This window comes from Puerhibacterium sp. TATVAM-FAB25 (assembly GCF_046535855.1).
Taxonomy (GTDB): domain Bacteria; phylum Actinomycetota; class Actinomycetes; order Actinomycetales; family Cellulomonadaceae; genus Puerhibacterium; species Puerhibacterium variabilis_A.
Genome location: NZ_JAXUAK010000011.1, coordinates 55,928 through 111,658, shown reverse-complemented (window position 1 = coordinate 111,658; position 55,731 = coordinate 55,928). Strand labels below are relative to the sequence as shown.

Here is a 55,731-nt window from a genome sequence, read left to right as displayed (position 1 = left end):
CCACGAAGTCGCCGAACGTGTGCGGCTTGGCGGCCATCTTGCCGTCGTCGTACCAGCGCCGGCCCAGCTCGCCGCCGCCGCGCACGTGCGCGACGGCGAACACCACGCCGCGGTCGAGCAGCGACAGCCGCGGCACCGAGAACCACGGGTCCATCGAGATCTCGTACGAGCCGTACCCGTAGAGCAGCAGCGGCGCCGGCTCGGCGCGCGTGCCGGCGCCGTCGAGCGTCACGGCGTCGCGCCGCCACACCAGGGAGACGGGCACCCGCGTGCCGTCCTCGGCGGTGGCCCACTCGCGCAGCTGCACGTAGCGCTCGGGGTCGTAGCCGCCGAGCACCGGCTGCCGCTTGAGCAGCGTCATCTCCCCGGTGGCCAGGTCGAGGTCGTGCACGCCGGGCGGCGTCACGAACGACTCGGTGACCACGCGGACGGACGGCTGGTCCCACTCCGGGCTGGCGCCGAGGCCCACGGTGAACAGCGGCTCGTCGAGCTCCAGCTCGCGCACGGGCAGCCGGCCCGCGGCGCCGGCGGCCGCGCGGCCGAGCGCCGCGACGTCGACCACGCCGACGCGGGTCAGCGCCTCGCGCCGGTAGCCGAGCACGACGTGCGTGGCGAACGCCTCGACCGCGTCCAGGCGCACGGCCGGGTCGTGCGGCAGCACGACGACGGCCGCGGCCGGGTCGAGCGGCGCGCCCGCGCCGTCCCGGCCCGGCACCGGCGTCACGACCAGCTCGAAGTTCACGGCGCCGTCGTTGTGCAGGACGAGCAGCACGTCGCGCGGCACGCCGCCGCCGTCGGCATCACCGGACACGCCGCCGGGCAGCACCGCGTGCTCCACGGTGTACTCCACGCCCTCGCGGCGGGCCCACACCACGCGCGGCTCGGCCTCGGGGGCGGCGACGTCGACCAGCCGCGCCTCGCTGGTGAGCTTCGCGGCGGCCTCGATCACCACGAACCGCTCCGAGCGCGTGACGCCCACGCCGACCCAGAACCGCTCGTCGGGCTCGTGGAACACCACCACGTCGTCGCCCACCGGCGTGCCGACCTTGTGGCGCCAGACCTTGTCCGGCCGCCACGCCTCGTCCACGGTGAGGTAGAAGACGTACGCGCCGTCCGGGGTGAACGCGGCGCCGGGCGCGGTGTCCTCGACGACGTCGGGCAGCTCCTGCCCGGTGGTCAGGTCGCGCAGGCGCAGCGTGTACCGCTCGTCGCCCTGGGTGTCGACCTGGTACAGCAGCCGGGAGCCGTCCGCGGAGACGTCCGAGCCGCCGAGGGCGAAGAAGTCGTGCCCGCGGGCCTCGGCGTTCTCGTCCAGGAGCACCTGCTCGCCGGCCGGGACCTCGCCCGGCTCGACGCGCGGCGGCGTCCGGTCGCCGGCCTGCGCGGGCACCCGGGCGTGGATCGCGTACTGCTCGCCCTCGACGGTGCGCGAGTAGTACCAGTACCCGCCCTGGCGCACCGGCACCGACAGGTCCGTCTCGAGCGTGCGCTCCTTGGTCTCGGCGAAGAGCCGCTCGCGCAGCGGCGCCAGGTGGGCCGTGCGGGCCTCGGCCCAGGCGGTCTCCGCCTCGAGGTGCGCGACGACGGCGGGGTCCTCGCCGTCGCGCAGCCACTCGTAGTCGTCGGTGAAGGTGTCGCCGTGGTGGGTGCGCGCGGTGGGGCGGCGCTCCGCCACGGGAGCGACGGGCTCGGGCTGCAGGGCGGTGTCGGCGTCGGGCACCCGGCCAGGCTACGCGGGAGGGCCGTCGCGCCCCGTCCGTGACCTCCGCGACTCGCGCGCGTGACATCCCCGTGTCATGCCGGTCACACAGCATTCCTACACTCGCGCCACGCTCGCTGCGGTACATGACCCATTCAGGCTCGCTGAACGGGCTGCCGCGGGCGCGGCTTCGGGCGACCCCCGAGGCGGAGGACGACTCGACGACGGAGGACCCCGCCGATGACAGCGGACCGACCGACCCGCCACCCACGGGCAGGCACCGGGGGGCGACGCCTCCTGGTCTTCCTCGCGGCCCTGGCCGTGCCCGCCCTGCTCGCCCTCGCGCCGGCCCAGGCGGCCCAGCCGGGCCAGCCGGCGCGGGCGGTCGCGGCCGCGGCCGCCGCGTGCGAGCCCGACGACGCGACGGCGTGCGTCGCCGTCCTGGTGCTCGGGGCCGAGAACGCCCGCGTGCCCGGCGCGGAGGCCACGGTCAGCGGCCCGGAGGGGTTCACCGCCGACGTCACGACGACCGCCGACGCGGTCTCCGTCACCGTGCCGCAGCCCGGCGCGTACACGGTGGAGCTCGACCCGGCCACGCTGCCGGCCGACGCCCCGCTGCCGCAGGGCGCCGCGACGACGATCGAGGTGACCGCGCAGACCGGCTCGACGGCGCGCGCCGCGTTCCGCGTCGGCGAAGGGGCCGCGGCCCCCTCCGCGCCGGCGTCGGGCGCCGCGTCGTCGCCGGCGACGCCGGCGGGCGGGGCGGACGCCGGGAGCACCACGACCACGCCGGAGGGCGACGCCTCGACCGGGTCCATCACCCCGGCGCAGGTGTGGCAGCAGCTCGGCTCGGGCCTGCGGTTCGGCCTGCTGCTGGCCCTGGCCTCGGTGGGGCTGAGCCTCATCTACGGCACCACGGGCCTGTCGAGCTTCTCGCACGGCGAGCAGGTGACGCTCGGGGCGCTGATGGCCTTCCTGACCATCAACTCCTGGGGCCTGCACCCCGTGCTCGGCGGCGTGGTCACCGTGGCCGTGTGCGCCGCGACGGGATGGCTGCAGGACGCCGGGATCTGGCGGCCGCTGCGCCGGCGCGGCACCCCGCTGACCCAGCTGATGATCGTGACCATCGGCCTGTCCATCACGCTGCAGTTCCTCATCCAGCTCGTCGTCGGCGGCGGGTCGCAGCGGATCCTCACGTCCAACCCGCGCCCGGTGACCGTCGGGCCGTTCACGCTCACCGAGGCGTCCTGGTGGTCCATGGGCATCGCGCTGGCGGTCATCGTCGCCATCGCCGCGTTCCTCACCCGCACCCGCGTCGGGCGAGCCACGCGCGCCGTCTCCGACAACCCGGCGCTCGCGTCGGCCACCGGCATCGACCCCCACAGGATCGTGCGGATCGTCTGGGTGATGTCGGCGGGCCTGGCGGGCCTGGCGGGCATGCTGCTCGGCGTCGTCTTCGGCTCGTTCAACTGGATGATGGGCATGCAGATGCTGCTGCTCATGTTCGCAGCGACGACGCTCGGCGGGCTGGGCACCGCGTACGGCGCGCTCGTCGGGTCGATCGTCATCGGGCTCGTGGTCGAGCTGTCCAACCTCGTGCTGCCGAGCGACCTGCGCTACGCCTCGGCCCTCGTGATCCTCATCCTCGTGCTCCTCGTGCGACCCCAGGGCATCCTCGGGCGCCGCGAGCGGATCGGCTGAAAGGGGCCTCGCCATGGAGTGGAGCCGCATCCTCACCCAGGTGCTCGGCGAGCTGGTCGCCCCGACCACCGCCGCCTACGCGCTGGCCGCCATCGGCCTCAACCTGCACTTCGGCTACACGGGCCTGCTCAACATGGGCCAGGCCGGGTTCATGCTGCTCGGCGCCTACGGGTTCGCGATCGCCTCGATGCACGGCGCGAGCGTCGTCGTCGCGCTGCTGGTCGCGATCGCCTGCGGCGCCGTGTTCGCCGCGATCCTGGGCATCCCCACGCTGAAGCTGCGCGGCGACTACCTCGCCATCGTGACCATCTCGGCCGCGGAGATCATCCGCATGGTCGGCCGGTCCACCATGTTCGACGACTGGACCGGCGGCTCCTCGGGCCTGCGCGGCGACCAGTTCACCGCGGGCTTCCAGGCGCTGTCGCCGCTGCCGGACGGCCGCACCACCGTCGGCCCGCTGACCTACCTCAACAACGGGTTCGACTCCTGGTGGCTGCGGCTGGTCGCCTGGGGCGTGGTGGCCCTGGCCGTCGTGTTCGTCCTGCTCGTGACCCGCAGCCCGTGGGGCCGCGTGCTCAAGGGCATCCGCGAGGACGAGGACGCCGTGCGAGCGCTCGGCAAGAACGTGTTCGCGTACAAGATGCAGGCGCTGATGCTGGGCGGCGTCATGGGCGCCGTGGCCGGCGTGCTGTACACGCTGCCGCGGTCCGTGCAGCCGGACGGCATGGGCCGGTCGATGACGTTCTTCGTCTGGACCGTGCTGCTGCTCGGCGGCGCCGCGACCCTGTTCGGGCCGGTGCTCGGCTCGATGCTGTTCTTCGCCCTGTACATGCTGCTGCGCGCCGGCATGCGCGTCGCGCTGCCGGACGGGTTCATCTCCGCCACCCAGATCGAGCAGGTCGGCGGGATGCTGGTCGGCGTCACGCTGATGGCGCTGGTGATCTTCCGACCACAAGGGATCCTCGGGAACCGGAAGGAGCTGGCGTTCGATGTCCGCTGAGATGTCCGCAGACGAGACGCTGACCGAGCCCGCCTCCGCGGAGGCCGTGCAGGTCGCCCGCGACCTGACGCACGTCGAGCCGCGCGTGGGCGTGGCCAAGCCCGACGCCGTCCTCGTCGTCGACGGCGTGCAGCGCCGGTTCGGCGGCATGACCGCCGTCGACGTCGACCACCTGGAGATCCAGCGCGGTGCGATCACCGCGCTGATCGGCCCCAACGGCGCCGGCAAGACCACCCTGTTCAACCTGCTCACCGGCTTCGACACCCCGAACCAGGGCAGCTGGTCGTTCGAGGGGCGGTCGCTGGCCGGGAGGTCCGGTGCCGCGGTGGCCCGGGCCGGCATGGTGCGCACGTTCCAGCTCACCAAGGCGCTGTCGCGCCTGACGGTGCTGCAGAACATGCTGCTGGCCACGCCGCGGCACCCCGGCGAGCGGCTGGGGCTGTCCTGGCTGCCGTTCGTCTGGCGCGCCCGCGAGCGGGAGGCCACCGCGAAGGCGCTGGAGATCCTGGCGCGGTTCCGGCTCGACGCCAAGAAGGACGACTTCGCCGGCTCGCTGTCCGGCGGCCAGCGCAAGCTGCTCGAGATGGCGCGCGCGCTGATGACCGACCCGACCGTGATCATGCTCGACGAGCCGATGGCCGGCGTGAACCCGGCGCTGGTGCAGTCGCTGCTCGGGCACGTCCAGGCGCTGCGCGACGAGGGCATGACCGTGGTGTTCGTCGAGCACGACATGCACGCCGTGCGGCACATCTCCGACTGGGTGGTGGTCATGGCCGAGGGCCGGATCGTCGCCGAGGGGCCGCCCGGCACCGTCATGCAGGACCAGGCCGTGGTCGACGCCTACCTGGGCGCCCACCACGACACCGACCTCGGGGACGACGCGCTGCTCGACCCCGCCGTGCTGGCCCGGCTCGAGGCCGAGGAGACCGGCCGCAACCAGGAGGAGCGATGACCGAGACCGCCACCGCCACCGCGCCGTCGTCGGACGCCGCGCGCCCCGCGGGCGAGCCGCTGCTGCGGGCCGACCACCTGGTGGCCGGCTACGTGCCCGGCGTCAACATCCTCGACGGCTGCTCGATCGAGGTGGCCAAGGGCGAGCTGGTGGGCATCATCGGGCCCAACGGCGCCGGCAAGTCCACGCTGCTCAAGGCCCTGTTCGGGCTGGTGAGGATCCACTCCGGGTCGGTCACCCTGGGCGGCGAGGAGATCACCGGGATGCGGGCCGACCAGCTCGTGGCCCGCGGCGTCGGCTTCGTGCCCCAGACCAACAACGTGTTCCCCTCGCTCACCGTCGAGGAGAACATGCGCATGGGCGTCTACCTGCGGCCCCGGGCGTTCCAGGAGCGCTGGGGCTTCATCACCGACCTGTTCCCCACCCTCGGCGAGCGCCGCGCCCAGCGGGCCGGCGCCATGTCCGGCGGCGAGCGGCAGATGGTCGCCATGGCCCGCGCGCTGATGATGAACCCGTCGGTGCTGCTGCTCGACGAGCCGTCGGCGGGCCTGTCGCCGGTGCGCCAGGACGAGACGTTCCTGCGCACCCGGATGATCAACAAGGCCGGCGTCTCGGTGGTCATGGTGGAGCAGAACGCCCGCCGCTGCCTGCAGATCTGTGACCGCGGCTACGTGCTCGACCAGGGCCGCGACGCCTACACCGGCACCGGCCGCGAGCTGCAGTCCGACCCCAAGGTCATCTCGCTGTACCTCGGCACGCTGGCCGAGGACGTCGACAAGGCCTCCGGCCCGGCCGCCTGAGCCTGCTCCGACGCTGGACGACGACGGCGCCGCACCTCTCGGGAGGTGCGGCGCCGTCGTCGTGCCCGGGGCCGGCAGGCCGGGGACGGCGGACGGCCCGGCCACCCCTGCCGGGGCGACCGGGCCGTCGTCGTGAGCGGGCCGTCAGCGGGTCAGCCGACCGTGCCCTCGATCGCGCGGGTCCACGAGTTCGTGTTGTCCGCGGCGTAGGAGTACACGCCGATGAACGCCGACGACGGGTCGTTGTCCGCGTTGAGCGGGCCGATGCCGGACTTGCCGGTGTACTGGATCTCGTCGCCCGACTCGAGCGCCTCGACGCAGTCGGCGTACGTGGTGCACTCGGTGCCGCCCTCGGAGCCGGAGACGGCCTGGATGTTGTCGGAGATCGTCTGGCCGTCGGTGGCGCCGCCGCGCACCGCGGCGAGCGCGGCGAGCATCACGGCGTCGTACGACTCGGCCGCGTAGGAGAAGTCGCTGAGCGGCTCGCCCTCGTTCTCCTCCCACCAGCCGGAGACGGCCTCGCGGAACTCGCCCTCGGCCTGCGCGCCCGGGATGGTGCCGACCACGCCCTCGAGCGTGCCGGCGTCGAACTGGTCGGCGTACGAGGCGGTGTTGCCGTCGCAGAAGTACGTGGTGCCGTCGAAGTCCCAGCCCTGCGCCACGAGCTCGTTGACGATCGCGACGGTCTCCTCGAACGCGACCACCACGATCGCGTCGGGCTTCTGGGCCAGCGCGGAGGTGACGATGGCGGAGAAGTTCGACTCGCCCGGCTGGAACTCCTCGCCCGCGCCCGTGGCGCCGTAGACGACGGACCCGCCGCCGGCCTCGATCGCCTTCTGGACGTTGTCGCGCAGGCCGGTGCCGTACGACTCGTTCTGGGCCAGGATCGCCACGTTGGTGTGGCCGTCGTCGAGCACGAGCGACCCGAGCGCCGAGCCCTGCACCGTGTCCGGCGGGGCGGTGCGGCTGAACAGCGGGTTCACGCCCGACAGGTCGGTGGCCGTGTTGGCCGGGGAGATCTGCATGACGCCGGCCTCGTTGAGCGTCGGCTGCACGTTCTGCGACACCGACGACGACGCGGCGCCGATCACGACGGAGACGTCCTGGCTGATGAGGTCGGTGGCGGACTGCGAGGACACCGTCATGTCGGTGCTGTCGCCGGAGTCGGCCTGGGCGAGCTCGACGTCGCTGCCGAGCACGCCGCCCGCCTCGTTGATCTCGTCGACCGCGAGGCCGACGCCGGCGATCTCCGGCGGGCCGAGGAAGGCGAGCGTGCCGGTGACGGGCAGCAGGGTGCCCACCTTGAGCGGGTCGGCGGCGGCGCTGGAGCTCGCGCCGCCGGTCCCCTCCTCGGTGGTGCTGGAGCAGGCCGCGAGGCCCAGGCTGAGGATCGCGGCGAGCGCGAGACCCCTGGCGGCCGTGGTGCGTCGGATCATGCTGGTTCCCTTCGGCGGGGTGCCATGTCCAAGCGGCGAATGCCGCATGTAGTGGCGCTGAAGGTAGCCAGGACGTGTGTCGGCCGTGTGACGTCCACGTCACGCCGCACGGTCGTGACAAGACCGTGACCTGGACCGTCGTGGTGCCCCGGGCACCCGAGGTACCCGGGCACGCCGCGGCCCGACGGCGGTGCACCGCGCGGGTGCGCCGCCGTCGGGCCGTGGGTGTCGTGGGCTCAGCGAGGGCCCGGGGAAACGGCTCAGCGGAACTGCGTGAACTCCGCCGTGCGGGGGTCGGCGCCGATGCGGCCCGCCTCGCCCTGCTCGAGCCCGTCGATGCGGTCCATCTGCTCGTCGCTGAGCTCGAACGAGAACAGGTCGATGTTGGTGGCCTGGCGCTCCGGCGACTTCGACTTGGGGATGACCACCCGGCCCTGCTGCACGTGCCAGCGCAGCACCACCTGGGCCGGCGTCACGCCCAGCTGCTCGGCGATCTCCACGATCGCCGGGTCCTCGAGGTCGCCGCCCTGGCCCAGCGGGGAGTAGGCCTCGACGACGATGCCGAGCTCGCGGCAGCGCTCCTGCACCTCGCGCTGCTGGAAGGTCGGGTGCACCTCGATCTGGTTCACGACGGGCACGACGTCGGTCTCCTCGACGAGCCGGTCGAGGTGCTCGACCAGGAAGTTCGAGACGCCGATGGAGCGGACCCGACCGTCGCCGAGCAGCTTCTCGAAGGCCTTCCAGGTCTCCACGTACTTGTCCTGGGCCGGCGACGGCCAGTGGATGAGGTAGAGGTCGACGACGTCCAGGCCGAGCGCGCGGCGCGAGTCCTCGAACGCCGCCAGCGCCGAGTCGTGGCCCTGGTCGCCGTTGCGGAGCTTGGTCGTCACGAAGTAGTCGCCGCGGTCCAGCGCGCTCTCGGCCAGCGCCGCGCCGACGCCCGCCTCGTTGTAGTACGCGGCCGCGGTGTCGACGTGGCGGTAGCCCAGCTCGAGGGCGGAGCGGACGTTGTCCTGGGTCTCGACGTCGGGCACCTGGAAGACGCCGAGGCCGACCTGCGGGATCTGGACACCGTTGTTCAGGGTGAGGGAAGGAACGCTCATGCGTCCCAGGGTGGCGTCGGACCGCCGAATCCGCCACCAGGGGAATTTGGCCCTCAGGGCTGGCGGGCGCCCGGTGCGGTCGCGTAGCGTTACCGCCGTTGCAGTGTCTTGCTTGTCCCGGACCCTCACCGGTCCTGCGTCGGAGGCCGCGCCGTAGGAGCGCGCGGCGGACGGCGAACCTTGTTTCACCAAGAGTTGACGACGAACACCGTGATGGAGCGGCCCCGGAAGTCGGGGTCGTCACCTCTTGAAGGAGAACAGGTCCATGGCTTTCGGGACTGTGAAGTGGTTCAACGCTGAGAAGGGCTACGGCTTCATCGCCCCCGAGGACGGCTCGGCTGACGTCTTCGCCCACTACTCGGCCATCCAGTCGAGCGGCTACCGCTCGCTCGAGGAGGGTCAGCGCGTGGAGTTCGACACCACGCAGGGCCCCAAGGGCCCGCAGGCGGAGAACGTCCGCCCGCTCTGATCCCCCCGCTCCGGGCTCGCCCGGACGACGGATCCTGACGACGGCCGGTCGCCCAGCAGGGCGGCCGGCCGTCGGCGTCCCCGGGGCCGAGGACCCTGCCCGACCTCCGCCACGCACAGGGCACGGGCGCGGCGACGGGAACCCCGAGCCGGTCCGTGGCGTTGGACGGGTATGGGATTCCTCGACCGACTTCTCGGTCGCGAGCCTCGCGACCAGCGCTACGGCTCCGCCACCGCACCCGCGGGCGGCGGCTACCCGGACCGGGGCTACGCCCCGGGCAAGCCCGGGTACGGCACCTCCTACGGCCAGGAGCCGGCGGGCGCCCCGGCCGCCCCGGCGTCGGCCGGCACCGCGTCCGGCCGCAGCGCCGACGACGTCGCGGTCGAGCGCTACCGGTACCTGCTGCGCACCGCCCCGCCGGACGCCGTCGAGCAGGCGCACGCCGAGGCGTTCACCCAGCTCACGCCCGAGCAGCGGCGCCGCGTGCTCACCGAGCTCGGCTCGACGCTGCCGGCGGCCGAGCGCGCCACCGCCGACGACCCGCAGTCCCTGGCCCGCATGGCCACGCGGGCCGAGATGCGCAACCCCGGCACGCTCGAGCAGACGTTCCGCGGCCGCCCCGGCGCGGGCGCGACGGGCGGCCCGAGCTTCGGCTCGATGGTCGGCTCCAGCCTGCTCGGCACCGTGGCCGGCGTCGTGATCGGCTCGGCGGTGGCCAACATGCTCTTCGGCCCCGCGTTCGGCGACCCGTCGCAGGACTTCGCGGGCGGGGAGGACACCGCCGGCGACACGGGCGAGGGCGGCGACGCCGGCGGTGAGGGCGGAGGCGAGGGCGGCGACGCCGGTGCCGACGCCGGCACGTCCGAGGCGTCCGACGCCGGGGCCGACGCCGGCGGCGCGGACGCCGGAGGCGGCTTCTTCGGCGGCGACTTCTTCGGCGGCGGGGGCGACTTCGGCGGAGACTTCGGGGGCGGCGAGTTCTGAGGCATCGCCGCCCTCGAGACGGGTCAGGCCCGGGCGCGCCCCGCGCGCCCGGGCCTGACCCTTGTCCCGAGAGAGAGCCCCGTGCCGAGATAGAGAGCCCCCGTGCCGAGATAGAGAGCCCCCGTGCCGAGATAGAGACCTCTCTATCTCGGCGCCGCGGCTCTCTATCTCGGCACCGTCCGGCGGCGTCAGAGGACGTGCGCGAGGAAGTCCTTCGTCCGCTGCTCGCGCGGGGCGTCGAGGACCTGCTCCGGGCCGCCCTCCTCGACGATCACGCCCTCGTCCATGAACACGACGTGGTCGGCGACCTCGCGGGCGAAGCCGATCTCGTGCGTCACCACGATCATCGTCATGCCGTCGCGGGCGAGGTCGCGCATGACTGCCAGCACCTCGCCGACCAGCTCCGGGTCGAGGGCCGACGTCGGCTCGTCGAACAGCATGAGCTCGGGGTCCATGGCCAGGGCGCGGGCGATCGCCACGCGCTGCTGCTGGCCGCCGGAGAGCTGCGCCGGGTAGTGGTCGACACGGTCGGAGAGCCCCACCCGCTCGAGCAGCTCGAGCGCCCGGGTGCGGGCCGCCGCCTTGGACAGCCCGCGCACCTGCACGGGCGCCTCCATGACGTTCTCCAGCGCCGTCATGTGCGGGAACAGGTGGAAGCGCTGGAACACCATGCCGATGCGCTCGCGCTGCCGCGCCACGACGCGGGGGTGGAGGCGGTGCAGCGTGCCGCCCGCGTCGCGGCGGAAGCCCATGAGCTCGCCGTCGACGACGACCGAGCCGCCGGTGATCTCCTCGAGCTCGTTGACGCAGCGCAGCAGCGTCGACTTGCCCGACCCGGACGGACCGAGGATCACCGTCACCGACCCGCGCGCGACGGTGAGGTCGACGCCCTTGAGCACGTGCACGGAGCCGAACTCCTTGTGCAGCTCGCGGATCTCGACCATGGGGCGCCCGGCCGCCGTGGTCGCGCGGTCCGGGGCCGGGGAGCCGGCGGGCGTGGTGCCGGCGGGCACGTTGGGCGTGGTCACGGGGTCACCTCCGAGAAGGGGTCGGTCGTGGTCCCCGACGCCTTGATCAGGTCCTGCTTGTTCGGGCGCCGCCGCTTGCGGCCCAGCCGCCCGCCGCCGGGCGTGGTGCTGAACCCGCGGCCGTAGTACTGCTCGATGTAGTGCTGGCCGACCATGAGGACCGACGTGATGACCAGGTACCAGATCGCGGCGATGACCAGGAACGGCACCGGCAGGAACAGGCGGTTCCCCATCGCGTTCGTCGTGTAGTACAGGTCCATCGTGAACGGCACGGCGACCACCAGCGAGGTCGTCTTGAGCATGGAGATCGTCTCGTTGCCGGTGGGCGGCACGATGACGCGCATCGCCTGCGGCAGCACGATGCGGCGCAGGATCTTCGAGTCCTTCATGCCGAGCGCCTTGGCCGCCTCGGTCTGCCCGGTGTCCACGGAGCCCAGGCCGGCGCGCACGATCTCGGCCAGGTAGGCGGCCTCGTTGAGCGACAGGCCGATGAGGGCCAGCCAGAAGGCGCTGATGACGTCCTTGGTGGAGAACGCGAAGAACTCGGGGCCGAACGGGACGCCCAGGCTCAGGCGCGGGTACAGCACCGCCAGCAGGCCCCAGAAGACCAGCTGGGTGTAGATCGGGGTGCCCCGGAAGAACCAGATGTACGCCCAGCTCACCCAGCGCATCACCGGGTTGTCGCTGCGCCGCATCACGGCGAGCGTCACGGCGAGCACGATGGCCACGATCATCGAGCCGGCCGTCAGCAGCAGGGTCCAGCCGATGCCGCGGAACACGAGCACGTCGCGCCAGTACGTCCAGACGACGTCCCAGCGGAAGTTGGGGTTGGTGATCAGGCCGTTGAGCGCCATCGCGGCGAGCACGAGCACGACGATCGCCGAGACGATCCGGCCCGGGCGCGGCACCGGACGCGCGTGGATGCGGTTGGGGACCGGGTCCCGGTGGCTCTGCGGGTCGCTCATGGCGGCCCTCCTTCTGGGTGCTCGTCACGCCCGGCGCCGCGGGCGCCGGATCTGCTCATGGTCTGCCGACGGCGCGGTCCTCGCGCGGTCGGGCCGGTGCCCGTCCGCGCGGGGACCGCGGAGCGTCAGCCGACGTTCGGGTTGACCTCGGCCGTGTCGAGGCCGCCCTCGCCCTGGCCCCAGGCGTCGAGGATCTCGGCGAACGTGCCGTCGTCCATGAGCTTCTGCAGCGCCGCCTGGACGGCCTCGGCGAGCTCGGTGTCGGCCTTGGCGACGACGACGCCGTACGGGGCGGCGTCGTCGATGCCGCCGAGCTGCTCGACCTGGCCGTTCGTCTGCTCGACGGCGTAGGCCACGATCGGCGAGTCGGCGTACATGGCCTGCAGCTTGCCGCCGGCGAGGTTGGTGGTGACGTCGGCCTGCGAGTCGTACGGCAGCAGGTCGATCGCCTCGTTGCCCGCGGCCTCGCACTCCTGCGAGACCGTCTCGAGCTGCTCCTGCTGGATGGTGCCGGTCTGGACGCCGACGGTCACGCCGCACAGGGCCTCGCCCGCCACGTCGTCGGCCGGGATGCCGTCCGGGTTGCCCTGCTGCACGGCCAGCGCGGAGCCGGCCGTGAAGTAGCTGACCATGTTGACCTGCTCGAGGCGCTCGGGGTTGATCGTGAAGGACGAGATGCCCACCTCGTACTTCGAGCCGATGGCCGGGATGATCGAGTCGAAGCCGGCGTTCTCGATCTGCGGCTCCAGGCCCATCGTGCGCGCGACGGCGTTGATGATGTCGATGTCGAACCCGACCGGGGTGCGGCCGTCGGCGGCGACGAACTCGTTCGGCGCGTACTCGAGGTTCGAGCCGATCGTCAGCGCGCCGTCGGTCGCGACGGCCTCGGGGACCATCGCGGCGATGTCGGCGTCCTCGGCGATGCTCGACGTGTCGAAGCCCTGGGCCGAGGGGCTGGCGCTGCCGCCGGCGGTGTCGCCCGACCCGGCGTCCTGGGACGCCGAGGTGCACGCACCGAGGGCGAGGGTGATCGCCGCGAGCGCGGCGGCGGGAAGGGCGAGCTTGCGCATGTCAGTGCTCCGAGTCGGTCGAAGGTGATGACGCGACCGCTCGCCCGGCGCCGTCCCCCGCGCCCGCGCGCGGACGTCAGGACGGCACCGGCACCCGCCAAATCTCTGTCGTCAGGGGAGCAGAGGACCCGACGGCGCGACAGCGCCATGCATGAGTATGCATCCGCCTTTGAAGTTTCTCAAGCTCCGGCCGGACGAGCGGTCCGTCAGGTGTCGCGGATCCCCGGCGCGTCGTCCTCGCGGTGGTCGTCCACCCCGCCGGGCGGGTAGTCCGCCCGCTCCGGCCGTCGGGCGATCGCCACGATGCTGAGGGCGAGCCCGCCCCAGACCACGACCATCGCGAGCACCAGCAGCACCGTCGCCGCGCCGCTCATCGCCGCTCCTCCTTCCCGGCGTCCGCCGCGTCGCCCACGGCGGTCCGCCTCCCGTCGGTCACGCCGCCGGTGCCGTCGAGCACCGGCCACGGCTCGAAGACGTCAGGGTCGACGCGCCAGCGGATGCCCGCGAACACGAACGCGCCCACGACCAGCAGTCCGATCATGCCCCAGCCGAACACGGCGAGGTACCAGGTGGCGTAGCCCTCGTAGCCCTCGGCGGCGAGCGAGACGATGCGCGAGACCAGCATGAAGCCGAGCACCAGCGGCACCACGACGCCGACGCACACGTACCACCACGAGCCCACCTGCGTCGTCGACACCTCGTTGAGGTGCCGGCGCAGCAGCGGGGCACGGCGCAGCACCCACACCAGGAGGATGCAGGTCACCACGGCCGACGCGACGATGCCGATGTTGTTCGCCCAGTTGTCGATCGTGTCGAGGGCGATCAGGCCGGTCGTGGTGCCCATGCCGACGATCGACAGCACGGCGGCGACGGCGCCGACCAGCACCGGCGCCTGACGCCGGCTGAGGCCGAACTTCTCCTGCAGCGCCGCCGAGACCACCTGCAGGATCGAGATGAACGACGTGAAGCCGGCGATGGCGAGCGACCCGAAGAACAGGCAGCCGAACAGCGGGCCGGCGGGCATCTGGGACACGATCGTCGGGAACGTGACGAAGGACAGGATCGGGCCCGTGAGGCCCTCGAGCTCGCCGACGGCGACGCTCTGCTGGTGCGCGAGGAAGCCGAGCGCGGAGAACACGCCGATGCCGGCGAGGATCTCGAAGCTGGAGTTGCCGAAGGCCACCACCAGACCGGGCGAGGTGAGGTTCGCCCGCCGCCGGCGGTAGGACGAGTACGTGATCATGATGCCGAACGCGACGGACAGCGAGAAGAAGATCTGCGCGTAGGCGGCGATCCACACGTTCGCGTCGCCGAGGGCGGCCCAGTTCGGCGTGAACAGCGCGTCCAGCCCGTCCGTGGCGCCCGGCAGGGTGAGCGAGCGGACCACGAGGATGCCGAACCCGACCACGAGCAGCGGGATGAAGATGACGTTGGCCCGCTCCAGGCCCTTGGCCACCCCGGCGGCCAGCACGCCGATGGCGGCCAGCCACACCAGCACGAGCGGCACGAGCACCCCGGGCACGAAGTCGAGCGTGACCCACGGGTCGGCGCCGCCGACGTCGGCGAGCTGCAGGTAGCTGCCGGTGAAGAAGCCCGCCGGGTCGTCGCCCCAGCGCAGGTCGAAGGAGAAGACGAAGAAGCTCAGCGCCCACGCGACGACCGCGGCGTAGTAGACCGCGATGACGAAGGAGATGAGCACCTGGAACCAGCCGAGCGGCTCGAGCCAGCGCTTGACCCGCCGGAACGCCGTGGGCGCGGAGCCCCGGTAGCGGTGCCCGACCGCGTAGTCGAGCAGCAGGATCGGGATGCCGGCGGTCAGCAGCGCCACGAGGTACGGCACCAGGAACGCGCCGCCGCCGTTCTCGTACGCGACGCCGGGGAAGCGCCAGATGTTCCCCAGCCCGACGGCGGACCCGATGGCGGACAGGATGAACCCCGTCTGCCCGGTCCACTGCTCGCGTGGCTTGCTCTCGATCGTCGTGCTGCTCACGGGGCGAACCCTTTCGTGCCGGTCGCGCGGTGCTCAACGGGTGTCCACATGTCGAGCATGCCTGCCACCGGGCCGACCTGCGCGGCGGCCGCCCGATCACTCCACCCGGAGCTCGAGCCCCCACCACGCGGCCGCCTCCGCCGCGCGCGCCGCCAGGGCCGCCTCCTCGGCCGGCGACGCCGGGCGCGCCCACGCCGTCGCGACGTCGAGCCGCCGCGGGCCGGCGGTCCACCGCCAGCGCCCGGCGACCAGCCCGTCGACGGCGAGCACGTGCAGCAGCGCGGGGCGCGGGGCGAGCGGCTCCTCGCCCGCCACGGGGTCGCGCACCACGAGCCGGGACGGGCCGTAGCCGACGAACAGCTCGTCGTAGCCCTGCAGGAGGTCGACGCCGGGCCCGCCGTCGTCGGGCGCCGCACCGGGCACCCCGTCCGGTCCCGCGCCGACCACCTCGGCCAGGCCGTGCAGCGTGAGCCCCTCGAGCGCCCCGGTGCCCGGCGCGTCGACGACGGCGCCCGGCGCGGCCTCGCGCAGCAGGCCCAGGCCGCGGCGCAGCTCGGTCAGGGTGAGCCCGGACCACTGGGCGGCGTCCCTGACCGTCGCCCACGCGCGCCCGCGCAGGTAGCCGCGCCACAGCTCCACCAGCGCGGCGTCGCGGTCGAACCGCTCGCCGAGCGGCCCGTACCCCGGCGGCACGCGGTCGTCGAACGCGGCGTAGGTGTGCTGGCGGCCGCGCAGCGGCCCGCTGATCACGGCCCGGTGCAGCTCGGCGGTCATGAGCACCTGGCCGACCTCGAACCCGGTGGCGTCCGGCGCCAGCAGCCCGCGGGCCACGAGCCCGTCCTTCACCTCGGCCCGGGTCAGCGGGCCGGCGGCGACGAGGTCTGTGACGGCGTCGAGGCAGCGCGCCGGGTCGGCGATGCCGTGGCCGCGCTCCGTGGACGCGGTGGTGCGCAGCACGCGCGCGGCGGTGAGCTCCAGCAGCCAGCGGGCGTCGTCGGGCCGCACCAGGTGCCAGGTGGGCCGCAGCACGTGCGTGCGCAGCACCGCGCCGGCGTCGAACGCGGCCACCGACGCGGCGGCGTCGGGCCGCGCGCCCGGCGCGACCCGCCGGACCGCGCCCCACAGCGCGGGGAAGAACTCCTGGCCCTGCACGGCGAGCAGGTGCCCCACGACAGCCGGCAGCCCGGGCAGGTCGGGGCGGAGCAGCCGGTGGGCCCGCAGGCGGGCGCGGCGGACGGCGTCGGCGTCGAGCGGCGTGCTCGTGGCACCGGGGGACGCCGCTGCGCCGGCCACGTCAGCCCTCCGCCGCCAGCGACTCGAGGTCGACGTCCTGCGCGGCGAGCCCGACCCGCAGGCCGTCCGGCTCGACCGCCACCGACCGCAGCGCGACGCCCTCGGGCAGGTCCAGCGGCACGTCCACCTGCCGCAGCCGGTCGCCGAGACCACCCGGCAGGTCGTCGAGACTCAGCCGCGCCCCGGCCACCACGACGGACTCGACCTCGAGCGACACCGTGGTGCCGTCGGCGACGCCGGGCACCACCGTCGCGCCGACGTCGACCGTCGCGCCCAGCACGGTGGCGGGGAACGCGACGGCCAGCACGCCGGCGTCGCCGTCGGCGGCGGAGACGTCGACGTCCGCGCCGACCTGGTCGGCCACGGCCCGGCGGACCGACTCGTACGCGAGCACGCCGTCGGCCTGCGCCGTGGCGGCGTGGAACGGGGGGCGCGGCTCGAGGCCGGACGCCGCGAAGCGCACGTCGCTCAGCTCGTACCCGCCGAAGGTGCCGGCCGCCATCGTGCCGGTGACGTCGTCGAGGCTGCCCGCCGCGAGCTGGGTGAGGAACGGGAACCCGTGGACGTCGACGTCCGCGCCGGAGACCCCCTCGCCGCCCGTCTCGAGCGCCTCGGCCGCGGCGTCCCCCGCGAACCACGCGGCCACCCGGTCGGCGCCGACCAGCAGGACCGCGAGCACGAGCAGCGCGACGAGCGCGCGCACCATCCCCCGACGGGGACGCGTCACGAGGCGCTCTCGGCGGTGCGGGTCACCGGGATGCGCCCGCCGATCCCCACCATGTCGAGCACCTCGACGACCGCCTCGGAGGGGTCGCGCAGGCTGACGGGCGTGCCCGTCTCCTGGCCCAGGACGTAGACCTGCAGGATGAACGCGACGCCCGAGGAGTCGATGAACGTGACGTCGCGGGCGTCGACGACGACGGGACGGCCCGAGCCGTGCGCGGCCAGGGTGGCCATCGCCTCGCTCGCCGACTCGCGGAGCGAGGCGTCGACCTCGCCCCACAGCGTCACGAGGGTGCCGCCGGGCGTGGACGTGCACGTGATCCCGGAGCCCGTCTCGGTGCGCTGGTCGTTCTCGTCCAGGTCCATGTGGTCAGTCCTGCTCCATGTCGGTGGCCCGCCCGGTGCCGGAGCCCCGGGTCGGTCCGAAGTCTTGTCGTTGACGGTTCCCACGTCCAGGCCCCGGCAGGCCCGCGTGGTCGGCGAGCGCCTCGTCAGGAGGTGCTCGCCTCGTCGGTGACGTCGGCCACCTGCGCGTCCAGGACGCGCACGAGCTCGTCACCGTCGACGGTGGCCGCGACGCCGTGGCCGCCCGCCCCGATCGACACCCTCCCGGCGCCGGCCACGCGCGCGTCGGCGACCACGGGCCAGGCCCGCAGCGACCCGAACGGCGTGATCGTGCCCCGCTCGTAGCCGGTGACCTCCCGCGCCACCTCCTTGTTCGGCAGCGACAGCCGGGACACGCCCAGCAGCGCCCGCAGCCGGGGCCAGGAGATCTGCCGGTCGCCCGGCACGAGCACGAAGAGGAAGTCGTCGTCGCCGCGGCGCACCACGATCGTCTTGAGCACCCGGGCCGGGTCGACGCCGCGCGCGGCAGCGGCCTCCGCCAGGGAGCGGACCGGGCCGTGGCGGGTCACCTCGAAGGCGATGCCCGACGCCTGGAGGCCGGCGAGCGCACGCTGCTCGGTGCGGCTCACCTCGGTCGGGCTGGTCATGGGAGCGACCGTACCGCGCACGCCGTCACCCTTCAGTGTGAGAGGCCCTGCGGGCGGTGTGCTGCTCGTCTCGGGGCTCACGGGCGCGCAGGTGACCCCCCGAGAGGTGGCCCACGTCACTCCGGGCGACGTCGCCCCGGCCCACGTCGCGCGGGTCGTCCGGCGCGTCGTCGTGCTCGGTGCGCTCGCCGCGCCAGTAGACGGACCCGTCGCGCGCCCGCTGCACCAGCCCGAGGTCCACGAGCGCCCGCCGCATCGCCACCGGGTCGTCGACGACGGCGGCGAGCCGCCCCGTCAGCTCGCGCTCGCCGATCGGCTCCAGCAGCTCGGGCAGCACGCTGCTGGCCACGTAGCGGGCCACCGCGACCCGGTCCCGCCAGCGCCGCGGGACGGCCGTGAGCCGCCCGTCGCGGAAGAACCGGCCGACGTCGGCCACCGTCACGACCGGGCCGGCCTCGACCCGGCCGACCCCCGGTGCGGCCGGCGGCCCGACGGCGACGGCGCGGAGCCGGCGGCCGGGGTCGACGCCGGGGCGGACGGGTCGCCGACCGGCGCGTCGGACGGCGCGTCGGACGGCTGGTCCGCCTGTCCCTCGTCCCCCTCGACGCCGGTGGACACGACCACCCGGGTCTCCGTCCCCGCCTCGACCGTCGTGCCGGCCTCCGGGATCGTGCTGACCACCTCCCCGTCCGGGACGTCGCCGCTCGGCTCCTTTGCGGGCCGCACCTCCAGGCCCGCGTCCTCCAGCGTGGCGGCCGCCTCGTCGCCCGGTTCGCCGACGACGTCGGGCACCTCGACCGTCTCCGGCTCCTCGACCGTCTCCGGCTCCTCGGACGGCTCGGCGGACGGCTCGGCGGACGACTCGGCGGACGACTCGGCGGACGACTCCTGGGACGGCTCCTGGGACGGTTCCGCTGACGGCATCACGGACTGGGCCGCCGCGGACGGTGCCCCGCTCGGCTCGTCGTCGGCGGCCCCCGCCTCTTCGGCGGGGGGCGTCTGCGACGACGCCGGCGCCGGGTCCTCCTCCGGGGTCGGTTCCGTCACCGGCGCCGGCCCTCCGCTCGGGGGCTCGTCCGGGCCCGGTCGCTGGCTCGGCGTCTCGTCGGGCGACTCGACGGGCCCTTGGCCCGGCGTCTCGCCCGGGGTCGGTTCCGGGCTGGGCGACGGCGACGGCTTCGGCGTGGGCTCCGGCGTCGGGCTGGGCGTGGGCTCCGGCGTCGGGCTGGGCGTGGGCTCGGTCGTCGGGCTGGGCGACGGCCTGGGCTTGGGGCTGGGCGACGGCCTGGGCGTGGGCTTCGCGGACGGTGACGGCTTCGGCGTGGGCTTCGTCGACGGCGTCGGCTCGGCCGTCGACCCGGGCCTGGCGCCCCCGGCCGGGGACGCCGTCGTGCCGGGCGCGGGCGACGCCGTCGGGCCCTGCCCCCACGTGCCGCCGGCCGGCGCCCCGGCGGACGGTCCGGTCGCGATGTCCTGCTCCGACGCGGCGCGGTGGGGCACGGGGCCGGCCGCGAAGAACTCGAAGTGCCACGGCTCGGGCTTGCTGCCGTCGAGCCGCGCCCACGACGGGTTGTCCCAGCCGTAGTCGGGGCCGTGCAGGCGCAGCCAGCGGTACTCCTCGGACAGGCCGGTGCTGATCGGGTACCCGAGGTCGACGGCGATCCCCCAGCCGTGGTTCGAGTACCCGGGCGTCGCCGCGAGGAAGCCCTTGGTGGCCTTGAGCCGCACCTGCGAGTCGAAGGTGCGGTAGGAGTCCGTCATCGGGAGCGAGCGGCCGAACCGCTCCTCGAACGCCGCGTCGAGCGCCGCGAGCTGGGCCGCGGCGTCGCAGCGCAGGCGGTGGCCCGGCGCGAACGGCAGCGGGCACAGCACGTCGAGGGGGATGCGCCCGTTGAGGTAGCCGGCCGTGGACGACCCGTAGCGGCCGACGACGGCGCGCAGGCTGTCGGTGAGCGGCGAGGTGCCCGTCCGCAGCCCGGCCGCCGCGGGCCACGGCGCGAGCCGGAGGGAGACCTCGTAGGCCTGCGCCGGGTCGAGCAGGTCGGCCAGGCGTGTGGCCGCGAGGACGAGGTCGTCGAAGGTGACGGGCCGCGCCGAGTCGCCGTGCCCGGCGTCGCCGAACGACGCGGGGGCGACGGCGAGCGGCGCGGGGCCGGGCTCCGGCGCCGTGAGCTCAGGTGCTGAGGCCTCCGCGTCGGGTCCGGCCGCGTCGGGTCCGGCCGCGTCAGGTCCGGCCGCGTCGGCGTCGATCTCGCCCACCGCGGCCTCGCCCTCCCCGGCCTGCTGCGCCGCAGCGGCGGCGGCCTGCGCGGCGGGGAGGACCCACGGGTTCTGCGCCGAGTAGGTGCTGAGCAGCATCCCGAGCTCGGCGGCCGCCTGCTGCACCTCGGCGCTCGCGGCCCGTCCGGACTCCTGCGCGCCGCGCTCGGCCCGCTCCAGCAGCGCGAAGATCTGGTCGAGCGACTCCAGGCCGACACCGGTGCCGACCCGCCCCACCGAGACCGCGTGCCCGAGCGCGCCCGGCGCGACGTCCTCCGCGGGACCGGCCTGCGGGGCGGCGGGCGGCGGTGCCGTCGCGGGCACGCTCGCGGACGCCGTCGCCAGCAGTCCGGTCACGAGCGCGCCGGCGAGCACGCTCGCCCCCGCGCGGCGGAGCACACGACGCCGCCGGTCGCGCACCGCGGCCGGCGGCAGGTGGTCGGGCGGCAAGGACTCCACCATGAACGGACCTTCCGGACGCACGAGACGACCGCACCCTCGCGGCCCGGAGGTCGACAGCGCCCCCCGTGCCCAGGGTCCGGGAGAACCAGGCGGCTCCCCCACGGTCCCACTGTCGGCCTCGCCCCCGCGCCCCGCCACCCTTTCCGACGAAGTTCACCGGCAGAATCACCCGCGTTCACCCTCGCGCCCGTCCCGGCGACCGGATCGGCGCCGTCCCGGCGCCCTCGTGGGCTCCCTCGCGGGACCCCTCGTGGGACCCGTCGTGGCCACCGGCCGGGCCCCGTGCGGTGACGGCTCCCGGACGCGTCCCCGACCAGGGCGCACACTGGCCGTATGACCGCCGTCGACCTCAACAGCGACCTCGGCGAGGGGTTCGGCCGCTGGACCCTCGGCGACGACGCGGCGATGCTCGTCGTCGTGTCGTCGGCCAACGTGGCGTGCGGCTTCCACGCCGGCGACCCGGCCTCGATCCGCCGGACCGTGCGCCTCGCGGCCGCCCGCGGCGTCGCCGTCGGGGCGCACGTCGGCTACCGCGACCTGGCGGGCTTCGGCCGGAGGCGCATAGAGGTGCCGAGCGACGAGCTGCAGGCCGACGTCGCCTACCAGGTCGGGGCGCTCCAGGCGCTGGCCGCGGCGGAGGGCACGCGCGTCACCTACGTGAAGCCGCACGGCGCGCTCTACAACACCGCGGCCGTGGACGAGCGGGTCGCCGCCGACGTCGCCGCGGCCGTCGCCGATGTCGACCCCTCGCTCGCGCTGCTGGGCCTGCCCGGGTCGCGGTCGCTGGCCGCCGCCGAGGCGGCCGGGCTGCGGACCGTCGCGGAGGCGTTCGCCGACCGGGCCTACACCCCGGCCGGGACGCTCGTCCCGCGGCGGGAGCCGGGCGCCGTGCTCGACGACCCGGACGAGGTCGCGCGGCGCGTGCTGCGGCTGGTCACCGAGGGGGTCGTCGAGGCGGCCGACGGGTCGCTCGTGGCCGTGCCCGCCGACTCGGTGTGCGTGCACGGGGACACGCCCGGCGCCGTCGTGATGGCGCGGCGGGTGCGCGAGGTGCTCGACGCCGCCGGCGTGGCGGTGCGGCCCTTCGCCGCGGCGGCCGGGGCGGCGGGCGGCGCGGCGGCCCCCGCGGGGTCCGGGTCCGGGGCCGGGGCCGGGGCCTGAGCGTGCGGATCCTGCCCGCCCGCGACGACGCCGTGCTCGTCGAGGTGGACGACCTCGACCAGGCCGTCGCGCTGGTCGAGTCGCTGGCCGACGACCCGGTGCGCGGCGTCGGCGAGCCCGTGGCGGGGGCGCGGACGGTGCTCGTGCCGTTCCGGCCGTCCGCGGTGACGGCCGCGGCGCTCGCGGCGGAGCTGCGCGGCCGGCCGCTCGTGCGGCGGCCGGCGGCGCGGAGCCGGCACGTCGAGATCCCCACGGCGTACGACGGCGAGGACCTCGACGAGGCGGCGGCGCTGCTCGGGTGGTCGGCGCAGGAGCTGGTGCGCCGCCACACGGAGCGGACCTGGGTGGTCGGTCACATGGGCTTCGCGCCCGGGTTCGCCTACCTCACGGCCGCCCGCGACGAGCGCGCGGCGGCGTGGCCGGACGTGCCGCGCCGACGCAGCCCGCGCACCGCCGTGCCCGCCGGCTCGGTGGCGCTGGCGGGCCCCTATGCCGGCGTCTACCCGCGGGAGAGCCCGGGCGGGTGGCAGCTCGTCGGGCGCACGGACGTGCGGGTCTGGGACGCCGACCGGGAGCCGCCGTCGCTCTGGCAGCCCGGCGACCTCGTGCGGTTCGTCGCGGTGCGGGCGCGGGCGCGGGGCGGGGCCGGTCGCGGGACGCCGGGGCCGGGGCCGGGGTCGCGGCCAGGGTCCGAGCCGGACAGGGCTGCGGGGACGGCCACGGGTGCGGGGCCGGCCACGAATGCGGTCGCCGCCTCCGCGGAACCGACCGGGGCACCCGCCGCGAGCGCCGGGGCGCTCGTCGTCGTCGCCCCCGGCGTCCAGACCCTCGTGCAGGACCTCGGGCGGCCCGGCCTCGCCCGCCTCGGCGTCACGGCGTCGGGCGCCCTGGACCCGGAGAGCCTGCGCGCGGCGAACCGCGCCGTCGGCAACGCACCCGGGGCCGCGACGCTCGAGGTGGTCGGGCCCGCGCGCCTGCGCGCCCGGGGCCCGCAGGTCGTGGCGGTGGCGGGCGCGCCGGCGCCGGTCACGGTCGTCCCGGGCGCTTCTTCGGACGGCACGGCGGGCGTCGCGCCGGGCGGCACGCCCGGCGGCACCTCGGACGGCACCCCGGACGGCCGGGCCCGCACGCCGCGGACGGCGTCGGCGGCCGGGCCGGCCGCGTTCGCGCTCGACGACGGCGACGAGATGCGCCTGGGCGTCCCGGCGCGCGGCGCCCGCACCTACGTGGCGGTGCGCGGCGGCGTCGCCGTCGCGCCGGTGCTGGGCTCGCGGTCCACCGACGTCCTGGCCGGCCTGGGCCCCGCGCCCGCGGCGGCCGGGGACGTGCTGCCCGTGGGCGCCGGCAGCCCCGGGCTGCCGGCGGCCGACCCGGGGCTGCCGGGCCCCACCGTGCGCCCGGGCGCCCCGGAGCCGTGGTCCGCGGATCACCCGCCCGGGGATCGCCTGCCCGCGCCCGGCGACGTCGTCGTGCTGCACGTGGTGCTCGGCCCGCGCGCCGACTGGTTCGGCGACGCCGGCGTCGCCGCGCTGACCGGCCAGGAGTGGGAGGTCACGCCGCGCAGCAACCGCGTGGGACTGCGGCTGGCGGGCACCCCGGTCCCGCGGTCGCGCGGCGGAGAGCTGCCGAGCGAGGGCTGCGTGACGGGCGCCCTGCAGGTGCCGCCCGACGGTCAGCCGGTGCTGTTCCTCGCCGACCACCCCCTGACCGGCGGCTACCCCGTGGCCGCCGCCGTCGTGGGCGCGCAGGTGCCGCTGCTCGGCCAGCTGCCCGCCGGCGCGCGGGTGCGGTTCGTCCCCGTCCCCGGCCCTGTCGCGGGCCCTGTCGCAGGCCCTGACTCCGTCCCCGCCGAGAGCGAGACCCCCGCATGACCCTGACCCGGCTGACCAAGGTGCTCGTGGCCAACCGTGGCGAGATCGCCGTGCGTGTCGCCCGCGCGTGCCGCGACCTGGGCGTCGCCTCCGTGGCCGTCTACGCCGACCCCGACCGCGACGCGCTGCACGTGCGCGTCGCCGACGAGGCGTGGGCGCTGCCCGGCCGCACCGCCGCCGAGACCTACCTGGACGCCGGCGCGCTGCTCGACGTCGCGCGGCGCTCCGGCGCGGACGCCGTGCACCCGGGCTACGGGTTCCTGTCGGAGGACGCGGCCTTCGCCCGGGCCGTGCTCGACGCCGGCCTGGCGTGGGTGGGTCCCCCGCCGGAGACGATCGAGCTGCTCGGCGACAAGGTGGCCGCCCGCGCGCTGGCGCGGTCGGTGGGCGCCCCGCTCGTGCCGGGCACCGACGGTCCGGTGGCGTCGGCGGCCGAGGCCGTGGCGTTCGCCGAGGCGCACGGCCTGCCCGTGGCGATCAAGGCCGCGCACGGCGGCGGGGGGCGCGGCCTGCGCGTCGCCCACGTGCTCGACGAGGTGGCCGAGCTGTTCGAGGCCGCCCGGCGCGAGGCCACCGCGGCGTTCGGGCGCGGCGAGTGCTACGTCGAGCGGTTCCTCGAGCGCCCCCGCCACCTCGAGGCGCAGGTGCTCGCCGACGCCCACGGGAACGTCGTCGTCGTCGGCACGCGGGACTGCTCGCTGCAGCGCCGCCACCAGAAGCTCGTCGAGGAGGCGCCCGCGCCGTTCCTGCCCGACGGCGTGGGCGAGCGCGTCGCCGCGGCGGCCCGGGCGGTCTGCGCGGCGGCCGGCTACCGCGGCGCCGGGACCGTGGAGTTCCTCCTCGGGGTCGACGGCACGCTGTCGTTCCTCGAGGTCAACACCCGGCTGCAGGTGGAGCACCCGGTCACCGAGGAGACCACCGGCCTCGACCTCGTCGTCGAGCAGCTGCGGATCGCCGACGGGCGACCCCTCTCCGTGACCGCGCCGCCGCCGGTGCGCGGGCACGCGGTCGAGCTGCGCATCAACGCCGAGGACCCGGCGCGGGGGTTCTTGCCGTCGCCGGGCCGGGTCGAGCGGTTCGACGCGCCGGCCGGCCCGGGGGTGCGGGTCGACGCCGGCGTGACGGCCGGCTCGACGGTGCCGGGCGAGTTCGACTCCCTGATCGCCAAGGTCGTGGTGTGGGGGCCGACGCGCGACGCCGCCCTGGCGCGGGCCCGGCGCGCGGCGGCGGAGCTGCGCGTCGACGGCGTGCCCACCGTGCTGCCGTTCCACCGCGCCGTGCTCGCCGACCCGGCGTTCGCCGCGCCCGGCGGGGCGGCGGACTTCGCCGTGCACACCCAGTGGATCGAGACCGAGCTGGCCGCCCGGCCGGCCGTGCAGGCGCTCGCCGACCCGGGGCCGGAGCCGGGCGTCGTCGAGACGTGGGTGGAGCTCGACGGGCGGCGGACGCGGCTGCGGGTGCCGGCGGAGGCGCTCGGCGGCCTCGCCGGGCTCGCCGGGCCGGGCGCCGCTGCACCCGGCGCCGCAGACGCCGACGGCCGCACCGCCGTCGTCGCCCCCGTCCCGGGCACGCTGGTGCGCTGGCTGGCCGACGACGGCGCGGCGGTCGCGGACGGCCAACCGCTCGCGGTGGTCGAGGCGATGAAGGCGGAGACCCGCCTCGTCGCCGAGACCGCGGGCACGCTCGCCCACGCGGCCGCCCCGGGCGACGCCGTCGGCCCGGCGGCCCCGCTGGCCTGGATCACCCCCTGAGCCGGTGCGGCGTCAGGTCAGGAGCCGCAGCGGGCGGCCTCCGGCCCAGGCGGTGATGTCCTCGACGGCCTGGCGGTAGAAGACCTCGTAGGTGCCGTGCGTGACGTAGCCCAGGTGGGGCGTGAGCACGGTGCGCGGGGCGGAGCGCAGCGGGTGGTCGGCGGGCAGCGGCTCGTCGTCGTACACGTCCAGGCCGGCGCCCGCGATCGTCCCGGCGTGCAGCGCCTCGAGCAGCGCGGCCGTGTCCACGAGGGGCCCGCGCGAGGTGTTGACGAGGTACGCGGTCGGCCTCATCCGGGCGATGTCGTCGCGGCCGACGATCCCGCGGCTGCGCTCGCTCAGCTTGTAGTGCACGGTCACGACGTCCGACGTCGCGAACAGGTCCTCCTTGTCCAGCGGCGTCACGCCGAAGCCCCGGGCGACGTCCGGGTCCAGGTGCTGGGACCACGCCACGACGTCCATGCCGAACGCCGCGCCGATCGTCGCGACCTGCGCGCCGAGGCGCCCGAGCCCGACGACGCCGAGCCGCTGCCCCGCCAGGTCGGCGCCGACCGTCCGCTGCCAGCCGCCGGCCCGCAGGCGCGCGTCCTCCTCGGTCACGTTCCGCACCAGCGCGAGGATCAGCGCCCAGGTCAGCTCGGGCGTCGCCGACGCCGGGGAGTCCGTGCCGCACACCACGACGCCGTGGGCGCGCGCGGCGGCCAGGTCGATCGCCGCGTTCTGCCTGCCTGTGGTGACGAGCAGCCGCAGGTCGGGCAGCCGCGCGAACCGCTCCGCGGTGAACGCCGTGCGCTCGCGCATGGCGACGACGACGTCGCAGCCCGCGAGCGCCGCGGCGACCGCGTCGTCGTCGGGCAGCGGCTCCTCGAGGAAGACGATCGGGGCGCCGAGGCCGGCCCAGTCGGCGTAGCGGTGGGCGACCTGCTGGTAGTCGTCGAGGACGGCGATGCGCACGGTCCGTCCTACCACGCGCGCCGGATCACAGCGGGACGCGCGGGGTCACGGCGGGTCACAGCGGGACCGCGTCGGCGGCCCGCACCGCGAGCGCCTGCGCGTCGAGCAGGTGCTCGGCGGCGACGTCGACCTGCCGCCCGAGCACGCCGGCCAGCGCACCCGAGAGCGTGGCGGGCTCGTGCGGGCCCGCGGTGGCGGGCAGCCGGACCAGGACCTCCAGCACCCCGCCGTCCTCGCCGCGGGCGGCGGCGCCCACGACCCGCACGTCCTTGGCCCGGTGCGCCCTGGCCGCCTCCAGCAGCGCGCGGCGGTGCTCCAGCACCGACCGGCCGGCGGCGGTGCGCGCGAGCACGTCCTTGCGCGCCGTCGTGATCGCCTGGGACACCGCCGGCTGGGACACGCCCATCGCCTCGGCGATGAGCGCCTGCCCGACCTTCTCGCTCGCCGCGCGCAGCAGCGCCCGGCGCAGGGCGGCCTCGACGGCGGCGCGCTGCTCGGCCAGGGCGGTGAGCTCGGCGGTGAGCTCGGCGACGAGCGCGGCGCGCGGGGTGGTCACCCGGTCAGGCTAGACGGACCCGCGGGGCGGCGACCCGGTCCGTCCGGTGCCCGGCGGCTCGCCGCGCGTCGGTCCGGCGCCGCCCCTACGTTGACCCCATGAGCGACACGACCGACGGCACCATCAAGGACCCCGGGAGCTGGGCGACCGGTGACGAGCCGGCCACCGGCGCCCAGCTGAGCTACCTGCAGACGCTCGCCCGCGAGGCCGGCCGCGACGTGCCGGAGAGCCTCACCAAGGCGCAGGCGTCCGAGCTGATCGACGAGCTGCAGGGCCAGAGCGGGCGCCTGTCCGGCGACGCCTGAGCACCCGCCCTCTCGTTCCGGGTCAGTCCGGGTCGGTCGGGTCCAGCGGCAGGTGGTGATCGAGGTTGACCACGCCGCGGCGCCAGTACCCGGAGATCGACAGCTGCTCGGGCGCGACGCCCAGCTCCCGGCGCAGGTACCGCCGCACGGGCACCAGCTCGCCCGCCTCGCCGAGCGCCACGAGGAGCTCGTCCGCCTCGAGGCCGCCGAGCGACCGCACGGCCTCCTCGACCTGCCCCGGCCCGTCGGCCCGGTACAGGATCTCGACGGACGCGCGGCCGAGCTCGGCCTCCACGTGCGCCTCGTCGACGTCGTCGCCGATCTCGACGATCGCCGTGACCGGCACGTCCGGCTCCACGGCGTCGACCCACCGCGCCGCGGCCGGCAGCCCGGTCTCGTCCGCGACCACCGTGAGCCGGCCGAGCCCCTCCGGCACCCCGAGGCTGCCCCGCGGGCCGGCGAGCACGAGCTCGTCGCCCTCCTGCGCGCGGGCCGCCCACGCCGACGCCGGGCCCTCGTCGCCGTGCAGCACCCAGTCGACGTCGAGCTCGGCCACCCCGTCCACGGTCCGCGTGGCGCGCACCGTGTAGTCGCGGGAGATCGAGACGCCGTCGGCGGGGCGCTGCAGGCCACCGTCGGGGGCCACCCACGGGGCGTGCAGCACGCCGGTCGTGGGGTCGGGCAGGAAGACCTTGACGTGGTCCTCGGGGCCGGGCGCGGTCAGCGCGGCGAGCGACGACGGGGCGGCCGGGTCGGCGCCCTCGACGTCGCGGAACGTGGTGCGCCGCAGGGAGCCGGAGAGCTCGCGGACGGCGTGCACGCGCACGCGGCGGGGTATCAGGTCGAAGCGGGTCCGGGCGCGGGTGAGCACCCGTCGATTCCACCACGGCGGCGCAAGACCGCCCCGGCCCGCAGGGCTGCCCGGCCCCGGCGGGTTTGAGGTTGCGCCGCTTGAGAGAATGGAACGTCGTGAGCACCGATCCCGCCTCCCCCACGCCCGCCGAGAGCGAGCGCGCGCCCGAGCGCACCCGGCGTCGGGGCGGCAGAGCGCGGCGTGGCGGGCGCGGCCCGACCGCCGCGACCACCACGGAGACCGGTGCCGAGACCCGCGCTGGGACCGCCACCGCGGACGGGACCGAGGCCGGCACCCGCAAGCAGGACGGCGGACGCCGGCGCGCCGACCGCACCGACCGCACCGACCGCGAGCGCGGCCCTCGCCGCGTCTCCCGCGAGCACCTCGAGCGGCTGGCCGCGGCCCGCGCCGCCGTCGAGGTGCCGCCGATCGCCTACCCCGAGCAGCTGCCCGTCTCTGCGCGCCGCGAGGACATCGCGCGCGCGATCGCCGAGCACCAGGTCGTCGTCGTGGCCGGCGAGACCGGCTCCGGCAAGACCACCCAGCTGCCCAAGATCCTGCTCGACCTGGGCCGCGGCCGGGCCGGGCAGATCGGGCACACGCAGCCGCGGCGGATCGCGGCGCGCAGCGTGGCCGAGCGCATCGCCGAGGAGCTGGGCACGCCGCTCGGCGACATCGTCGGCTACCAGGTGCGGTTCACGGACCAGTCCAGCGAGCAGACGCTGGTCAAGGTCATGACCGACGGCATCCTGCTGGCGCAGATCCAGCGCGACCCACAGCTGCTGGCCTACGACACGATCGTCATCGACGAGGCCCACGAGCGGTCGCTGAACATCGACTTCCTGCTCGGGTACCTGTCCCGGCTGCTGCCGCAGCGCCCGGACCTCAAGGTGATCATCACCTCCGCGACGATCGACTCCGAGCGGTTCGCCGAGCACTTCTCCCCCGCGCACCTGGCCGAGGTCGGCGGGGCGCCCGAGGACGTCGTGGCCGTGCTGCCGAAGGCCGCCCCCGTCGTGGAGGTCTCCGGGCGCACCTACCCCGTGGAGATCCGCTACCGCCCGCTGACGCCGGACGCGGACCCCGAGACGGGCCGCGTGCCCAAGGGCGCGGAGGACAAGGACCTGGTCACCGGCATCCTCGAGGCCTGCGACGAGCTCATGACCGAGGGCCCGGGCGACATCCTGGTGTTCCTGTCCGGCGAGCGGGAGATCCACGACGCCCTCGACGGCCTCGAGGGCCACCTCGGGGAGCGCACCCGCGACCCCAGGCGGCCCGACCACGTCGAGATCCTGCCGCTGTACTCGCGGCTGTCGGCGGCCGAGCAGCACCGCGTCTTCGCGTCGCACCCCGGCCGGCGCATCGTGCTGTCCACCAACGTGGCCGAGACCTCGCTGACCGTGCCGGGCATCCACTACGTCGTCGACACGGGCCTGGCGCGCATCTCGCGCTACTCCAAGGCCACCAAGGTGCAGCGCCTGCCGATCGAGGCGATCTCGCAGGCGTCGGCCAACCAGCGCTCCGGACGCTCCGGGCGCGTGGCGAACGGCGTCGCGATCCGCCTGTACTCGCAGGAGGACTTCGAGAACCGGCCCGAGTACACCGAGCCGGAGATCCTGCGCACCTCGCTCGCGTCGGTGCTGCTGCAGATGATCTCCGTCGGCGTGGTCACCGCGCCCGACGACGTCGCGCGGTTCCCGTTCGTCGAGCCGCCGGACACCCGCGCCGTGCGCGACGGCGTGCAGCTGCTGCGCGAGCTCGGCGCGCTCGAGACCCGCGAGGGGCGCACGCGCCTGACCGACGTCGGGCGCACGCTGGCGCAGCTGCCGATGGACCCGCGCCTGGCCCGCATGATCATCGAGGGCTCGCGGCTCGGGGTGGCGCGCGAGGTGGCGATCATCGCCGCCGTCATGAGCATCCAGGACCCGCGCGAGCGGCCGGCCGAGGTGCGCCAGCAGGCCGACCAGCTGCACGCCCGGTTCACCGACCCGACGTCGGACTTCCTGAGCTACCTCAACCTGTGGGAGTACGTGCGCGGGCAGCAGCACGAGCTGTCCGGCTCCGCGTTCCGCCGGCTGTGCAAGGCCGAGCACCTCAACTTCCTGCGGGTGCGCGAGTGGCAGGACGTCGTGGCCCAGCTGCGCGAGATGAGCCGGCCGCTCGGCATCGACATGTCGTTCCGCCCGCGTGCCGGCGGCGGCGACCTCGTGGAGCCGCCCGCCGAGGCGGGTGCCCAGCCGCGCGCCGGCGAGCTGCGCCGGGAGTGGGACGGCGAGACGGTGCACCGCGCGCTGCTGGCCGGCCTGCTGAGCCAGGTCGGCATGCAGGACACCGGCGAGGTCAAGGCCTCGGCGGTGGCCCACCTCAAGGGCGAGGCCCGCGAGCGGGCGCTGCGCCGCGCCGCCAAGCAGGCGCGCAACGAGTACCTCGGCGCCCGCGGCGCGCGGTTCGCGATCTTCCCCGGCTCGCCGCTGAGCAAGAAGCCGCCGGCGTGGGTCATGGCGGGCGAGCTCGTGGAGACCTCGCGGCTGTGGGCCCGCGACGTCGCGCGCATCCAGCCGGAGTGGGCCGAGGAGCTGGCGGGCGACCTGGCCAAGCGCACCTACTCCGACCCGCACTGGTCCACCAAGCAGGGCGCCGCGATGGCCACCGAGAAGGTGCTGCTGTACGGCGTCCCGATCGTGGCCGACCGGCCCGTGCTGTACGCCAAGGTGGACCCCGAGGCCGCGCGCGAGATGTTCGTGCGCCACGCCCTGGTGCAGGGCGAGTGGACCACCCACCACGCCTTCTTCGCCGAGAACCGCCGGCTGCTCGAGGAGGCCGAGCAGGTCGAGGCCCGCTCGCGCCGGCGCGGGCTGGTGGCCTCCGAGGACGACCTGTTCGCCTTCTACGACGAGCGCATCCCCGCCTCGGTGGTCAGTGCCCGGCACTTCGACCGGTGGTGGTCGCGCGCGCGGCAGGAGACCCCCGAGCTGCTGACGTTCCGCCTCGAGGACCTGGTCGACGTCGCGGCCGTGGACCCGGACCAGTTCCCCGAGACGTGGACGCAGGGCGAGGTCACGCTGCCGCTGACCTACCAGTTCCAGCCCGGCACCGACGCCGACGGCGTCACCGTGCACGTGCCGCTGTCGGTGCTGCCGCGGCTGTCGCCCGCCGGCTTCGACTGGATGGTGCCCGGGCTGCTGGAGGAGCTGTGCGTGGCCACGATCCGGTCGCTGCCCAAGGCGGTGCGCGTGCAGCTCGTGCCGGCGCCCGACGTCGGGGCCGCGGTCGCGGCGTGGCTGCGGCAGAACACCCCGGCCTGGCAGGACATGACCCGTGCCGGCGACATGGCCGAGCCGTTCCACGCCGCGTTCACGCGCGCCGTGCGGGCGCTGCGCGACGTCGTGGTGCCCGACGACGTGTGGGACGCCGAGCGGGTCGAGCGGCTGCCCGCGCACCTGCGGGTGACGTTCCGGGTCGAGGGCACGGCGGGCGACGGCGGTCGCGACGGAGGCGGGCGCGGCGGGCGCGGAGCGGCACTCGCGGCCGTGGAGGAGTCCAAGGACCTGCTGTCGCTGCAGCGCCGGCTGGCGCCGCAGGCCGAGGCGGCCGTGCGCGCGGCCGTCAAGGGCGCGGTCGGCCGGGCGCTCGAGGAGGCGAGGGCCGCACAGGGTGCCGCCGGGGCGCCGGCCGCCAACGACGCCGCGCGGCCGCAGACGCGGCCGGCCGCGTCGTCCGCCCCCGCGGCCCCGGGCGGCCCCGCCGTCGCCGAGCGCACCGGCCTGACGACCTGGCCGGCGGAGCTGCCCGCGCTGCCCGACGCGGTCTCCACCGACCTCGGCGGCGGCGTCGTGGTGCGCGGCTACCCGGCGCTCGTCGAGGAGCCCGGGCCCCGGCACGAGCCCACCGTGGCGCTGCGCATCCTCGCCGACGCCGCCGGGCGGGACGCCACGCACGCCCGTGGCGTGCGCCGGCTGCTGCTCGCCGAGACCGCGCTGCAGCCGGGCCGCGTCACCTCGCGGTGGACCGGCAAGCAGGCGCTCACGCTGGCCGCGAGCCCGTACCGGAACACCGACGCCCTCGTCGCGGACCTGCAGCTGGCCGCCGTCACCGCCCTCACCAGCGGCGACGCGGACCTCGCGCCGGGCACGCCGCCCGGCCCCGACGCCGTACAGATCCGCACCGCGGACTCGTACACGGAGGCGCGGGCGTTCGTGCGCGGGCACCTGGAGGACGAGGTCCACCGCGCCGCCGGGCACGTCGTCGCCGCGCTGTCCGCGTGGCGCGCGCTCGAGGCCGAGGTGCGGGGCACGTCGTCCCTGGCCCTGCTCAACACGCTCACCGACGTCCGCGACCACGCGGCCACGCTGGTCCACCCCGGCTTCGTCGGCGCCACCCCGCCCCGGCGGCTGCCGCACCTGGTGCGCTACCTGCGCGCGGCGTCGTACCGGCTGGAGAAGGCGCAGGCCAACCCGGCCCGCGACGCCGAGCTGGCCTGGCGGGTGCACGACGTGGAGGAGGCGTTCGCCAAGGCGCGCGCCGCCTACGCCGCCGGTCCCGCCGACCCCGTGCGCGCCGCCGAGCTGGCGGAGGTGCGCTGGCTGATCGAGGAGCTGCGCGTGTCGCTCTTCGCCCAGCAGCTGGGTACGGACGGCCCCGTCAGCGAGAAGCGGATCCGCAAGGTGCTCAGCCCGAACGGCTGGTGAGGCTCCGACGCCCGGGGCACCACCGTCGGGGCGCCAGGGGCACCGCCGTCGTGGCGCTCAGAGCACCCGCAGCCCCGCGCCCGCGGCGGCGCCGCGCAGGTCCCGCACCGCGGCGCACGTCAGGGGCACCTGCGACGCGTCGGCGAGCACCAGCCAGTGCCGGCGCGTCACGAGCAGGTGCGGCACGCCGCTGACCAGCGCGACGGCGGCGAGGTGCAGGACCGTGCCGTCGGGGCGCACGAGCCGCACGGGGGCGCCGTCCGCCTCGGCGCCGGCCCCGGGCTCCGCGCCGGCGGCCGCGCCGCCCGCGGCGCCCGCCAGCTCCAGGCGCGCCGGCCCGGGCGCCACCGCCGTCGGGCCCTGGGGCGGCACGTCGTCGGCCAGCACCCGCACGCCCAGCACGCCGTCGCCCGCGCGGGCCCGCAGCGCGCGCACCCCGAACGAGGCCAGCAGCACCGCCAGCGGCACGGCGACGAGCCCCCCGCCCACCAGCAGGTGGACCGCCGTGACCGTGCCCGAGGCGAGCCGGCCCAGGTAGAGCAGCAGCCCGACGAGCGCCACCGGCAGGAGCGCCAGGTCCGCCCGCCGCCAGCGCGGCCGCGCCGCCCGCGGCTGGGCGAGGCCGTGCAGCACGCGCCAGCCCGTCCAGCGCGCCAGGTCGTCCCGCTGGTCGGCCGCCAGCGCCGTGACGCGGGCGAAGCGGTACCAGGCCCGCACCGTGCCGCCGAGGGCCGCCAGCGTCAGCGGCACCGCCACCGCGACGCCGACCACCCGCGCGCCGGGGTCCGGGTAGCGGAGCGCGGCGACGACCAGCAGCACCCCCGCCGCGAGCGCCAATGGGTGGAGCGCCAGCCGCAGGGCGTCGAGCGCGCCCGAGACCCCACCGACCGACCGCAGCCCGGGGTGCGGGTGCGGGCCGTCCTGCTCCGCCCGCGAGCGGTACGGGTGCTGCGCCTCGGGGTCGAGGCGGCCGGGCGCGCGCCGGTCGGCGGGCAGGGCGAGGACGCGCGGGTCGCGCAGCGCCGCCGCCCACGCCCAGCGCAGCCGCCGGGCCCGTGCCCAGCCGCGCTTGAACCACGCCCACCAGGCGAGAGCCGCGAGCACCACGACGAGGCCCAGCACCAGCGCCGCGACGTCGGAGCCCTGCCACTGCCCGCCGCCGAGGAGGACGGCGAGCGCTGGAGCGACACCCACCCCGAGGCCGAAGGAGCACAGCGCGACGACCAGCGCCCCGGCGACGAGGCGCAGGGCTCCGCTGTCGCGCTTCTCGGCGAGCCCGAGGTTCCCGGCGGCCAGGTGGTACCAGTCGCCGAAGGTGGCCGGCAGCGGCACCTCGTCCGGGAAGGGCGGTAGCTGCGCCCGGCCGCGCCCGGGCGCGACGGTCCGGACGGTCGTCGGGGTCACGGCGGCATTGTGCCCTGCGGCAACGGCCCTGGGAACCGGCGCGCCCGTCGCGTCGGCCACGTGGCGGCGAAACCGGTGGTCGGCGAGCCGGCCGGCGGCCTAGCGTGCGGCCATGCCCGAGCCCCCGCAGCTGCACGACGACGAGGTCGTCGTCACCGCCGACGACGTCCGCCGGCTCGTGGCCGCGCAGCTGCCGCGCCTGGCGCACCTGCCGGTGACGCCGGTGACGGCGTCGGGCACGGACCACCGGCTGTTCCGGCTCGGCGACGACCTCGTGGCGCGGATGCCGAAGGTGGCGTGGGCGGCCGCGCAGGCGGAGTCCGACGCCCGCTGGCTGCCGCGGCTGGCCCCGCGGCTGCCCGTCGCCGTGCCGGCGCCGGTGGCGCTGGGCGCGCCGGACGACGCCTACCCCTTCCGGTGGTCCGTGGTGCCGTGGCTGCCCGGCCGCGCCGCGGGCGACCCGCTCGCCGGGGAGCCGCTGGGGTTCGACCCGCGCGAGGGCGCCGTGCTGCTCGGTGCGGTCGTGCGGGCGCTGCGCTCCACGGGCACGGCGGGCGGCCCGGTCAAGGACGGCACCGGCCGCGGCGTGCCGCTCGCCCGCCTCGACGCCGACGTCCGGGCGGCGGTCGTGGCGTGCGGGAGCCGGGTCGACGCCCGCGCCGCCCTGCGCGCCTGGGAGCGCGCCCTCGCCGCGCCGCCGTCGTCCGTCCCGGGCTGGATCCACGGCGACCTCATGCCCGGCAACCTCCTGGCGCACGGCGGGCGGCTCACCGCCGTCATCGACTGGGGCGCCCTCGGCGTCGGCGACCCGGCCGCGGACCTGGCGCCCGCGTGGTGGCTGTTCGACGGTGCCGCGCGCCGGGCGTTCCGCGAGGCGGCCACCGACGGGCTGCCCGACGCCGACGCCGCCTGGGAGCGGGCGCGCGGCTGGGTGCTGGTGCAGGGCGTGGTGGCGCTGCCGTACTACTGGGACCGGTGGCCGGAGTTCGCCCGGGCCTCGCAGCGCCGGGTCGCCGCGGTGCTGGCGGACTCCGCCTGACGCACGCTGGTGCCATGGGACCGCTCGACGACGAGCAGCCGGCCGGGGAGCAGCGAGCCGACGACGCCGCGGCGCAGGAGCTGCGCGACGTCGCGGCCGCGTGGGACCGCGCGATGGTGGCCAACGACGTCGCCGCGATCGGCGCGTTCATGGCGGACGAGTGGTTCGTCGTCGGCTCCGACGGGAACGTGGACCGCAAGGACGCGTTCCTCGCCCGCGTGGCCTCGGGCGACCTGGTCCACGACGTCATGGAGACCCACGACATGGAGGTGCGGGTCGACGGCCGCACGGCCGTGACCGTGGCCCGCGGCGTCTCGGGCGGCCGCTACCGCGGCACCCCGTTCCTGGAGCACGAGCGGGTGTCGTGCGTGTTCGTCCGGCGGGACGGCACGTGGCTGTGCGTGCTCACGCACCTGTCCCCGCTGGAGCCACCCGACGCCGCCGGCGGCGCCCGGGGCCCCGGCTAGCGCGCCGCCGGGGTCAGCCCAGGCTCGGGTCGAGGACGTCGAACCGGTCGGCCGCCCACGGGAACACCCACAGGAACAGCACCGCGACGACGGCGGCGAGCAGCACCAGCGTCTGCAGGACGCGCCAGAACAGGTTGCCGGGCAGGTGGCGGAAGATCCAGGCGTACATCAGCGGGCTCCAGGCGTCGGCAGGGCTCGGGGCGTGAGCAGGGCTCGGGGCGTCCGGCGCGTCACAGGACGGCGGGGTCGGAGAGCACGCTCTCGGGCATGCCGTCGGCGCGGTCCATCCAGCCCACGAGCTTCGCGTAGGTGATCCAGCGGTGGGAGTTGCCGTACTCGCCCAGCGTGGGCGAGTGGCACGTGGTCAGGGTGAGCAGCCGCTCGGCGGGGACGGCACCCGGCTCGTTCGGCACCGGCGCCACGACCTCGACCTGGGTGGGCAGCACGACCTCGTGGCCGGTCACCTCGTAGACGTACCAGGCGTTGCCGGTCTCGACGACCACCTGGTCGCCCGGCTCGAGGTCGTCGACGTAGCGGAACGAGTTGCCGTGGCTGCGGCGGTGACCCGCGAGCGCGAAGTTGCCCACCTCGCCGACCTGCTGCGTCTCCGTGTAGTGGCCGGCGGCGGCCTTGTCGAGCACCGCCTGCGTGGTGCCCTCGAGGATCGGCATCGCGTTGTCGGTGCGCCCGTACCACTCCGGCACGACGAGCACGCCGAGCACCTCCCCCGGCGCGACCGCCTCGGGGACCGGCGGCTCGTCGGTGCGCAGCTCACCGGCGACGCGCGGGGCCTGCGGCAGGGTCTGCTGGAAGTCCGCCATGAGGGCCTGCGCCTCGCCCTCAGCCTCGACGCTGGTCCACCACAGCTGCCACACGACGAAGAGCCCGAGCAGCACGCCCGCGGTGACGAGCAGCTCGCCCAGGACGCCGACGCCGCCGAGCGCCACGCGGCCGGCGCGGCCTCCGCGGGTCGCGCGGGGAGCGGTCCTGGTCCCGGCCACCCTGACCTCCTCCGTGCCGATCCGGGCGGCACCGTCCGCCCCCGCCATGGCACACCCTAGGGCCCCGGCACGGGTCCGCCGCCCGCCCGGGCGACACCCGGACGGCACCGGCCGAGGGTCAGGGTCGGATCCGGGCGCCACCCGATACCGGGCGAGCGACGGCGGGGGCAGGCTCGAGACATGGAACCCACCGCCTCGACCCCCGCCCCCGACCCGCGCTACCCCGGCCCCTCCGGCGCCCCCTACCCCGGCGCTCCCTCCTCCGGCCAGCCGTACCCGCAGCAGCCGCCGTCCGGCCGTCGCACGTTCTTCCGGCCCGCACGCGGGCGCATGCTCGGCGGCGTGTGCGCCGGCGTCGCCGACTACTTCGGCTGGGACCGCACCGCGGTGCGGCTCCTGACCGTCGCGTCGCTGCTGCTGCCCGGCCCGCAGGTGCTCGCGTACCTGGTGCTGTGGGTGCTGGTGCCCGACGAGCACAAGGCCGCCGCCCGCGCCGCCCACGAGCAGGCCGGCTACACGGGCCCGTACCCGGCGCCGTCGCCCGGCCCGTCGCCGACGCCGCCCGCCGCGTGACCCGCCGCCGGCCGCGCCGGCCCGGCCCGCATACCCCGCGTGTCAGTACCAGCGCACGCCCCGGCGCGCGCTGGTACTGACACGCGCTCCGGTGCGGGCGCGCCCGCGCCAGCGCGCCGCCCCGGCGACAAACTGGGACCGTGCGCATCACCGCGGAGCTCGGGGACATCACCAAGGTCGACACCGACGCCATCGTCAACGCGGCGAACTCGTCGCTGCTGGGCGGGGGCGGAGTGGACGGCGCGATCCACGCCGCCGCGGGCCCCGAGCTGCTCGAGGCGTGCCAGGAGCTGCGCCGCACGCGGCTGCCCGGCGGCCTGGCGGTGGGCGACGCCGTCGCCACCCCCGGCTTCGCGCTGCCGGCGCGCTGGGTGATCCACACCGTGGGCCCGAACCGCCACGCCGGCCAGACCGACCCCGCGCTGCTCGGCTCGTGCTTCGCCCGGTCGCTCGAGGTCGCCGCGGGCCTCGGCGCGACGTCGGTCGCGTTCCCGGCCGTCAGCGCCGGGGTCTACGGGTGGGAGCCCGACGACGTCGCGACCATCGCCGTCGGCTCGGTGCGCGGCTGGGCGCCCCCGCCGCGGCCCGACGACGCCGCGGCCGAGCAGGCCGACGGCTCGGGCGACGTCGAGCACGTGCGGTTCGTGCTGTTCTCCGAGCGGCTGCTCGAGGCGTTCGACGCCGCCCTGGCGAGCTGACCGGTGCGGGAGCCGCAGCCGGCGCAGGTGCCCGAGGGCGCTGACGCCGACACCACGCCGACGTACTACGTCACCTTCCTGCACCGGTTCGTCGACGGCGGGGAGGACTTCGCGGCGGAGGCGACCTACCGCTTCGACGGCGAGCGGGACGTGCGCGTCGTCATCGACTGGGCCCGGCGGAACCTGCCCGAGGAGCTGCTTCTCGCGGAGGTGACCGCCGCGCGCCGGGGCGAGGAGGCCCACGGCAGGGTCCGGGTGTGGGCGCACCGCCCCGACACCCCGTGGGCGCGGCGCGTGGGGGCGGACTACACGTACTGACCGGTCGGCGGACCGACCGCCGCGCTCCGGCGGGGCCGGGTCAGGGCTGGGTCGGGGCCGGGTGAGAGCCGGGTGAGGGCCGGGTCGGGCTGGGTGGAGGCCGGTCAGCGGCGCCGCGGGTACGGCCCCTCGGGGCGGTGCTCGTCCAGCGCCTCGACGTCCTCGAACTGCAGGCTCCGGTGCCGCACCGTGCGGGTGTACAACCAGGTCAGCCCGGACAGCAGGAGCCCGACGGCGAGCAGCGCGCCGGCGATCGTGTACTGCGGCATCTGCTCGGCGCTGCGGGCCCACGGCCCGGCCAGGAACGCGCAGGTGAGCGCGCCCAGCACGGCCAGCGGCGTCCAGGTGCGGAAGTGGGCGTGCGCGACGTGGTCGCGCCGCAGCACCAGCAGCGCCACGTTGACGACGGTGAAGACCACCAGCAGCAGCAGCGACGTCGTCCCGCCGAGCAGGGCGACGGCGCTGGCGCCGGACTCGGTGCCGGACTCGCGCACCACCCACGTGATGAGGCCGAACGCGATCACCGTGGTCACGAGGATCGACACCCACGGGGTGCGGCGGGTCGGGTGGACGGCGCCGAACGAGCGCGGCAGCACGCCCTGGTTCGCCAGCCCGTAGAGCAGCCGCGAGGCCATCAGCATGTTGATGAGGGCCGAGTTGGCCACGGCGAACATGCCGATGAACGGGAAGATCGTGTCGAACGGCAGGTTCGGCGCGCCGGCGGCGACCACCTGGGTCAGGGCCGAGCCGCGCGACTCGTCGACGAGGTTGCCGACGGGCACCAGCGCGACGGCGGTGATCGCCACGAGCACGTAGATCAGCCCCGTGATCGACAGGCCCGTGAGCATCATGCGGGGGAAGTCGCGCACGGGGTCCTTGGTCTCCTCGGCCATGTTCACCGAGTCCTCGAACCCGACCATCGCGAAGAACGCCAGGGTGGTCGCGGCGGTGATCGCGAGGAACACGCCCTTGTCGTCCGACGACTCGAAGACCACCACGCGGGAGAACTCGGCGCGGCCCTGCGTCATCCCCCACAGGCCCACGAAGATCACCAGCAGCAGGCCCGAGAGCTCGACGAGCGTGAGCACGACGTTCGCCTTGACGCTCTCCCCCACGCCGCGCAGGTTCACCAGGGCGACGAGGGCCATGAACCCCAGCGCGACGAGCAGCAGCCCGCCGCTGCCCGGCGCGAGCCCGAGGCCGAACCCGTCCGAGAGGAAGCCGGCGAACGCGTTCGCCGCCGTCGACGCCGAGGTGATGCCCGAGGACATCACCATGAACGCCACCACGAACGTGACCACGTGGATGCCGAACGCCTTGTGCGTGTACAGCGCCGCGCCCGCCGCGTGCGGGTACTTGGTGACCAGCTCGAGGTAGCTCAGCCCGGTGATCGTGGCCACGGCGAACGCGACCAGGAACGGCGCCCACGCCGCTCCGCCGACCTCGCCGGCCACCTGGCCGGTCAGCGCGTACACGCCGGTGCCGAGGATGTCCCCGACGATGAACAGCAGGAGCAGCTTCGGCCCCATGACCCGTCGCAGCCCACCCTCGGGCGCGACGGCCGTCTCGTTCGGTGCGACCTGGCTCATCGGGTCCTCCTCGTCGTCCCCGTGCTGCCGCCCGTGGCAGCTCTGCCCCGTGCCGCCTCCCCCTCGCTGCGAATGTCTCACGGATGGGTGACACACGTCACCCGGGGCCGCTCGGGGCCCGCCCGGGTGCCTGCGGGCCGGGGCGCTCGCAGCATGGCCGGGGACGGCGCGCCGGCGGGGCGCGCCGCACGGAGGGGACCCACCGAGGGAGGGCCATGAGCAGCAGCGAGCAGACCGGCGCCGGCACGGTCGCGGACGGGATCGTCGGGCGCCTCGTCGACTGGGGCGTCGAGCGCGTCTTCGGCTACGCGGGCGACGGCATCGACCCGCTGCTGGCGGCGCTGCGGCGGCGCGAGGACGACGTCGAGCTGGTCACCGCCCGCCACGAGGAGATGGCGGCGTTCATGGCCACCGGCCACGCCAAGTACTCCGGCACGGTGGGAGTCTGCCTGGCCACCCAGGGCCCGGGCGCGATCCACCTGCTCAACGGCCTGTACGACGCCAAGCTCGACCGCCGGCCGGTCGTGGCGATCGTCGGGCAGGTGGTGACGACGGCGCTGGGCTCGGGCTACCTGCAGGAGGTGGACCTGCACACGCTGTTCAAGGACGTGTGCGCCCAGTACGTGCAGACCGTCATGGCGCCGGAGCAGCTCCCGCACGTGCTCGACGACGCCTTCCGCACCGCGCGGGCCGCCTCCAGCCCGGTGTGCGTGATCGTGCCGCACGACGTGCAGAAGGCCGACCTGCCCGAGCTCGGCCAGGAGCACGGGGTCGTCGTGTCCTCCACGGCCGTCGCCCGCCCGCGGGTCGTGCCGCACGACGACGACCTGCGGCGCGCCGCCGACGTGCTTACCGCGGGCGAGCGCGTCGCCGTGCTGGTCGGCCAGGGCGCCCGCGGCGCGACGGAGCAGGTGCGCGCCGTCGTCGAGCGCCTCGGCGCCGGCGTGACGACGTCGCTGCTGGGCAAGCCGCTGCTCGACGAGTCGCTGCCGTACCACTGCGGGGTCATGGGGCACCTGGGCACCACGGCGTCGGCCGACCTCATGGCCGGGTGCGACACCCTGCTGATCGTCGGCAGCAACGACCCGTGGACCGAGTTCTACCCCGCCCCCGGCCGGGCCCGCGCGGTGCAGGTCGACCTGACCGGCCGCAACGTCGGGGCGAAGTACCCGGTCGAGGCGCCGCTCGTCGGGGACGCCGCCGAGACGCTCGAGGCGCTGCTGCCGCTGCTGCCCGAGCGGGCCGGCTGGCGCGGGGAGGTGGAGGGCTTCGTGCGCGGGTGGCAGGACGTCGCCGCCCGGCGGGGCGAGCAGCGCACCGCGGCGCTCAACCCGCAGCTCGTGGTGCACGAGCTGTCCGCCCACCTGCCGGCGGACGCCCAGGTGGCCGTCGACGTCGGCTCGGTGACCTACTGGTACGCCCGGTTCCTGCGCCTGCCGGCCGGGGTGCCGGCCCACCTGAGCAGCACGCTCGCGTCGATGGGCTCCGCGATGCCGTACGGGCTGGCCGCGAAGCTGCTGCACCCCGACCGGCCCGTCGTGGCGCTCGCGGGCGACGGCGCCATGCAGATGAACGGCATCAACGAGCTGGTCACCGTGGCCGCCCGGTGGCGCGACTGGGCCGACCCGCGGTTCGTGGTGCTCGTGCTGAACAACCGCGACCTCGCCGAGGTGTCGTGGGAGCAGCGGGAGATGGAGGGCGACCCGCGCTTCGCCACCTCCCAGCACGTGCCGGACTTCCCCTACGCCGGGTACGCCGAGCTGCTCGGCCTGCGCGGGATCCGCGTCGAGCGGCCGGAGCAGGTCGCCGACGCCTGGCGCGAGGCGCTCGCGGCCGACCGGCCGGTGGTGGTCGAGGCCGTCGTCGACCGTGACACGCCGCTGCTCGCGCCGCGCGTGCCGGAGGCGAAGGTCGACCAGATGCGCCAGGGCCTGGCGCAGGAGGCCGACGGCGACGCCGCCGCCGGCCTCCTGGACGAGCAGCGCGGCCACGAGGGGGCCGCCGAGGGCTGAGCCGCGCGGGGCCGGCGCCGCACGCGGTGCCGGTCACCGCCGCCGGCGGAACCCCCACGCCGCGGCGACGGCGAACACGAGCGCGAGGCCGGCGCACCACGCCACGGCCAGCAGCGCCGTCGCGCCGACGTCGGCCCCGGGCGCCGCACCGACCAGCAGCGAGCGCACCGTCTCGATGACCGGCGTGACCGGCTGGTGCTCGGCGAAGCCGCGCAGCCACGTCGGCATGGTGTCCACGGGCACGAAGGCGCTGGAGACGTACGGCAGGAACATGACGAAGAACGTGAAGCCGCTCGCGGCGTCGGGCGAGCGCACCAGCACGCCGACGAAGGCCGCGGCCCAGCTGATCGCGTGGACGAACAGCAGCAGGAGCCCGACGGCGCCGAGCCAGCCGAGCAGCGAGGCGTCGGGCCGGAAGCCGACGGCCACCGCCACGCCGAAGACGATGGCGGCGGTGACCAGGTTCTTCACCAGGCTGGCCGCCACGTGCCCGGTGAGCAGCGTCCACGGGGCCATCGGCATGGAGCGCAGCCGGTCCACCATGCCGCCGGACATGTCGTGCTCGACGGCCATGGCGGTGCTCGCGGCGCCGAACCCCGCGCACAGCAGGATGATGCCCGGCGTCGCGTAGGTGACGTAGGAGCCGCCGCCCACGTCCATCGCGCCGCCGAACACGTACGTGAACAGCAGCAGGATCACCACGGGCAGGACGGCGGCCGTGATGATCGAGTCGACGTCGCGGCGCGCGAGCCGCAGCGCGCGCCCGGACATCGTGACGGCGTCGGCGAGCGCGTCGCCGACGCGGCCCAGCGCAGAGGCCGGGCCGGCGGCGCGCACGCCGCCGGTGCGGTGCGCCGCCGGCGGCGACGCGGGGGACGGGGCGAGGGCGGTCATGCCGCCACCTCCTTCGCGGGCTGGTCGGTGGGCTGGTCGGTGGGCCGGTCGGTGGGCTGGTCGGTGGGCGGGCCGGCCGCCTGGCCCGCCCGGCTCGTGTGGTGGCCGGTGAGGGCCAGGAACGCGTCGTCGAGCGTGGGCTGGCGCACGGTCCACGCGGTGGGCACGACGCCGGTGGCCGCGACGACGTCGAGCACCCCGCGGGCGTGGCCGAGCGAGCCGTCGGTGGGCGCGAGCACCTGCGCGCCCTCGGCCGCCGGCAGCCCGAGCGCCGCGCGCACGCGGGCGGCGTCGGCCGTCGTGGCGAGGTCGAGCTCGACGCTCGCCTCCCCCACCTGGCGCTTCAGCTGCGCCGGTGTGCCCTCGGCGGCCACCCGGCCGCCGTCGACGAGCGCGACCCGGTCGGCGAGGCGGTCGGCCTCCTCGAGGTACTGGGTGGTGAGGAACAGGCTGGTGCCCGCGGCGACGACGTCGCGCACCGTCTCCCACACGGCCTGGCGCGAGCGCGGGTCGAGCCCGGTGGTGGGCTCGTCCAGGAACAGCACCTGCGGCCGGGTGAGCAGCCCGGCGGCGAGGTCGAGGCGACGGCGCGTCCCCCCGGAGCAGGCGGCGGCGAGGCGGTCGGCGACGCCGGTGAGGTCGAACGCGTCGAGCAGCCCGTCGACGCGGTCGCGCACGACGCGCCGGGGTAGGTGGGCCAGCCGGCCCATCATCGTGAGGTTCTCCCGGGCGGTCTGCTTGAGGTCGAGCGCCACCTGCTGCCCCGTGAGGCTGATGACCGAGCGCACGCGGGCTGCGTCGCGCACGACGTCGTGGCCGGCGACGGTGGCCCGGCCGCCGTCGGGGCGCAGCAGCGTGGTGAGGATCCGCACCGTGGTGGTCTTGCCGGCGCCGTTGGGCCCCAGGAGGGCGAGGACCTCGCCGCGGTGCAGCGCGAGGTCGACGCCGTCGAGCACGCGGACGCGGCGGCGCGGGGGACCGAAGTCCTTGCGCAGCCCCTCCGCCAGGACGAGCACGTCGGTCATGGTGGCTCCCGGTTCGCGTCGATGTTGCGGTACTAAACTGTTTATGAGCATTACCATGTTTACGGTAGAGACAGTTTGCAGGTGCGTCAAGGGTGCGGCGCGGAGCGGGCAGGATGGGCGGCATGAGCGAAGCCGGAACCGAGGCCGTCGTCCCGCCGGAGCTGCAGCGGCTGTGGCGCCGGCAGCCCGCGGGACGCCGCGGCCCCAAGCCGGCCCTGAGCGTCGACCGGATCGTGCAGGCCGCCGTCGAGCTCGCCGACGCGGAGGGCCTCGCCGCCGTCTCCATGGCCCGCGTGGCCGAGTCCCTCGGCTTCACGCCGATGGCCCTGTACCGGCACGTCTCCGGCAAGGACGAGCTGCTCGTGCTCATGTCCGACGCCGTCCCCGGCCCCCCGGACATCCCCGCGGACCTCGGCTGGCGCGACGGGCTCGAGCTGTGGACCCGCAGCCAGATCGAGCTCACCGTCTCGCGCCCCTGGTACCTCGACCTGCCGCTCAGCAGCGTGACGCCCGGCCCGCAGCGCACGGCCTGGATCGACGCCGCGTTCTACGCGATGCGGGACCTGACCCTGCCCGCCGACGAGAAGCTGGCGATCACCGGGCTGCTGGCCCAGCACGTGCTCGGCGAGACGCGCGTCCAGGTCGAGAGCCGGCGCGCGGCGGCCGAGCGGGTGCGGCGTGCGGCCGGGCTGGGCGCGGACGTCCCCGAGTCCGAGCTCGACCCCGCCGCCCTCGAGGCGGCGAACCCGTACGCCGACTTCGAGCTGATCCTCACGCGCCTCGCGTCGCCCGCGGAGTACCCCAACCTCGCCGGGGCGCTGGCCGCCTGGGACCCCGAGCCCGAGGGCGGCCGGGGCACCGACGACGACGTCGCGTTCGGCATCGACGTGATCCTCGACGGCATCGAGGCGTGGGTCGCGCGACGCGGGGCCGGGCGGGCCTGACCCTGGCGGACCGTGGCCGACCCGGTGGTGCCGGCGCGGTGGTGCCGGCGCAGCGCCGCGCCGGGGCGGCGAGCGTGCGCCCACCGGCACCCCGGCGGCTGCCGTCCCCAGGCGGGGGTGCCGGGTACCGCTGTGTCGGCGGGCGGCGGCAGGCTGAGGGCATGACGACGACGAACGACGCGGCCACCGACGGCGCCGCGCACGCGGACGGCGCACCGGCGGGCGCCGCCGCCGACATGCCCGCGCCGGAGGGGGGCGCCGAGAGCGCGCCGGCGCGGTGCTTCGGCGACGGTGACCCGCTCTACGAGGCGTACCACGACACCGAGTGGGGCCGGCCGGTGCACGGCGAGGCGGCGCTGCTCGAGCGGATCGCGCTCGAGGGCTTCCAGTCGGGGCTGGCCTGGATCACGGTGCTGCGCAAGCGCCCGGCGTTCCGGGAGCTGTTCCACGGCTTCGACCCCGAGCGCGTCGCGGCGATGACGGAGGCCGACGTCGAGCGCCTGATGGGCGACGCCCGGATCATCCGCAACCGCGCCAAGATCGAGGCGACGATCGCCAACGCCCGCGCCGTCGTGGCGCTGCACGCGGAGGGCACGACGCTCGACGAGGTGTTCTGGTCCTTCGCCCCGCCGCCCCGCGCGGCGAACCCGGGGCCGGGCGAGGTGCCGGCGACGACGCCCGAGTCCGCCGCGATGGCCAAGGCGCTGAAGAAGCGCGGCTTCCGGTTCTTCGGCCCGACGACGGCGTACGCGGCGATGCAGGCGTGCGGCCTCGTCGACGACCACCTGGCGACGTGCCCCGTGGTGCTCGCGCGGTCCTGACCGCACGCGCCGCACGGCCAGGTCGGCACCTGCCGCCGGTGTGCACGCCTGACCAGCGACGACGACGCAGCGGTGCGAAGGTGGTCCCATGGCACGCAGCACGCGCCGCCCCACCCAGCGGCCGCACTTGACCGCCGTCGTCGAGGACACCGTCCTGAACGTCCTCGGCCCGTTCCTGCGCCGCACCTTCGGCTGGACGCCGCGCGTGGAGGCCTACACCGGGTACGGGACGCCCGAGCGGGTCCGCGTGCTCGCTCGGGTCGTGCTGGCACCGCGGCGGGCCCCGCGCCCCGGGCCGGAGCCGGACCGGCGCGGGTTCCGCGCCTACCTGGCGGTGCCGGCGCCCAAGGAGCGGATCCTCGTGACGGTCGAGGGCGTGCAGGTCGCCGTCGACGCCGACCGGGCCGGCTACGTCGACGTCGAGGTCGACCTGCCGCCCGGGCGCCCGCTGCCGGCGGGCTGGCAGCGGGCGGAGCTCGCCCCGGTGCAGGGCGGCCCGGCGGCGCCGGTGACGACGGCGGCGCTGCGCGTGGTGGACGACGCGCCGACGCTCGGGGTGATCAGCGACATCGACGACACCACGATGGTGACGATGGTGCCGCGGCTGCTGCTCGCGGCGTGGAACTCCTTCGTGCGCCCCACGGCGGCGCGCACCCCGGTGCACGGCATGTCGCGGCTGTACGCGCAGGTGGCCGCCGCGCACCCCGAGGCCCCGTTCGTCTACGTCTCGACCGGCGCGTGGAACACCGCGGGCACGCTGCGCCGGTTCCTGGCCCGCCACGGGTTCCCCCCGGGCCCGCTCATGCTCACCGACTTCGGCCCGACGCAGACCGGCTGGTTCCGCAGCGGGCGCGACCACAAGGACACCGAGATCGACCGGCTCATGGCCACGTTCCCGAGCGTCACGTGGCTGCTGGTCGGCGACGACGGCCAGCACGACCCGGACATCTACGCGCGGGCCACCGAGCGCTGGCCCGGCCGCGTGGCCGCGGTGGCGATCCGCACCCTGACCCCGGCCCAGCGGGTGCTCGCCGTCGGGTCGGGGCCCGCGGGCAGCCGCACCGCCGCCCCGCCCGAGCACCTGCCGCACGCCGCCGGCGTGCCCACCGTGGTCGCGCCCGACGGGGCGGTCCTCGCCCGGCGCCTCGCCGCCGAGGTGCCGGGCGTGCTCACCGCTCCCCCTCGGGGAGAATGAGCCGCGATGAGCACCTTCAGCTACCCCAGCGACAGCTTCCCCGCGTTCCCCGGCGTGACGCTCGAGTGCCCGCAGGGCTGGGTGCCCCAGCCCGTGCCCGGGGCCCAGCTCGCCGTCGCGCGACCCACCGGCGGCCTCGTCGCCAACGTCGTGGTCGTGTTCTCGCGGCTCCTGCCCGGCCAGTCCCTCGAGGGCGCCACCGACGAGTCGATCTCGCGCTTCAGCGCGCTGCCCGGCGCGACGCTCGAGCGCACCGAGGTGAAGGTGTCCGGGCTGGTCGGACAGCGGATCGAGGCCTCGTGGACCGACCCGCGGGCCGGCGCGGTCACGCAGGCGGTGCACCTGGCCGTCGTCGAGCACGACGGCGTCGCCGACCTCGTGCAGGTCACGGGCACGTGCGGCGGCCCGCAGGCGGCGAAGACGCTCGCCGCGATCCGGGAGATCCAGGACAGCGTGCAGATCGACGCCTGACCGGGCGCCGGCGACAGGCCGTCGGTCGCGCTGCGCCGGCGACCGGCCGTCAGTCCCCTGCGCCGGCGACCGGCCGTCAGTCCCGCTGCGCCGGTCCGAGGGCGGCGAGGTCCGCCAGCCGCGCCCGCCAGAACTGCTTGAGAGTCGCGGCGTCCTCGGCCGTCGGGATGCCCCGGTGGGTCGCGGAGAGCCGCACGCGGCCGGTGGGCTCGCCGGCGGCGTCGCGGGGCTGGTAGAAGTCGAGGACCACGCTGCCGGGCTTCTCGGCGGGCGCGCCGACCGCGCCGACCGGCCAGGCGATCCGGACGGAGCGGCCGTCGACGCCGCCCGCCACCTCGGACCGCTCCCCCGCCGACATCTCCGGCAGCGCCGGGTCCAGCCAGCGCGCCCGGGCGCCGGCGTCGGCCAGCAGCGGGTACCAGTCCTTGACGGTGCCCGGCAGCGTCTTGGACGGCGCGGCCTCGAAGTGCCCGCCCCGGCGCTGGCCGGGGGCCCGCAGCCCGCGCTCCTGCTCGTACGCCACGGTGACGGACTGTGCCCACCACCCGTCGACGCCGTGGGTGTCCACGAGCCAGGCGGCGATCTGCGGGTGCGGCCAGCCGGTCGCGCCGGCGTCGTCGAGGAGGGCGAACCACTCGGGCCGGGGGCGGCCGGTCGCGGCGACGACGCTGTCCTCGCCGACCGCCTCGGTGCTGCGTCGGGTGCTCATGCGGGCCAGCCTACGGACCGGCACCGACCCCGTGTCAGGCCCTCGGTGCGCCCTACCGCACCCTCGTTCTGACAACCCAGGAGCCCTGGGTTGTCAGAACCAGCGCACGCCATAGCCCGCCCTCGTTCTGACAACCCCGGAGGGCCGGCGGGCTGTCAGCACCAGCGCAGGCCGAAGCGTGCGCTGGTACTGACAACCGCGGGGGACAGCCGGGGGGGACGCGGGTCAGACCGAGAGCTCCTGGCCGCTCATGCGGTGGATCGAGGCCATGACCTGGTCGGTGAGCTCGCGGCGCACCTGCGCCGGGCGGGCGCCCGTGGTGAGCTGGCGCGACGGGTCGATCGGTGCGCCGAAGTGCACCTGCACGCCCCGGTAGGGCCGCGGCAGCCGCTTGCCGACCGGCTGCACCTTGTCCGTGCCCCGCAGCGCCACCGGCACGACGGGCGCCTGGCCGGCCAGCGCCAGCCAGGCCACCCCCGTGTGGCCGGGGTGCAGCTTGCCGTCGCGCGAGCGGGTGCCCTCGGGGTAGATCCCGAACGCGCCCCCGCGGCGCAGCACCACCAGCGCGTCCTCGAGGGAGCGCTGCCCGGCGCGCGGGTCCTGCCGGTCGACGGGGATGTTGCCCATCGTGGTGAAGAACCAGCGGGAGACGCGGCCCTTGATCCCCGTGCCCGTGAAGTACTCCGCCTTGGCGATGAACGTGACGTGCCGCGGCACCACCAGCGGGATGATCAGCGAGTCGATGAACGACAGGTGGTTGCTCGCCAGGATCACCGGTCCGCGCCGCGGGACGTTGTGCAGGCCGGTCACCTGCGGCCGCAGCAGCACGTACGCCACGAGCGACAGCAGCAGGCGGAGAAGACGGTAGGTCACCGGCTCATTGTGCACCGACCGCCCTCCGCAGGGAACGTCGACGCCGGTCAGCGCCCCTCGCCGGCACCGGGCGCCGCGGTCGGCGCGGCGCCCGCGTCGTCCTGCCGCCCGCCGTCCTCGACGCCGGCCACCTGGGCGCCCGGAGACCCGCCGGAGGCATCCGCACCGCCGTCCGCACCGCCGTCGGCGGCCGGGGCGGGAGCGACCGGGCGCGGCCCGGCGCCGGCCACCCGGCCGGCCTTCTCGAACGCGGCGGCCCGCTCCTGCACGGCGCGCACGCGGGCGACGTCGAGCTTCTCGGACCGGTCGAACCGGTAGATCCCGTTCTGCTCCTGGAACACGTCGGTGAGCTGCGTGTAGCAGTAGCCGAACATCAGCGGGTCGTCGAGCAGGGCGTCCGTCAGCCCGGCGAAGCGCCGGTGGAACTCCTCCTCGTCGGCCACGCGCTGCCCGTAGCCCCACGACTCGGCCTCGTCGTCGCCGGCCGCCTCCGCGGCCTCCGGGTTCCACCAGATGCCGCCGTACTCGCTGACGAAGTACGGCTGGCCGCGGTACGGCAGGGACATCCGCGTGCCGTCCTCGCGGGTGTTCTCGTACGGCAGGCCGTCGGCGAGGCCGCCCACCATGAGGGCGAACGTCTGCGGGTCCTGCTCGTACAGGTGGGAGTCCCACACGTCGGTCTCGGCGACGCGGTGGGCGTAGCCGCTGGCGTCGACCACCGGCCGGGACGGGTCGGCCTGCTTGGTGGCCAGGAACATCCCGCGCGTGACGTCGTCGAGCACCGTGATCCGGTCGTGCCAGTCCTGGTGGGTCTCGTTGAGCGGGCACCAGCCGACGATCGACGGGTGCGACCGGTCGCGCTCGAGCACCTCGAGCCACTGCGTGACGAACGACGCCGTCGGCTTCTGGTTGTGCCCCGGGCCGCCCTGGCCGCTGACGCCCCAGTCGCCGAACTCGCCCCACACGAGGTAGCCGAGGCGGTCGGAGTGGTACAGGTAGCGCTCCTCGAACACCTTCTGGTGCAGGCGCGCCCCGTTGAACCCTGCGGCCAGGCCCAGCTCGATGTCGCGCACCAGCGCCGCGTCGTCGGGCGCCGTCATCAGCGACTCGGGCCAGTAGCCCTGGTCGAGCACCAGGCGCTGGAACACCGGCTCGCCGTTGAGCAGGAACGACGTGCCGTCGACCGCGACCGAGCGCAGTCCCGCGTACGACCGGACGGTGTCCACGACCGCGCCGTCGGCGTCGCGCAGCTCGACCACGACGTCGTAGAGGAACGGGTCCGCGGGCGACCAGAGGCGCTGCCGGTCGCCGGGCAGCACGACGCGCAGCGACGGCGCGAGGTCGAGGTCGGCGCGCGCCTCGGCCGCGGCGGCCTCGCCGTCGTCGTCGGACACGACGGCCCGGACGGTCCAGCCGGGCCGGTTGGCGGACAGCGGCACGACGACGTCGAGCGCGCCGGCGGCCAGCTGCGGCGTGATCTGCGGGCGGCGCAGGTGCACCGCCGGCACGGGCTCCAGCCACACCGTCTGCCAGATGCCGGTGGTGCGGGTGTAGTTGCAGTGCGTGTTGGCGTACCAGGTGGCCTGCTTGCCGCGGGCCTGCAGGGCCTCGCGCGGGTCGCGGGCCCGCACGACGACGGTGACGGTGTCGCCGGGGGCGGCCAGGCCGTGCAGGTCGGCCGTGAAGGGCGTGAACCCGCCGCGGTGGCGGGCGACCTCGACGCCGTCGACCCACACCGTCGCGTCGTGGTCGACGGCGCCCAGGTGCAGCAGCACGTGCACGTCGTCGCCGACGGCGGCCCAGTCGGCGGGCACGGTGACCTCGCGCCGGTACCAGACGGCCTCGAGGAAGTCGGTGTTCCCGACGCCCGACAGCTGCGACTCCGGCGCGAACGGCACCGTGATCTCGGCGGTCAGCGGGCGCTCGACCAGCCCGCGCTCCAGGCCCGAGTCGCCCTGGTCGACCTCGAACTGCCAGGTGCCGTTGAGGTTGAGCCAGCGCTCGCGCACCATCTGCGGCCGCGGGTACTCCGGGCGAGGGACGGCGGTGGGCGTCGGGGCGCTCGGCGGGTCGAGCAGGTCCGGTCGAGTCATGGGGGCAGCTCCGTTGCTTCGTCACGTCGCCCGGGCGCTGGTCGCGGCCGCGGCGTCGTCCGTCGGTCGGTCGTGGCTCCTCGATCGAAGCATCCACCGCCGAAGATTGCAACGTTGAACCACGCGTGCGGCACGGGCGGGAGCGCCGCGGGCACGCCGCCCGGGCCCGCTCAGCCGTCGACGGCGGTGCTCTCCCGCACCAGCAGCCGGTGCGGCACGACGACGTCGGCGGGCTCGCCGGCGCGCCCCTCGACCTGGTCGACCACGGCGGCCACGGCGCGCGCGGCGATCCCCTCGACGTCCGGCGCCACGGTGGTCAGGGTGGGGTTGGCGTACCGGCCGTCCTCGATGTTGTCCCAGCCGACGACGGCGACGTCGGCCGGCACCCGCACGCCGTTGCGGCGCAGCGCGTGCATGGCGCCCAGCGCGAGCTGGTCGTTGGCGCACAGCAGCCCGTCGACGTGGTCGATGCGGGCCAGGACGGAGCCCACCACCCGGGAGCCCTCCGCCCGGGTGTACGCCGAGACGGGCAGCTCCCAGGCGGGGTCCACCGGCAGGCCCTGCGCCCGCAGCTCCTCCCGGTAGCCGCGCAGGCGCAGCACGCCGGAGCGCTCCGGGGCGTCGGGCTCGACGCCCACGAAGGCGATGCGCCGGCGCCCGGTGCCCACGAGGTGGGCCACCGCCTCCCGGGCGGCGCGCACGTTGTCGATGCTCACGTGCTCGGTGCGCACCCCGGCGCCCCCCGTCCCCACCGACCGCTCGCCGAGCAGCACCATGGGCGTGCGGCCGCGCAGCGCGTCGGCCTCGGACAGGCTGAGCTCGAGCGGCGAGAACAGGATCCCGTCGATGAGCCGCTCGTCGTAGCCGCGCGCCACGGTGATCTCGGTGGCGCGGTCGCCGCCCGTCTCGTCGATGAGCACCCGGTAGCCGCGGGCACGGGCGGCGCTGATCGTGGCGTGCGCGAGCCAGGAGAAGTACGGGTGGTCGATCTCCGGGACCGCCAGCGCGAGGATGTGGGTCCGGCCGCGCCGCAGCTGGCGGCCGGCGAGGCTCGGCCGGTAGCCGAGCCGCTCGATCGCCTCCTCGACCCGGCGGCGCGTGGCGTCGCCGACCCGGCCCGTGCCGTTGACGACGTTCGAGACCGTCTTCCACGAGACGCCGGCCTCGGCGGCGACGTCCTTGAGCCCGGGCGCCCTCGCCGGCACGCCGGGCTCCGGCGCCGGCCCCTCCGCGCCCGCCGTCCCGGGCGCGTCCGCACCGCTCACCGCTCCACCTCTTCCTCGCCGGCCGTCCGGGGCCGCCCCGCTCTCTCGGGCGCCCCGCTTGACGACGGCCGTCCGGTAGTCCATCGTGATTCAACGTTAGAACGCAACGTTGCACCACTCCCAACGGAGGTCGACGATGACCTTGCTCACCGGGCCCGGGCCGCAGATGAGCCGCCGGACCCTCCTGCGCAGCGCCCTCGTCGGCGCAGGCGCGGTCGCGCTCGGCGCGGCGGCCGGCTGTTCCACCGACGCGGCCGCCGGCAGGCGCACGCAGGTCCGCATCTGGGACCTGTTCTCCGGCGCCGACGGCGAGCGGATGCAGAACATGCAGGCCGCGGCCATGCAGGCGAACCCCGACGTGGCGATCGAGTCAGTCACGCTGGCGTGGGGGTCGGCGTACTACACCAAGCTGGCCATGGCGTCGTCGGGCGGGCGCCCGCCCGAGGCCGCCGTCACGCACCTGTCGCGCCTGGCCGGCTACGCCCCCGGCGGGCTGCTCGAGCCGTTCGACATGGACGTGCTCGCCGACCTCGGCATCACCCAGGACAGCTTCGCCCCCGCCGTGTGGGAGCGGGCGTCCTACGAGGGCGAGCTGTACGCCCTGCCGATGGACACCCACCCGTTCATCACGTTCTACGACCCGCAGGTGGTGGCGGACGCGGGGCTGGCCGGGCCCGACGGGCTGATGCGCGCCCCCGGCTCCGTCGACGAGCTGCTCGCGGCCGGCAAGGCCATGGCGGAGGTGACGGGCGAGACCGGCCTGGCCTTCGGCTACGTGCTCGACACCGCCCAGGCGTGGCGGCTGTTCTGGGGCCTGTACGCCCAGACCGGCGCCGGCTACGAGCTCGTTCCCGGGCGCAGTGCCCAGCTCGACGAGCAGAAGGCCGTCGAGACCGTCGAGGTGATGCAGGCGATCCTCGACGGCACCGTCGCGCCGCGCAGCCAGGACTACCCCGGCGCCATCGCCAGCTTCGTGACCGGGCGCAGCGGCATGATCCTGTCCGGCGAGTGGGAGCTGCCCGCCTTCCAGGACGCGATCCCCGAGGTCGGCGCCATGCCGTTCCCGACGATCCTGGGCACCCCCGCCAACTACGCCGACTCCCACGCGTTCGTGCTGCCGCGCCAGGCCTACCCCGACCCGGAGCGGCGGGACGCGACCTACCGCGTGCTGGCGCACATCCTGCGCGAGGGCAGCCTCGAGTGGGCCGGCGCGGGGCACATCCCCGCCTACCAGCCCGTCCTGTCGGAGCCGGGGTACCAGGAGCTGAGCCCCCAGAAGAGCTACGCCGAGGCCGGCGAGATCGTCGTCCTCGACCCGCCGGTGTGGTTCGCCGGCGCCGGCGGCGACTTCCAGGCCCGCATGTGCGACGCCATGACCCCCGCGCTGCAGGGCCGCGCCGAGGCCACGAGCGCCGTGCAGCAGATGCTGCGCGAGATGAACCGCTTCCTGTCCACCCCCAACCCCGCCTGAGCGGGGACGACCGTGCGACCCGGCGCCGCCGGGGAGCGAAGGAGGACGACGATGTCCATGACGAGCGCCGTCGACGACGCCCGCCCGGTCCGGTCGCGACCGGCCGCCGGCGCGCGGGCCGGGACCACCCGCTCGGGCCTGCGGGCGCGCGACCGGTCCGGCTACCTGTTCGTGCTGCCGTTCCTGGTCTTCGCCGGCCTGTTCCTGGCGTGGCCCATCGTCTCGGGGCTGTGGATGAGCCTCACCGACCGCAGCCTGACCGGGTCGGGCGGCGCGTTCGTCGGCCTGGCCAACTACGCCGAGGCGTTCACCGACGGCCAGGTGTGGCAGACCCTGTGGCAGACGTTCCTGTTCACGCTGGTCTCGACCGTCCCGCTGGTGCTCATCGGCCTGGTCATGGCCCTGCTGGTGCACACGGGACTGCCCGGGCAGTGGCTGTGGCGCACGGCGTTCTTCGCGTCCTACCTGCTGCCCGTCGCCGTCGTCACGGCCCTGTTCCTGTGGCTGTTCCAGCCGGACATCGGCCTGTTCAACACCTGGCTCGGCAACCTCGGCCTGGCGCCGGTGGGCTGGCTGTCCGAGGAGGGGGTGGCCATGCTGTCGGTCGCCCTCGTGACGGTGTGGTGGACGGTGGGCTTCAACTTCCTGCTCTACCTCGCCGCGCTGCAGTCGATCCCCGGCACGCTCTACGAGGCGGCGACCATCGACGGCGCGGGCTCCTGGCGCCGGCTGTTCTCCATCACGCTGCCCCAGCTCGGCAACGTCACCGGCGTCGTGCTGGTGCTGCAGGTGCTGGCGTCCCTCAAGGTGTTCGACCAGATCTACCTGCTGACCGCCGGCGGGCCCAACGGCTCGACGCGCTCGATCCTCGAGTACATCTACGACACCGGATTCACCAACTACCGGCTCGGGTACGCCTCGGCGATCTCCTACGTCTTCTTCGCCGTGATCCTCGTGCTGACGCTCGTGCGGCTGCGGCCGTCGCGGAAGGAGAGCTGACATGGCCATCACCGACGTGACCCGCCCGGTCCCCGTCGCCGCGGGCGCCGCGGCCGCGCCGGGACGCCGGGGCGCGCGGCGGGCCGCGCGTGTCGCCCGGGCCGCGGACAACCGCACGATGACGCGCCTGACGCTCGGCACCGCCCGGTGGCCCCGCGTCCTGATCGTCGCCCTGCTCGTGCTGCTGGCCGCCGCGTGGCTGCTGCCGCTCGCCTGGGGCATCGCGACCTCGTTCAAGACCGAGACCGACGCGGCCTCGAGCGCCACGTGGCTGCCGCCGTCGGGCTGGACGCTGGAGTCCTACGCGGAGGTGCTCTCCCGCGGCGACGTGCTGCGCTGGACGCTCAACACGACGATCGTGGCGGTCCTGGTCACCGCCGTCACCGTGGTCATCTCCGCCATGGCGGCCTACGCCTTCTCCCGGACCCTGTTCCGCGGGCGCAAGGTGCTGATGGCCCTGACGGTCGCGTCGATCCTCGTGCCGCCGCAGATCCTCATCGTGCCGCTGTTCCAGCAGATGCAGTCCTTCGGGCTGGTGGACACGCTCGCGGCGGTGATCCTGCCCCAGGTCGTGGCCCCGGTGATGGTGTTCATCCTCAAGCGCTTCTTCGACGCCATACCCGAGGAGCTGCTCGACGCCGCCCGGATCGACGGCGCCGGGGCGTGGCGGCTGTTCTGGCGGATCGTCATGCCGCTGTCGCGCAGCATCCTCGTGGCCGTGGCGATCTTCGTGTTCATCGGCGCGTGGAACAACTTCCTGTGGCCCTTCATCGTCACCAACGACCCGGCGCTGATGACGCTGCCG

51 protein-coding genes (2 of these 51 only partly in view) are annotated in these 55,731 nt (G+C 75.7%); 24 read left to right on the top strand and 27 right to left on the bottom strand.

The features are described from left to right. A protein-coding gene (locus tag U5M74_RS11605) for a S9 family peptidase (RefSeq protein ID WP_410909107.1) crosses the window boundary here: on the bottom strand, positions 1 to 1,720 show its 5' portion. 518 nt of this gene lie to the left of the window's left edge; the window shows 1,720 of its 2,238 coding nt (coding positions 1–1,720); the start codon lies at positions 1,718 to 1,720; the stop codon falls past the left edge of the window. Between the two features lie 219 nt (positions 1,721 to 1,939). On the opposite strand from U5M74_RS11605, the gene U5M74_RS11600 reads away from it, so the two are divergent. The 4 genes from U5M74_RS11600 to U5M74_RS11585 are packed head-to-tail and all read left to right on the top strand — an operon-like array spanning position 1,940 to position 6,152. Continuing rightward, positions 1,940 to 3,400 (top strand): branched-chain amino acid ABC transporter permease, encoded by a 1,461-nt coding sequence (locus U5M74_RS11600; protein ID WP_410909106.1) that lies wholly within the window; start codon positions 1,940 to 1,942, stop codon positions 3,398 to 3,400. 13 nt (positions 3,401 to 3,413) lie between these two features. After that, complete coding sequence (locus U5M74_RS11595) at positions 3,414 to 4,400, top strand: branched-chain amino acid ABC transporter permease (protein WP_410909105.1); 987 nt, start codon at positions 3,414 to 3,416, stop codon at positions 4,398 to 4,400. Next, positions 4,390 to 5,352, top strand: a complete 963-nt coding sequence (locus U5M74_RS11590; RefSeq protein ID WP_410909104.1) for an ABC transporter ATP-binding protein — start codon at positions 4,390 to 4,392, stop codon at positions 5,350 to 5,352. Before U5M74_RS11595 ends, U5M74_RS11590 begins: the two co-directional genes overlap by 11 nt. Then, positions 5,349 to 6,152: an ABC transporter ATP-binding protein gene (locus U5M74_RS11585; protein ID WP_410909103.1), complete on the top strand. Its 804-nt coding sequence runs from the start codon at positions 5,349 to 5,351 to the stop codon at positions 6,150 to 6,152. The genes U5M74_RS11590 and U5M74_RS11585 overlap by 4 nt, the downstream gene beginning before the upstream one ends. A 152-nt stretch (positions 6,153 to 6,304) precedes the next feature. Here U5M74_RS11585 and U5M74_RS11580 read toward each other — a convergent pair whose 3' ends face one another. After that, positions 6,305 to 7,588: an ABC transporter substrate-binding protein gene (locus U5M74_RS11580; protein ID WP_410909102.1), complete on the bottom strand. Its 1,284-nt coding sequence runs from the start codon at positions 7,586 to 7,588 to the stop codon at positions 6,305 to 6,307. A 260-nt stretch (positions 7,589 to 7,848) separates the two neighbouring features. Next, positions 7,849 to 8,691, bottom strand: a complete 843-nt coding sequence (locus tag U5M74_RS11575) for an aldo/keto reductase (RefSeq protein WP_410909101.1) — start codon at positions 8,689 to 8,691, stop codon at positions 7,849 to 7,851. A 265-nt stretch (positions 8,692 to 8,956) separates the two neighbouring features. Here U5M74_RS11575 and U5M74_RS11570 point away from each other — a divergent pair, with 265 nt between their 5' ends. Beyond that, positions 8,957 to 9,160 (top strand): cold-shock protein, encoded by a 204-nt coding sequence (locus tag U5M74_RS11570; protein ID WP_069982863.1) that lies wholly within the window; start codon positions 8,957 to 8,959, stop codon positions 9,158 to 9,160. A 171-nt stretch (positions 9,161 to 9,331) separates the two neighbouring features. Further along, complete coding sequence (locus U5M74_RS11565) at positions 9,332 to 10,144, top strand: hypothetical protein (RefSeq protein ID WP_410909100.1); 813 nt, start codon at positions 9,332 to 9,334, stop codon at positions 10,142 to 10,144. A gap of 188 nt (positions 10,145 to 10,332) precedes the next feature. Here U5M74_RS11565 and U5M74_RS11560 read toward each other — a convergent pair whose 3' ends face one another. The 11 genes from U5M74_RS11560 to U5M74_RS11510 form a co-directional block, all read right to left on the bottom strand. Continuing rightward, positions 10,333 to 11,088, bottom strand: a complete 756-nt coding sequence (locus U5M74_RS11560; protein WP_410909114.1) for an amino acid ABC transporter ATP-binding protein — start codon at positions 11,086 to 11,088, stop codon at positions 10,333 to 10,335. Positions 11,089 to 11,168: 80 nt separating this feature from the next. Further along, a complete protein-coding gene (locus U5M74_RS11555) occupies positions 11,169 to 12,137 on the bottom strand; it encodes an amino acid ABC transporter permease (RefSeq protein WP_410909099.1) in 969 nt (322 codons plus the stop codon). 125 nt (positions 12,138 to 12,262) lie between these two features. Then, on the bottom strand, positions 12,263 to 13,207 hold the full coding sequence (locus U5M74_RS11550) for an ABC transporter substrate-binding protein (RefSeq protein ID WP_410909098.1): 945 nt from the start codon (positions 13,205 to 13,207) through the stop codon (positions 12,263 to 12,265). A gap of 206 nt (positions 13,208 to 13,413) precedes the next feature. After that, positions 13,414 to 13,581, bottom strand: coding sequence for a methionine/alanine import family NSS transporter small subunit (locus U5M74_RS11545; protein WP_410909097.1), 168 nt, complete (start codon positions 13,579 to 13,581; stop codon positions 13,414 to 13,416). Continuing rightward, the gene (locus U5M74_RS11540) at positions 13,578 to 15,197 is read right to left on the bottom strand and encodes a sodium-dependent transporter (protein WP_410909096.1); all 1,620 of its coding nucleotides are present in this window, start codon (positions 15,195 to 15,197) and stop codon (positions 13,578 to 13,580) included. The genes U5M74_RS11545 and U5M74_RS11540 overlap by 4 nt, the downstream gene beginning before the upstream one ends. 96 nt (positions 15,198 to 15,293) lie before the next feature. Further along, positions 15,294 to 16,490, bottom strand: a complete 1,197-nt coding sequence (locus U5M74_RS11535; RefSeq protein WP_410909095.1) for a DNA glycosylase AlkZ-like family protein — start codon at positions 16,488 to 16,490, stop codon at positions 15,294 to 15,296. Position 16,491: 1 nt separating this feature from the next. Continuing rightward, positions 16,492 to 17,196 carry a DUF2993 domain-containing protein gene (locus U5M74_RS11530; RefSeq protein WP_410909094.1) on the bottom strand — a complete coding sequence of 235 codons (705 nt, stop codon included), beginning with the start codon at positions 17,194 to 17,196 and terminating at the stop codon, positions 16,492 to 16,494. Between the two features lie 17 nt (positions 17,197 to 17,213). Next, positions 17,214 to 17,579, bottom strand: a complete 366-nt coding sequence (locus U5M74_RS11525) for an STAS domain-containing protein (protein ID WP_410909093.1) — start codon at positions 17,577 to 17,579, stop codon at positions 17,214 to 17,216. A gap of 125 nt (positions 17,580 to 17,704) precedes the next feature. After that, positions 17,705 to 18,205 (bottom strand): aminoacyl-tRNA deacylase, encoded by a 501-nt coding sequence (locus U5M74_RS11520; RefSeq protein WP_410909092.1) that lies wholly within the window; start codon positions 18,203 to 18,205, stop codon positions 17,705 to 17,707. Positions 18,206 to 18,230: 25 nt separating this feature from the next. Beyond that, positions 18,231 to 18,647, bottom strand: a complete 417-nt coding sequence (locus U5M74_RS11515) for a DUF2087 domain-containing protein (RefSeq protein WP_410909091.1) — start codon at positions 18,645 to 18,647, stop codon at positions 18,231 to 18,233. Beyond that, positions 18,644 to 20,926, bottom strand: a complete 2,283-nt coding sequence (locus U5M74_RS11510) for a PASTA domain-containing protein (protein ID WP_410909090.1) — start codon at positions 20,924 to 20,926, stop codon at positions 18,644 to 18,646. Before U5M74_RS11510 ends, U5M74_RS11515 begins: the two co-directional genes overlap by 4 nt. 333 nt (positions 20,927 to 21,259) lie before the next feature. On the opposite strand from U5M74_RS11510, the gene U5M74_RS11505 reads away from it, so the two are divergent. The 3 genes from U5M74_RS11505 to U5M74_RS11495 are packed head-to-tail and all read left to right on the top strand — an operon-like array spanning position 21,260 to position 25,709. Next, complete coding sequence (locus tag U5M74_RS11505; RefSeq protein ID WP_410909089.1) at positions 21,260 to 22,087, top strand: LamB/YcsF family protein; 828 nt, start codon at positions 21,260 to 21,262, stop codon at positions 22,085 to 22,087. Positions 22,088 to 22,089: 2 nt separating this feature from the next. Beyond that, on the top strand, positions 22,090 to 23,958 hold the full coding sequence (locus U5M74_RS11500; protein WP_410909088.1) for a carboxyltransferase domain-containing protein: 1,869 nt from the start codon (positions 22,090 to 22,092) through the stop codon (positions 23,956 to 23,958). Further along, positions 23,955 to 25,709, top strand: a complete 1,755-nt coding sequence (locus tag U5M74_RS11495; protein ID WP_410909087.1) for an acetyl/propionyl/methylcrotonyl-CoA carboxylase subunit alpha — start codon at positions 23,955 to 23,957, stop codon at positions 25,707 to 25,709. Before U5M74_RS11500 ends, U5M74_RS11495 begins: the two co-directional genes overlap by 4 nt. Before the next feature lie 12 nt (positions 25,710 to 25,721). Here the strand turns inward: U5M74_RS11495 and U5M74_RS11490 are convergent, their stop codons facing one another. Beyond that, entirely contained in the window at positions 25,722 to 26,663 is a 942-nt protein-coding gene (locus tag U5M74_RS11490; protein WP_410909086.1) for a D-2-hydroxyacid dehydrogenase family protein, read from the bottom strand. A gap of 55 nt (positions 26,664 to 26,718) precedes the next feature. Then, complete coding sequence (locus U5M74_RS11485; RefSeq protein ID WP_410909085.1) at positions 26,719 to 27,219, bottom strand: hypothetical protein; 501 nt, start codon at positions 27,217 to 27,219, stop codon at positions 26,719 to 26,721. A 98-nt stretch (positions 27,220 to 27,317) separates the two neighbouring features. On the opposite strand from U5M74_RS11485, the gene U5M74_RS11480 reads away from it, so the two are divergent. Further along, positions 27,318 to 27,524 (top strand): DUF3072 domain-containing protein, encoded by a 207-nt coding sequence (locus U5M74_RS11480; protein WP_410909084.1) that lies wholly within the window; start codon positions 27,318 to 27,320, stop codon positions 27,522 to 27,524. A gap of 22 nt (positions 27,525 to 27,546) precedes the next feature. On the opposite strand, the gene U5M74_RS11475 is transcribed toward U5M74_RS11480, so the two are convergent. Next, entirely contained in the window at positions 27,547 to 28,395 is an 849-nt protein-coding gene (locus U5M74_RS11475) for a siderophore-interacting protein (RefSeq protein WP_410909083.1), read from the bottom strand. A gap of 98 nt (positions 28,396 to 28,493) precedes the next feature. On the opposite strand from U5M74_RS11475, the gene hrpA reads away from it, so the two are divergent. Then, the gene (gene hrpA, locus U5M74_RS11470) at positions 28,494 to 33,065 is read left to right on the top strand and encodes an ATP-dependent RNA helicase HrpA (protein WP_410909082.1); all 4,572 of its coding nucleotides are present in this window, start codon (positions 28,494 to 28,496) and stop codon (positions 33,063 to 33,065) included. Positions 33,066 to 33,122: 57 nt separating this feature from the next. Here hrpA and U5M74_RS11465 read toward each other — a convergent pair whose 3' ends face one another. Then, positions 33,123 to 34,469, bottom strand: a complete 1,347-nt coding sequence (locus U5M74_RS11465) for a hypothetical protein (RefSeq protein WP_410909081.1) — start codon at positions 34,467 to 34,469, stop codon at positions 33,123 to 33,125. 112 nt (positions 34,470 to 34,581) lie between these two features. Here U5M74_RS11465 and U5M74_RS11460 point away from each other — a divergent pair, with 112 nt between their 5' ends. Beyond that, positions 34,582 to 35,508 (top strand): aminoglycoside phosphotransferase family protein, encoded by a 927-nt coding sequence (locus U5M74_RS11460; RefSeq protein ID WP_410909080.1) that lies wholly within the window; start codon positions 34,582 to 34,584, stop codon positions 35,506 to 35,508. A gap of 14 nt (positions 35,509 to 35,522) precedes the next feature. Continuing rightward, positions 35,523 to 35,975, top strand: a complete 453-nt coding sequence (locus tag U5M74_RS11455; protein WP_410909079.1) for a nuclear transport factor 2 family protein — start codon at positions 35,523 to 35,525, stop codon at positions 35,973 to 35,975. A gap of 13 nt (positions 35,976 to 35,988) precedes the next feature. On the opposite strand, the gene U5M74_RS11450 is transcribed toward U5M74_RS11455, so the two are convergent. Both U5M74_RS11450 and U5M74_RS11445 read right to left on the bottom strand, forming a co-directional pair. After that, the gene (locus U5M74_RS11450; RefSeq protein WP_171906098.1) at positions 35,989 to 36,144 is read right to left on the bottom strand and encodes a hypothetical protein; all 156 of its coding nucleotides are present in this window, start codon (positions 36,142 to 36,144) and stop codon (positions 35,989 to 35,991) included. A gap of 61 nt (positions 36,145 to 36,205) precedes the next feature. Beyond that, entirely contained in the window at positions 36,206 to 37,024 is an 819-nt protein-coding gene (locus tag U5M74_RS11445) for a class E sortase (RefSeq protein WP_410909078.1), read from the bottom strand. A gap of 132 nt (positions 37,025 to 37,156) precedes the next feature. On the opposite strand from U5M74_RS11445, the gene U5M74_RS11440 reads away from it, so the two are divergent. From U5M74_RS11440 to U5M74_RS11430, 3 genes are all read left to right on the top strand, one after another. Further along, positions 37,157 to 37,549 carry a PspC domain-containing protein gene (locus U5M74_RS11440; protein WP_410909077.1) on the top strand — a complete coding sequence of 131 codons (393 nt, stop codon included), beginning with the start codon at positions 37,157 to 37,159 and terminating at the stop codon, positions 37,547 to 37,549. Positions 37,550 to 37,689: 140 nt separating this feature from the next. Further along, complete coding sequence (locus tag U5M74_RS11435; RefSeq protein ID WP_410909076.1) at positions 37,690 to 38,247, top strand: O-acetyl-ADP-ribose deacetylase; 558 nt, start codon at positions 37,690 to 37,692, stop codon at positions 38,245 to 38,247. A gap of 3 nt (positions 38,248 to 38,250) precedes the next feature. After that, a complete protein-coding gene (locus U5M74_RS11430; protein ID WP_410909075.1) occupies positions 38,251 to 38,565 on the top strand; it encodes a hypothetical protein in 315 nt (104 codons plus the stop codon). A 104-nt stretch (positions 38,566 to 38,669) separates the two neighbouring features. Here the strand turns inward: U5M74_RS11430 and U5M74_RS11425 are convergent, their stop codons facing one another. Beyond that, positions 38,670 to 40,154 carry an APC family permease gene (locus U5M74_RS11425; protein WP_410909074.1) on the bottom strand — a complete coding sequence of 495 codons (1,485 nt, stop codon included), beginning with the start codon at positions 40,152 to 40,154 and terminating at the stop codon, positions 38,670 to 38,672. A 215-nt stretch (positions 40,155 to 40,369) separates the two neighbouring features. On the opposite strand from U5M74_RS11425, the gene U5M74_RS11420 reads away from it, so the two are divergent. After that, positions 40,370 to 42,166 (top strand): thiamine pyrophosphate-requiring protein, encoded by a 1,797-nt coding sequence (locus U5M74_RS11420; protein ID WP_410909073.1) that lies wholly within the window; start codon positions 40,370 to 40,372, stop codon positions 42,164 to 42,166. A 33-nt stretch (positions 42,167 to 42,199) separates the two neighbouring features. On the opposite strand, the gene U5M74_RS11415 is transcribed toward U5M74_RS11420, so the two are convergent. Both U5M74_RS11415 and U5M74_RS11410 read right to left on the bottom strand, forming a co-directional pair. Continuing rightward, entirely contained in the window at positions 42,200 to 43,060 is an 861-nt protein-coding gene (locus U5M74_RS11415; RefSeq protein ID WP_410909072.1) for an ABC transporter permease, read from the bottom strand. Beyond that, positions 43,057 to 44,085 (bottom strand): ATP-binding cassette domain-containing protein, encoded by a 1,029-nt coding sequence (locus tag U5M74_RS11410; protein WP_410909071.1) that lies wholly within the window; start codon positions 44,083 to 44,085, stop codon positions 43,057 to 43,059. The genes U5M74_RS11415 and U5M74_RS11410 overlap by 4 nt, the downstream gene beginning before the upstream one ends. A 122-nt stretch (positions 44,086 to 44,207) precedes the next feature. Between U5M74_RS11410 and U5M74_RS11405 the strand changes: the two genes are divergently transcribed. The 4 genes from U5M74_RS11405 (at position 44,208) to U5M74_RS11390 (ending at position 47,516) form a co-directional block, all read left to right on the top strand. Next, on the top strand, positions 44,208 to 45,029 hold the full coding sequence (locus U5M74_RS11405) for a TetR/AcrR family transcriptional regulator (protein ID WP_410909070.1): 822 nt from the start codon (positions 44,208 to 44,210) through the stop codon (positions 45,027 to 45,029). 236 nt (positions 45,030 to 45,265) lie between these two features. Further along, the gene (locus U5M74_RS11400; protein WP_410909113.1) at positions 45,266 to 45,850 is read left to right on the top strand and encodes a DNA-3-methyladenine glycosylase I; all 585 of its coding nucleotides are present in this window, start codon (positions 45,266 to 45,268) and stop codon (positions 45,848 to 45,850) included. Positions 45,851 to 45,938: 88 nt separating this feature from the next. Further along, on the top strand, positions 45,939 to 47,045 hold the full coding sequence (locus U5M74_RS11395; protein ID WP_410909069.1) for an App1 family protein: 1,107 nt from the start codon (positions 45,939 to 45,941) through the stop codon (positions 47,043 to 47,045). Between the two features lie 6 nt (positions 47,046 to 47,051). Continuing rightward, positions 47,052 to 47,516 carry a hypothetical protein gene (locus U5M74_RS11390; RefSeq protein ID WP_069983726.1) on the top strand — a complete coding sequence of 155 codons (465 nt, stop codon included), beginning with the start codon at positions 47,052 to 47,054 and terminating at the stop codon, positions 47,514 to 47,516. A gap of 76 nt (positions 47,517 to 47,592) precedes the next feature. Here U5M74_RS11390 and U5M74_RS11385 read toward each other — a convergent pair whose 3' ends face one another. From U5M74_RS11385 to U5M74_RS11370, 4 genes are all read right to left on the bottom strand, one after another. Further along, positions 47,593 to 48,225, bottom strand: a complete 633-nt coding sequence (locus U5M74_RS11385; RefSeq protein ID WP_410909068.1) for a hypothetical protein — start codon at positions 48,223 to 48,225, stop codon at positions 47,593 to 47,595. Positions 48,226 to 48,450: 225 nt separating this feature from the next. Beyond that, positions 48,451 to 49,098, bottom strand: a complete 648-nt coding sequence (locus tag U5M74_RS11380) for a lysophospholipid acyltransferase family protein (protein WP_410909067.1) — start codon at positions 49,096 to 49,098, stop codon at positions 48,451 to 48,453. Positions 49,099 to 49,145: 47 nt separating this feature from the next. Then, a complete protein-coding gene (locus tag U5M74_RS11375; RefSeq protein WP_410909066.1) occupies positions 49,146 to 51,191 on the bottom strand; it encodes a glycoside hydrolase family 2 protein in 2,046 nt (681 codons plus the stop codon). Positions 51,192 to 51,361: 170 nt separating this feature from the next. Next, positions 51,362 to 52,456 carry a LacI family DNA-binding transcriptional regulator gene (locus U5M74_RS11370; RefSeq protein ID WP_410909065.1) on the bottom strand — a complete coding sequence of 365 codons (1,095 nt, stop codon included), beginning with the start codon at positions 52,454 to 52,456 and terminating at the stop codon, positions 51,362 to 51,364. 136 nt (positions 52,457 to 52,592) lie between these two features. Between U5M74_RS11370 and U5M74_RS11365 the strand changes: the two genes are divergently transcribed. The 3 genes in view from U5M74_RS11365 to U5M74_RS11355 are tightly spaced (at most 57 nt apart) and all read left to right on the top strand, a layout consistent with a single transcriptional unit that may run on beyond the window. Then, positions 52,593 to 53,927, top strand: coding sequence for an extracellular solute-binding protein (locus U5M74_RS11365; protein WP_410909064.1), 1,335 nt, complete (start codon positions 52,593 to 52,595; stop codon positions 53,925 to 53,927). A gap of 57 nt (positions 53,928 to 53,984) precedes the next feature. Then, the gene (locus U5M74_RS11360) at positions 53,985 to 54,926 is read left to right on the top strand and encodes a carbohydrate ABC transporter permease (protein ID WP_410909112.1); all 942 of its coding nucleotides are present in this window, start codon (positions 53,985 to 53,987) and stop codon (positions 54,924 to 54,926) included. A gap of 1 nt (position 54,927) precedes the next feature. Further along, positions 54,928 to 55,731, top strand: the 5' portion of a protein-coding gene (locus tag U5M74_RS11355; protein WP_410909063.1) for a carbohydrate ABC transporter permease. The gene runs 156 nt beyond the window's last position; 804 of the gene's 960 nt are visible here — the first part of the coding sequence; the start codon lies at positions 54,928 to 54,930; its stop codon lies beyond the right edge, outside the window.

Excerpts from the sequence above, each read along its gene's own strand:
- U5M74_RS11530 (WP_410909094.1), bottom strand. The coding sequence starts at position 17,196 with ATGGTGCGCGCGCTCGTCGCGCTGCTCGTGCTCGCGGTCCTGCTGGTC.
- U5M74_RS11580 (WP_410909102.1), bottom strand. The coding sequence starts at position 7,588 with ATGATCCGACGCACCACGGCCGCCAGGGGTCTCGCGCTCGCCGCGATC.
- U5M74_RS11425 (WP_410909074.1), bottom strand. The coding sequence starts at position 40,154 with ATGAGCCAGGTCGCACCGAACGAGACGGCCGTCGCGCCCGAGGGTGGG.
- U5M74_RS11545 (WP_410909097.1), bottom strand. The coding sequence starts at position 13,581 with ATGAGCGGCGCGGCGACGGTGCTGCTGGTGCTCGCGATGGTCGTGGTC.
- U5M74_RS11555 (WP_410909099.1), bottom strand. The coding sequence starts at position 12,137 with ATGAGCGACCCGCAGAGCCACCGGGACCCGGTCCCCAACCGCATCCAC.
- U5M74_RS11565 (WP_410909100.1), top strand. The coding sequence starts at position 9,332 with ATGGGATTCCTCGACCGACTTCTCGGTCGCGAGCCTCGCGACCAGCGC.
- U5M74_RS11550 (WP_410909098.1), bottom strand. The coding sequence starts at position 13,207 with ATGCGCAAGCTCGCCCTTCCCGCCGCCGCGCTCGCGGCGATCACCCTC.
- U5M74_RS11595 (WP_410909105.1), top strand. The coding sequence starts at position 3,414 with ATGGAGTGGAGCCGCATCCTCACCCAGGTGCTCGGCGAGCTGGTCGCC.
- U5M74_RS11395 (WP_410909069.1), top strand. The coding sequence starts at position 45,939 with ATGGCACGCAGCACGCGCCGCCCCACCCAGCGGCCGCACTTGACCGCC.
- U5M74_RS11480 (WP_410909084.1), top strand. The coding sequence starts at position 27,318 with ATGAGCGACACGACCGACGGCACCATCAAGGACCCCGGGAGCTGGGCG.
- U5M74_RS11525 (WP_410909093.1), bottom strand. The coding sequence starts at position 17,579 with ATGGACCTGGACGAGAACGACCAGCGCACCGAGACGGGCTCCGGGATC.
- U5M74_RS11600 (WP_410909106.1), top strand. The coding sequence starts at position 1,940 with ATGACAGCGGACCGACCGACCCGCCACCCACGGGCAGGCACCGGGGGG.
- U5M74_RS11495 (WP_410909087.1), top strand. The coding sequence starts at position 23,955 with ATGACCCTGACCCGGCTGACCAAGGTGCTCGTGGCCAACCGTGGCGAG.
- U5M74_RS11390 (WP_069983726.1), top strand. The coding sequence starts at position 47,052 with ATGAGCACCTTCAGCTACCCCAGCGACAGCTTCCCCGCGTTCCCCGGC.
- U5M74_RS11410 (WP_410909071.1), bottom strand. The coding sequence starts at position 44,085 with ATGACCGACGTGCTCGTCCTGGCGGAGGGGCTGCGCAAGGACTTCGGT.
- U5M74_RS11440 (WP_410909077.1), top strand. The coding sequence starts at position 37,157 with ATGGAACCCACCGCCTCGACCCCCGCCCCCGACCCGCGCTACCCCGGC.
- U5M74_RS11365 (WP_410909064.1), top strand. The coding sequence starts at position 52,593 with ATGACCTTGCTCACCGGGCCCGGGCCGCAGATGAGCCGCCGGACCCTC.
- U5M74_RS11455 (WP_410909079.1), top strand. The coding sequence starts at position 35,523 with ATGGGACCGCTCGACGACGAGCAGCCGGCCGGGGAGCAGCGAGCCGAC.
- U5M74_RS11450 (WP_171906098.1), bottom strand. The coding sequence starts at position 36,144 with ATGTACGCCTGGATCTTCCGCCACCTGCCCGGCAACCTGTTCTGGCGC.
- U5M74_RS11585 (WP_410909103.1), top strand. The coding sequence starts at position 5,349 with ATGACCGAGACCGCCACCGCCACCGCGCCGTCGTCGGACGCCGCGCGC.
- U5M74_RS11510 (WP_410909090.1), bottom strand. The coding sequence starts at position 20,926 with ATGGTGGAGTCCTTGCCGCCCGACCACCTGCCGCCGGCCGCGGTGCGC.
- U5M74_RS11505 (WP_410909089.1), top strand. The coding sequence starts at position 21,260 with ATGACCGCCGTCGACCTCAACAGCGACCTCGGCGAGGGGTTCGGCCGC.
- U5M74_RS11420 (WP_410909073.1), top strand. The coding sequence starts at position 40,370 with ATGAGCAGCAGCGAGCAGACCGGCGCCGGCACGGTCGCGGACGGGATC.
- U5M74_RS11400 (WP_410909113.1), top strand. The coding sequence starts at position 45,266 with ATGCCCGCGCCGGAGGGGGGCGCCGAGAGCGCGCCGGCGCGGTGCTTC.
- U5M74_RS11575 (WP_410909101.1), bottom strand. The coding sequence starts at position 8,691 with ATGAGCGTTCCTTCCCTCACCCTGAACAACGGTGTCCAGATCCCGCAG.
- U5M74_RS11405 (WP_410909070.1), top strand. The coding sequence starts at position 44,208 with ATGAGCGAAGCCGGAACCGAGGCCGTCGTCCCGCCGGAGCTGCAGCGG.
- U5M74_RS11415 (WP_410909072.1), bottom strand. The coding sequence starts at position 43,060 with ATGACCGCCCTCGCCCCGTCCCCCGCGTCGCCGCCGGCGGCGCACCGC.
- U5M74_RS11560 (WP_410909114.1), bottom strand. The coding sequence starts at position 11,088 with ATGGTCGAGATCCGCGAGCTGCACAAGGAGTTCGGCTCCGTGCACGTG.
- U5M74_RS11445 (WP_410909078.1), bottom strand. The coding sequence starts at position 37,024 with ATGGCGGGGGCGGACGGTGCCGCCCGGATCGGCACGGAGGAGGTCAGG.
- U5M74_RS11520 (WP_410909092.1), bottom strand. The coding sequence starts at position 18,205 with ATGACCAGCCCGACCGAGGTGAGCCGCACCGAGCAGCGTGCGCTCGCC.
- U5M74_RS11360 (WP_410909112.1), top strand. The coding sequence starts at position 53,985 with ATGACGAGCGCCGTCGACGACGCCCGCCCGGTCCGGTCGCGACCGGCC.
- U5M74_RS11375 (WP_410909066.1), bottom strand. The coding sequence starts at position 51,191 with ATGACTCGACCGGACCTGCTCGACCCGCCGAGCGCCCCGACGCCCACC.
- U5M74_RS11460 (WP_410909080.1), top strand. The coding sequence starts at position 34,582 with ATGCCCGAGCCCCCGCAGCTGCACGACGACGAGGTCGTCGTCACCGCC.
- U5M74_RS11590 (WP_410909104.1), top strand. The coding sequence starts at position 4,390 with ATGTCCGCTGAGATGTCCGCAGACGAGACGCTGACCGAGCCCGCCTCC.
- U5M74_RS11385 (WP_410909068.1), bottom strand. The coding sequence starts at position 48,225 with ATGAGCACCCGACGCAGCACCGAGGCGGTCGGCGAGGACAGCGTCGTC.
- U5M74_RS11570 (WP_069982863.1), top strand. The coding sequence starts at position 8,957 with ATGGCTTTCGGGACTGTGAAGTGGTTCAACGCTGAGAAGGGCTACGGC.